35 protein-coding genes, 2 pseudogenes and 1 other annotated feature are annotated in these 57,671 nt (G+C 66.8%); of the genes and pseudogenes, 23 read left to right on the forward strand and 14 right to left on the reverse strand.

The genetic code is table 11. The features are described 5' to 3' along the window. Positions 1–125 precede the first annotated feature (125 nt). The 4 genes and pseudogenes from ACM6LU_RS19595 to ACM6LU_RS19610 form a co-directional block, all read left to right on the forward strand. Positions 126–1,115: pseudogene (locus ACM6LU_RS19595) on the forward strand (IS3 family transposase); the annotation flags it as partial. 618 nt (positions 1,116–1,733) lie between these two features. Beyond that, a complete protein-coding gene (locus ACM6LU_RS19600; RefSeq protein WP_414939163.1) occupies positions 1,734–5,348 on the forward strand; it encodes an AAA domain-containing protein in 3,615 nt (1,204 codons plus the stop codon). Continuing rightward, positions 5,270–6,010 (forward strand): DUF559 domain-containing protein, encoded by a 741-nt coding sequence (locus tag ACM6LU_RS19605; protein WP_414939545.1) that lies wholly within the window; start codon positions 5,270–5,272, stop codon positions 6,008–6,010. Before ACM6LU_RS19600 ends, ACM6LU_RS19605 begins: the two co-directional genes overlap by 79 nt. Next, positions 6,007–6,888: a hypothetical protein gene (locus tag ACM6LU_RS19610; protein ID WP_414939164.1), complete on the forward strand. Its 882-nt coding sequence runs from the start codon at positions 6,007–6,009 to the stop codon at positions 6,886–6,888. The genes ACM6LU_RS19605 and ACM6LU_RS19610 overlap by 4 nt, the downstream gene beginning before the upstream one ends. Positions 6,889–6,994: 106 nt before the next feature. Here ACM6LU_RS19610 and ACM6LU_RS19615 read toward each other — a convergent pair whose 3' ends face one another. The 3 genes from ACM6LU_RS19615 to ACM6LU_RS19625 form a co-directional block, all read right to left on the reverse strand. Then, positions 6,995–7,345, reverse strand: a complete 351-nt coding sequence (locus ACM6LU_RS19615) for a hypothetical protein (protein ID WP_414939165.1) — start codon at positions 7,343–7,345, stop codon at positions 6,995–6,997. Positions 7,346–7,787: 442 nt separating this feature from the next. Beyond that, positions 7,788–8,366, reverse strand: coding sequence for a Fic/DOC family protein (locus ACM6LU_RS19620; RefSeq protein WP_414939166.1), 579 nt, complete (start codon positions 8,364–8,366; stop codon positions 7,788–7,790). Next, positions 8,363–8,959 carry a Panacea domain-containing protein gene (locus ACM6LU_RS19625; protein WP_414939167.1) on the reverse strand — a complete coding sequence of 199 codons (597 nt, stop codon included), beginning with the start codon at positions 8,957–8,959 and terminating at the stop codon, positions 8,363–8,365. The genes ACM6LU_RS19620 and ACM6LU_RS19625 overlap by 4 nt, the downstream gene beginning before the upstream one ends. A 262-nt stretch (positions 8,960–9,221) precedes the next feature. Between ACM6LU_RS19625 and ACM6LU_RS19630 the strand changes: the two genes are divergently transcribed. The 3 genes from ACM6LU_RS19630 to ACM6LU_RS19640 all read left to right on the forward strand — a co-directional run bounded on the left by ACM6LU_RS19630 (position 9,222) and on the right by ACM6LU_RS19640 (position 11,153). Then, the gene (locus ACM6LU_RS19630) at positions 9,222–9,356 is read left to right on the forward strand and encodes a hypothetical protein (RefSeq protein WP_414939168.1); all 135 of its coding nucleotides are present in this window, start codon (positions 9,222–9,224) and stop codon (positions 9,354–9,356) included. A gap of 39 nt (positions 9,357–9,395) precedes the next feature. Continuing rightward, positions 9,396–10,196 (forward strand): restriction endonuclease, encoded by an 801-nt coding sequence (locus ACM6LU_RS19635; protein WP_414939169.1) that lies wholly within the window; start codon positions 9,396–9,398, stop codon positions 10,194–10,196. 156 nt (positions 10,197–10,352) lie between these two features. Next, the gene (locus ACM6LU_RS19640; protein WP_414939170.1) at positions 10,353–11,153 is read left to right on the forward strand and encodes an HNH endonuclease; all 801 of its coding nucleotides are present in this window, start codon (positions 10,353–10,355) and stop codon (positions 11,151–11,153) included. A gap of 151 nt (positions 11,154–11,304) precedes the next feature. Here ACM6LU_RS19640 and ACM6LU_RS19645 read toward each other — a convergent pair whose 3' ends face one another. Next, the gene (locus tag ACM6LU_RS19645) at positions 11,305–12,120 is read right to left on the reverse strand and encodes a hypothetical protein (protein WP_414939171.1); all 816 of its coding nucleotides are present in this window, start codon (positions 12,118–12,120) and stop codon (positions 11,305–11,307) included. 136 nt (positions 12,121–12,256) lie between these two features. Here ACM6LU_RS19645 and ACM6LU_RS19650 point away from each other — a divergent pair. Beyond that, a protein-coding gene (locus tag ACM6LU_RS19650) for an IS3 family transposase (protein WP_414939172.1) occupies positions 12,257–13,497 on the forward strand; the annotation gives its coding sequence in 2 pieces (ribosomal slippage) (positions 12,257–12,548 and positions 12,548–13,497; 1,242 coding nt in all). Continuing rightward, positions 12,541–12,669: a sequence feature (AL1L pseudoknot), on the forward strand. Its footprint overlaps the gene before it by 129 nt. A gap of 1,152 nt (positions 13,498–14,649) precedes the next feature. Here ACM6LU_RS19650 and ACM6LU_RS19655 read toward each other — a convergent pair. Next, the gene (locus ACM6LU_RS19655) at positions 14,650–15,843 is read right to left on the reverse strand and encodes a serine/threonine protein kinase (protein ID WP_414939173.1); all 1,194 of its coding nucleotides are present in this window, start codon (positions 15,841–15,843) and stop codon (positions 14,650–14,652) included. A gap of 256 nt (positions 15,844–16,099) precedes the next feature. Between ACM6LU_RS19655 and ACM6LU_RS19660 the strand changes: the two genes are divergently transcribed. The 4 genes from ACM6LU_RS19660 to ACM6LU_RS19675 are packed head-to-tail and all read left to right on the forward strand — an operon-like array spanning position 16,100 to position 24,960. Then, positions 16,100–17,521, forward strand: coding sequence for a PD-(D/E)XK nuclease family protein (locus tag ACM6LU_RS19660; RefSeq protein WP_414939174.1), 1,422 nt, complete (start codon positions 16,100–16,102; stop codon positions 17,519–17,521). Then, the gene (locus ACM6LU_RS19665) at positions 17,518–18,603 is read left to right on the forward strand and encodes a hypothetical protein (protein ID WP_414939175.1); all 1,086 of its coding nucleotides are present in this window, start codon (positions 17,518–17,520) and stop codon (positions 18,601–18,603) included. The genes ACM6LU_RS19660 and ACM6LU_RS19665 overlap by 4 nt, the downstream gene beginning before the upstream one ends. Beyond that, positions 18,596–22,096, forward strand: coding sequence for a hypothetical protein (locus ACM6LU_RS19670; RefSeq protein WP_414939176.1), 3,501 nt, complete (start codon positions 18,596–18,598; stop codon positions 22,094–22,096). The genes ACM6LU_RS19665 and ACM6LU_RS19670 overlap by 8 nt, the downstream gene beginning before the upstream one ends. Further along, the gene (locus ACM6LU_RS19675) at positions 22,093–24,960 is read left to right on the forward strand and encodes a pPIWI_RE module domain-containing protein (protein ID WP_414939177.1); all 2,868 of its coding nucleotides are present in this window, start codon (positions 22,093–22,095) and stop codon (positions 24,958–24,960) included. The genes ACM6LU_RS19670 and ACM6LU_RS19675 overlap by 4 nt, the downstream gene beginning before the upstream one ends. A 5-nt stretch (positions 24,961–24,965) precedes the next feature. Here ACM6LU_RS19675 and ACM6LU_RS19680 read toward each other — a convergent pair whose 3' ends face one another. Continuing rightward, positions 24,966–27,701 (reverse strand): AfsR/SARP family transcriptional regulator, encoded by a 2,736-nt coding sequence (locus ACM6LU_RS19680; RefSeq protein WP_414939178.1) that lies wholly within the window; start codon positions 27,699–27,701, stop codon positions 24,966–24,968. A 230-nt stretch (positions 27,702–27,931) separates the two neighbouring features. On the opposite strand from ACM6LU_RS19680, the gene ACM6LU_RS19685 reads away from it, so the two are divergent. Further along, positions 27,932–28,954: a hypothetical protein gene (locus ACM6LU_RS19685; protein WP_414939179.1), complete on the forward strand. Its 1,023-nt coding sequence runs from the start codon at positions 27,932–27,934 to the stop codon at positions 28,952–28,954. A gap of 881 nt (positions 28,955–29,835) precedes the next feature. Here ACM6LU_RS19685 and ACM6LU_RS19690 read toward each other — a convergent pair. Both ACM6LU_RS19690 and ACM6LU_RS19695 read right to left on the reverse strand, forming a co-directional pair. Continuing rightward, positions 29,836–30,081, reverse strand: a pseudogene (locus ACM6LU_RS19690) (helix-turn-helix domain-containing protein); the annotation flags it as partial. Between the two features lie 79 nt (positions 30,082–30,160). Beyond that, positions 30,161–31,027 (reverse strand): helix-turn-helix domain-containing protein, encoded by an 867-nt coding sequence (locus ACM6LU_RS19695; RefSeq protein WP_414939180.1) that lies wholly within the window; start codon positions 31,025–31,027, stop codon positions 30,161–30,163. 92 nt (positions 31,028–31,119) lie between these two features. Here ACM6LU_RS19695 and ACM6LU_RS19700 point away from each other — a divergent pair, with 92 nt between their 5' ends. Beyond that, complete coding sequence (locus ACM6LU_RS19700) at positions 31,120–34,434, forward strand: DUF5107 domain-containing protein (protein ID WP_414939181.1); 3,315 nt, start codon at positions 31,120–31,122, stop codon at positions 34,432–34,434. 35 nt (positions 34,435–34,469) lie between these two features. Here the strand turns inward: ACM6LU_RS19700 and ACM6LU_RS19705 are convergent, their stop codons facing one another. Continuing rightward, positions 34,470–36,152, reverse strand: a complete 1,683-nt coding sequence (locus ACM6LU_RS19705) for a beta-N-acetylhexosaminidase (protein ID WP_414939182.1) — start codon at positions 36,150–36,152, stop codon at positions 34,470–34,472. A 159-nt stretch (positions 36,153–36,311) separates the two neighbouring features. On the opposite strand from ACM6LU_RS19705, the gene ACM6LU_RS19710 reads away from it, so the two are divergent. Genes ACM6LU_RS19710 through ACM6LU_RS19730 form a run of 5 tightly spaced genes read left to right on the forward strand, consistent with a single transcriptional unit; the run spans position 36,312 to position 42,569 of the window. After that, on the forward strand, positions 36,312–37,589 hold the full coding sequence (locus ACM6LU_RS19710; protein WP_414939183.1) for a glycoside hydrolase family 36 protein: 1,278 nt from the start codon (positions 36,312–36,314) through the stop codon (positions 37,587–37,589). 20 nt (positions 37,590–37,609) lie between these two features. Beyond that, a complete protein-coding gene (locus ACM6LU_RS19715; protein WP_414939184.1) occupies positions 37,610–38,560 on the forward strand; it encodes a carbohydrate ABC transporter permease in 951 nt (316 codons plus the stop codon). A gap of 12 nt (positions 38,561–38,572) precedes the next feature. Beyond that, positions 38,573–39,409 (forward strand): carbohydrate ABC transporter permease, encoded by an 837-nt coding sequence (locus ACM6LU_RS19720; RefSeq protein ID WP_414939185.1) that lies wholly within the window; start codon positions 38,573–38,575, stop codon positions 39,407–39,409. 17 nt (positions 39,410–39,426) lie between these two features. Then, positions 39,427–40,767, forward strand: a complete 1,341-nt coding sequence (locus tag ACM6LU_RS19725; RefSeq protein WP_414939186.1) for an ABC transporter substrate-binding protein — start codon at positions 39,427–39,429, stop codon at positions 40,765–40,767. Between the two features lie 11 nt (positions 40,768–40,778). Further along, positions 40,779–42,569, forward strand: coding sequence for a bifunctional metallophosphatase/5'-nucleotidase (locus ACM6LU_RS19730; protein WP_414939187.1), 1,791 nt, complete (start codon positions 40,779–40,781; stop codon positions 42,567–42,569). An 8-nt stretch (positions 42,570–42,577) separates the two neighbouring features. On the opposite strand, the gene ACM6LU_RS19735 is transcribed toward ACM6LU_RS19730, so the two are convergent. After that, positions 42,578–43,489, reverse strand: a complete 912-nt coding sequence (locus ACM6LU_RS19735; protein WP_414939188.1) for a phytanoyl-CoA dioxygenase family protein — start codon at positions 43,487–43,489, stop codon at positions 42,578–42,580. An 84-nt stretch (positions 43,490–43,573) separates the two neighbouring features. On the opposite strand from ACM6LU_RS19735, the gene ACM6LU_RS19740 reads away from it, so the two are divergent. From ACM6LU_RS19740 to ACM6LU_RS19755, 4 genes are all read left to right on the forward strand, one after another. Beyond that, complete coding sequence (locus tag ACM6LU_RS19740; RefSeq protein WP_414939189.1) at positions 43,574–44,434, forward strand: helix-turn-helix domain-containing protein; 861 nt, start codon at positions 43,574–43,576, stop codon at positions 44,432–44,434. Between the two features lie 465 nt (positions 44,435–44,899). Then, on the forward strand, positions 44,900–46,012 hold the full coding sequence (locus ACM6LU_RS19745; protein WP_414939190.1) for a helix-turn-helix domain-containing protein: 1,113 nt from the start codon (positions 44,900–44,902) through the stop codon (positions 46,010–46,012). Between the two features lie 694 nt (positions 46,013–46,706). Next, the gene (locus tag ACM6LU_RS19750; protein WP_414939191.1) at positions 46,707–48,287 is read left to right on the forward strand and encodes a hypothetical protein; all 1,581 of its coding nucleotides are present in this window, start codon (positions 46,707–46,709) and stop codon (positions 48,285–48,287) included. A 782-nt stretch (positions 48,288–49,069) separates the two neighbouring features. Next, positions 49,070–50,884, forward strand: a complete 1,815-nt coding sequence (locus ACM6LU_RS19755; RefSeq protein ID WP_414939192.1) for a helix-turn-helix domain-containing protein — start codon at positions 49,070–49,072, stop codon at positions 50,882–50,884. Positions 50,885–51,352: 468 nt separating this feature from the next. Here ACM6LU_RS19755 and ACM6LU_RS19760 read toward each other — a convergent pair whose 3' ends face one another. The 4 genes from ACM6LU_RS19760 to ACM6LU_RS19775 form a co-directional block, all read right to left on the reverse strand. After that, positions 51,353–52,675, reverse strand: coding sequence for an MFS transporter (locus ACM6LU_RS19760; RefSeq protein ID WP_414939193.1), 1,323 nt, complete (start codon positions 52,673–52,675; stop codon positions 51,353–51,355). An 81-nt stretch (positions 52,676–52,756) separates the two neighbouring features. Beyond that, entirely contained in the window at positions 52,757–54,391 is a 1,635-nt protein-coding gene (locus ACM6LU_RS19765) for a tannase/feruloyl esterase family alpha/beta hydrolase (RefSeq protein WP_414939194.1), read from the reverse strand. Positions 54,392–54,593: 202 nt separating this feature from the next. Next, positions 54,594–56,498 (reverse strand): helix-turn-helix domain-containing protein, encoded by a 1,905-nt coding sequence (locus ACM6LU_RS19770; RefSeq protein WP_414939195.1) that lies wholly within the window; start codon positions 56,496–56,498, stop codon positions 54,594–54,596. A gap of 87 nt (positions 56,499–56,585) precedes the next feature. After that, positions 56,586–57,497, reverse strand: coding sequence for a 3-hydroxyacyl-CoA dehydrogenase family protein (locus ACM6LU_RS19775; RefSeq protein ID WP_414939196.1), 912 nt, complete (start codon positions 57,495–57,497; stop codon positions 56,586–56,588). Positions 57,498–57,671 lie beyond the last annotated feature (174 nt).

Genomic DNA, 57,671 nt, shown 5'->3' on the forward strand with positions numbered 1-57,671 from the left:
ACCGGAACACACGGCTGGAAAGTGGCACTCAACACACTGATCAACATCTTTCCCGGACGCATACTTTTCTGATAACCTACAAACGTAAGCAATCACCTCTGGCTTACACAAAAAACGTGACAGGCTCTGAGTCCGCTGAGCTGCGGGAACTGCGCAAACGCAACCGGCTGCTGGAGCAGGAGAACGAGGTTCTGCGGAAAGCGGCCGCGTACCTCGCGCAGGGCAACCTGCCGGGAAAATAGCGTTCCCGCTCGTCCGTGACTTGGCCGCGGCCGGCGCCCCTTGTGCGGGTGCCGGCCGCGGTGACGTGCAGGGTGCTGGGGATCTCCCGGCAGGCCTACTACCAGTGGCGATCAGCCCCGGTCTCGCAGCGAGACTGGGACGACGCCCATCTGATCAACGCCGCGCTCGACATCCACGCCGACGACCCGGGCGACGGGTACCGGTTCATCGCCGACGAACTGGCCCAGCGCGGCTTCACCGCCTCGGAGAACCGGGTATGGTGGATCTGCTCCATGCAACAGATCTTTTCCATACACGCCAAGAAAAAGGGGCGCGCCCACAAGGCCGGACCGCCGGTGCACGACGATCTGGTGCGCCGGGACTTCACCGCCGACGCACCGAACGTGAAGTGGCTGACCGACATCACCGAACACCCCACCGCACAAGGCAAGCTCTATCTGTGCGCGATCAAGGACTGCTACTCCAACAAGATCGTCGGCTACTCGATCGACTCCCGCATGAAATCCTCACTCGCCCTCGCCGCACTCCGCAACGCGATCACACTGCGCGACCCTGCCTGCGTCATTGTGCACTCGGATCGGGGCAGTCAGTTCCGGTCGAAGAAGTACCGGCGCCTGCTACGCAACAACGGGCTGATCGGGTCGATGGGCCGGGTCGGCGCGTGCGGCGACAACGCAGCCATGGAATCGTTCTTTTCGTTGCTGCAGAAGAACGTTCTCGACGCCCGACGCTGGAACACCAGGGACGAACTACGCCTGGCGATCGTCACCTGGATCGAGACTAAATACCACCGCAAACGCCGACAACGAGGCCTGGGCAAACACACCCCGGTCGAGTTTGAGACCATCAACACCACCGCAGCAGCGGCCTGAAACACCACACCCCCGGTGTCAACCAAACTCGGGGCAGTCCCGTAGAACGACGGTCTGTAGCACGTCTAGTTCCAGCCCCAGATATTCCCGTCTTGGGATAATTTGCCTTTGCATAGCAGCCCGGTCAGCCACTGAACCGGTAGGCGCAGCACCACCGCCGGCAGGCCTGACAGAGCCGCTGGCACGATCCCTCCGCCGCACTAGCCGTAGACCTGCCGAGACGCGGCAGGTCAGACGTGTCGGGGCCCTGTCGAGGTGCTTGGTCGGCGTGCTGTGTTCAGAGTTTCTTTTCTTGTTCAAGGCGCGGCCCCTCCGGGGCCGCGCTGCCGGGACGGGCACCGGGGCATGCGGCCTGGCGGCCGGTCCCTGGACCCGCCCGGCAGCACCCACAGCGAGAACAACACACTGCACGCCCTCGTCACCGCCGCTCCCAGCTACTCCCTTCTACCTGGCGAGAAACGTCCGGTACCGGCGAAACCACAGCCACGTAAATGCCGCAGCCCTGAACACAGACCGCGTGATCGCTGCTCCAAACGGGCGTTACCGCAAGTTGCCAATTGCATCATCGATAGCTGTTGGGGATCCTGTCCTGTTGATCTCTCCCAGGGGAAGGTGACCATGGCCGCAACTCCAAGCGACCGCGATGTACTTGACCAGACCGTCAGCCTCATGGACTTCCTCGCCGAAGTCACCGACGCCGCCAACCGCGACCCCAATCGCGACATCACCGCCGACGAAACCGACGCCCCGGACCCGCTGATCTGGCTCGACCACCTGCCCGACGGGCTGAACCTGACCCCGAAAGCACCCGACGACGTGCTGCTGCGCGTCCGACCACCCAAAACCGTTCTTGAACCGCGCCCGTCCGCTGCCCTAGCCGGCTGGATCGACTCTCCCGAAGCCCGCGGCCCCGACAGTCCACAACCACGCCTGATCGCTGCCGGCCCCGCCAACGTCGACCAGGAGCACGCGATCGCGCCGCCGGCCAGCGTCCGGCAAGCCTTCGAGCGGTGGCTGGCGCAGTGGCGTGAGTGGAGCCGGGAACAGTTGCGCTCCCGCGCCCGCCGTGACCTCTACGAATCGCTCGAACGAGCCGCGAAAACCCTCGAACAGCAGGACGACGAGTACGAATTCGTGCTCGCCACCGGTCTTGTCCGCTGGCGTACTGCCGACGGGGACGAGATCCGCCGGCATCTGATCACCGAGCCCGTACGCCCACAGCTGGCCCGCGACACCGCCGAAGTGACAGTCTCGTTCATCGGCGGCAAACGCCGCTTCGAAGACAAGGCCCTCTTCACCGAGGTCGAGGGCTATCAACCCGACCGCGGGCGCACCACCCGCCAAACCATCCTCGAGGGCGACGCCGGCCTGTTGGATCCCGCACTGCTCGGCGACGTCGAGGAATGGCTCGGACTCGTTGTCGCCGACGCATTCACCTCACTGCGCCACCCTGAGGATGTCACCGGCGACCTGCCGGACCGTCTGGAACTCTCGCCTTCACCGGCGCTGCTGCTGCGGCCGCGCAGCCGCGAACTGCTCGCCGACACCTACCGCAAGATCGCGCAGCAGCTGCGCGAGCCCGACGCGCAAGTACCGGTCGCGCTCGCACAACTGGTCGCCGACACCGAAGCCGACACCCGCGGCCGCTGGCTCACCCAGCAGAACGCCCCCACCGGCGACATGCTCGGCGAGGACCCGCTGTTCCCGCTACCGACCAACGATGAGCAGGAACGCGTCATCGACCTGCTCACACGCGAAATCGGGGTAGTCGTCCAAGGCCCGCCGGGAACAGGTAAAACGCACACGATCGCCAACCTGGTCAGCGCGCTATTGGCCCGCGGGATGCGGGTTCTGGTCACCAGCCAGAAAGACCAGGCCCTCAAAGTTCTCCGCGACAAAATCCCCGCCGACCTGCGCAGCCTGTGTGTGCTGCTCGCCGGAGGCAGCAAAGACGCCGCCAAAGAACTCGAACGCGGCATCGACGCGCTCTCGACCGCGATCGGCTCAACCGAAACCGCGGGACTGCCGCGCCGCGCACAGCAACTCGCCGAGGAACGCCACAACCTGCTCGCCCGCAGCGCCGAACTCAACACCCGGATCCGGCAACTACGCGAGGTCGAATACCTCCAGCATCCGCCCGTCGCCCCCGGCTACAGCACCACCCTCTACGCCGGGCCTCTCACCAACATCGTGCGCGAAGTACAAGAGCGCGCCGCGGCCTACCGGTGGCTCCCCAGCGTCGAACTCACCTGGCCCGATAAGCCGCCGCTGGTCACCGGGGACATGCTGGAACTGCTCACCCTGGCTCGCCAAGACAGCCCAAGCCGACGCATCCGCTCCGACCAGCAAATCCCCGAACGCCGTGAGCTGCCCGACGCGGGCGAGCTGGCCGACATCATCGCCTCCGAGCACCACGCCCGCAACACCGCGCACGCCGACACCAGCGCCCTCACCCAGCGGCTCGCCACGCTCGGACCAGAATTTCTGCAGTATCTGCGCGGGCTCGGCGACCAGGCCCGCACTACATTGCAGCGCCTCGGCTACGGCGAAGACAGCATCACACCACCGGCACGCAGCTGGGTCGGGGTCGCCGTGGACGGCCACCTCGCCGGCCGGCACCACGGCCTGTGGCAGCGCCTGCACACCGAACGGGACACCGCGGACCGGCTCCAGCAGCAGATGCGCGAGCTCGGCTTGCAGTTCGCCGTCGAGCTGCCCGCCGTCGGTGACTACGGGATCGGCAAAACCCGTGCCCTTCTCAACAGCGGCCGGCGCCTGCGCGATCACGTCACCGGCGGAGGGAAGATCCGCAAATTCGGCAAGTCCACCGCGCAAAAGAACGCCGAAGAGTTCCTGGCCGTGGTCACCGTCGACGGGGTCCCGCCGCACAGCCTCGAGCAGATCGACGCGGCTCTCTACCGGCTCGAGGCCGACGTTGCCGCGGTGCAGCTCGTCGGGTTGTGGGCTGAAGCCGACGTGACCATCACCGGCGACTCCCTCACCCGCGCCCTGTCCGAGCTCGCCGACAACGCGCGGCTGCTCGATCACATCATCGCGCTGGCCCAGATCCACGGCGTGTTCCGGGACACGCTGCTGCGCGCCGGCCAGTCGATCGACCTGTCGACCGTCGCCGCGTTCGTCCGCACCCTTGACGCCGTCCCCGCCGCCCTGCACTACGTGGCGCTGGAGCAGGCCCGCCACCAGGTCGCGGCGCTGCAACACAAGGTCGCCGCGTGGGCAGCCGCCGACAACGCCTGCTCAGAACTCGCGCTCCTGGTCAAAGCCGTCGCCGAACGCGACCTCGACGCCTACCGCACCGGCCTTGACGCGCTCGATCTCGCCCGGCACGACCGCGCCGCCGAACACCGCCGCGCCCAACTCGCTCGCACACTCCGCAACAGCCATCCCGCGCTGCTCGAGCTACTCGAAGCCACCACCGACGACCCAACGTGGGACCAGCGTTTGGGCGACCTGCCCGCGGCGTGGGCATGGTCGAAAGCCGAGCAGTTCATCTTCGCCACCCGCAACGCCGAGGACGAACGCCGGTTGGTCGCCGAATTCGACATGGTCGAAGACCAGATCAACCGGGTCACCAGCCAGCTCGCCGGGGTTCAGGCACTCAGCGCATGCCTGGACCGGATGACCGACTCCCACGCCCGGGCACTGCGCAGCTACCGCGAGCACATGAGCCACGTCGGCGCCGGCGGCGGAAGCAAAGCCCGGGAATACCGCAAAGCAGCCCGCCAAGCCATGGAGAAAGCCAAAGACGCAGTACCCGCGTGGGTGGTGCCCCTGCCGAACCTGCTGGAAAACATCAGCGCCGTGCGGGACTCGTTCGATGTCGTCATCGTCGACGAAGCTAGCCAGGTCGGAGTCGAGCAGCTATTCCTGCTGTGGATGGCGCCACGGGTGATCGTGGTCGGCGACGACAAGCAATGCACCCCCGGCGGCAACCGGCTCGGCAAAACCGAAGCGCTGTTCGCGAGCCTGCACGAGCACCTATCCGGGATCGACGAAGAGATCCGGCTCAACTTCACCGCCAAGTCCCACCTCTACGGGCTGCTGTCGGCCCGCTCAGGACGCGACGCGGTCGCGTCGTCGTCCTGCAAGGAACTGGGCAAATCAAGCTGCTCGAACACGAAATCAACGCCACGATCTCCGCTGAAGACCGCCAGCAGCGCAAAATCCGGGTCGGCATCCCGGCCAACTTCCAAGGCGACGAACGCGACGTGATCTTCCTATCCATGGTGGTCGCCGACGCGCCCCGAGCCCAGCGCGCTCAACTTGCCCAACAGGCCTACAACGTGGCGGCAAGCCGCGCCAAAGACCAGATGTGGCTCTACACCTCCGTCGGCATCGGCGACCTCAAACCCGATGACCTGCGCGCATCCCTGATGGGCTACATGCTCACACCACCATCGGTGTTCGGCACCTCTCCAAGCCTCGAGGAGGTCAGCGACACCACGAGCACCGCACCGTTCGAGTCGCTCTTCGAGCAGAAAGTGTTCCGCGAGATCAAACGCCGCGGTTACTTCCTCGTCCCCCAGTACGAGGTCGGGACCCGGCATCTGGACCTGGTCGTCGTCGGCGACGGCGGCCGGCTCGCCGTCGAATGCGACGGGCACCTCTGGCACACCAGCACCGCCCAACAAATCTCCGCCGCGCGCCGCGACCGCGAACTACGCCGCATGGGCTGGGACGTGCTCCGCATCCGCGAAAGCGAATTCGAATTCGACCCCGACCGCGAACTCGAGCCGCTCTGGCAGCGCCTCAACGAACGCGGCATCCATCCCCACAACATCACCGAGCACACACAGCAGCCAGACGACTGGGCACCCGTCGCCCTGCCCGACGACAACGCTGACACCGACATCTCCGAGGGGAACACACTGTGACCAGCACGACCGAACGCGCCAGTGACGACGTCAGAGTGGAACTGGACGACAACGTCCTCGACCGGCTGGCTTTCCTGATCTGCGGCGACGACAGCAGCCGCCACTACCGCACCGCCAACGAAATCACCCGCTTCTTCACCGCCGCCGGCTGGCGACGCGTCACGGACCTCGACGGTGGTCGCTACCGCGCGGTCCTCGAGACTCTGCGCAGCCGACGACGCGATTCCGAAGCACTCAAAGCGGTGCTGCTGCGCTTAGCGGACCCACGCGAGTACCTCGACGACGACGAAACCCGCGCCGCCGTGACCCAAGAACTCAACGAACTACTCGCCGTAGAGGGCTACCAGGTCATCTACAAATCCGGCCGCCCCGTCCTCATCGCCCAAACCCCGACCATGAACCGGCCCGCCATGCAGGCCCCTGTTCAGTTGACCGCGAGCCTGGCCGACGTGGTCAGCGACGCCGCCTTCGGCGAGCAACTCAAAGCCCGGCTCGACGAAGCACAAGCCTGCTGGGACAACGGCGCCCCCACCGCAGCAATCATCATGCTCGGCAGCATCCTGGAAGGAGTGCTCTACGACGTCGCGCTGAGCCAACACAGCGACGGCCCCGCCCCCACCGACCACCTTCAAAGCCTGATCAACCTTGCACAAACCAGGGGCTGGCTGCCCAAGGACGTCGTCGACTACGCCCACGTCCTACGCAACCACCGCAACCTCGTCCACCCGAAAAAACAGTTCACCGAGGGATACTCACCAAAAGACAGCACCGTCCGGATCGCCTGGAACATCGTCGTCGCAACCATCAACGACCTCGCGGCCGTAAGGAGCCCCTCGTCCGACCCGGGGAATTCCATCACCAACACACACGGCCAGTAACTCTACGACAGAGCACTCGCTCGCTCCTGGACGTAAAGACACCGCCTGGTGAGTTGGCGGCACTAACCCGCCAACTCACCACCGCCGCACCGTCCACAGGGATGGCTTAGTCCTCGTCCTCCCCGCTCGCGTCCAGTCCTTCCAGCTCGAGAGCCTCAGCCGCTGGGCGTACCTCGAGTAACGCGCGCGGAGTGAAGAACCTGTCCTGCTGACGTTGCGACACCGAGCGTCCAAGGATCTGGATGCGCTCAACGGACGACAGGGGATACCGCCAGCCCAGGATATCGAACGCTGCTGAAGCCAGGTCACCCAGAAGCACCCTTTTGCCCTCGACCGTCATTGTCTTGAAGTCGAGCTCAAGATCCGACGACTCGTCATCGGACGGGCGCAGCGCTACCGACCGGACCCGAAAATCATCCTCGATGGTTGAGCTGATCGTGTCGACATCCGCGAACACATTCGAGCCATCCTCGGCTCACAAACTCCGCACGTCCACCGCGCGCTGACCCTGCGATAGCCCGTCACAAGCCTCCGCGGCAGCACGATCGAGACAACCGCTGCTCGGCACTGTCGACCACGCCGCGCATCCCACCGCTGTCGAGGTCTCAGCCCGCGCATCTGTTCCGCCACACTGGATGCTCGTTGGCACGTCGGCCCAGGGAACAGCCACGGGTCACGACCTTCTCATAGCCTCTCCGTATGACACTGCAGACGCCCAGCTACCCGGATCAGCACACGGCACCAGAAGTCGACATCGACGAGATCGTTGAACGCAGCATGCTCTATCCACCGGAGCTAGCAACTACGTCGCCATCCGAACACCCGGCAACAAGCACCAACCACAGGTCAAGAGCGGGTCGCTGAGATCAACGTGGTGCCCTACCACCACAGATCTACTTCTACATGCGCACCACGACAGGCTCCAACACCTGCCGCATGAGCGCGAAGTCCGAAGCCAACAGTGCGCGTTCCGACGCGGCGATATTGCCGGCCTTATCCAGTGCTGACCAGTCCAACCGCCATCCCGCAGCGGCCGACAGCTGCCGCAGGAACGCACGCTGCGTGCGGCCGTTGCCCTCCCGGAAGGGGTGGCACACGTTTAGCTCGCCGTAATAGTGCGCCAGGCGGGTCACGAAATGCTCGCGGCTCGCACCGATCAGCCAGTTGTCGTCTTCCAGCCCGGCCAGCACCGATGAGGTCTGATCTTCGACGAACTGCCACGCCGCGAACATCGACCGGTCCTTGCTGATGTTGACCGTGCGGATCTTGCCGGCCCAGGGGTAGACGTCCTGGAAGAGTGCTGTGTGGAACGCTTGCAGATGGGCCAAGTTGTACTCGCCCGGCAGTGTTTCCCGCGCAAGCTGCACATCGCGGATACTGACGATCCGCGCCTCAGACTCGCGCAGCAGCACCGGATCGGCGATCTTGAGCTTGTTCTTGAGGCATTCGGTGCCGGGGATGAGGTACGGATCGGTCACGAGCGAGCGGCCCGCCGGATCTCCTCCGCTACCGCATCGTCAGCCGACACCGACCCGCTAGCCACCGAGCGCAGCGTCTCCTGCCACTCATCATCGAGCTCGACACCCTCGATCGCGGCGCTCGCCGCGGCCTGAGATACCGCGACGTCCACTGCGGCACGCTGCCGGGCGTAGAAGTGCTTCATTTGCTGCCGGTCGATCGGCGTCGAGGAGTGCTCATTCGATCCGAGGACGCCCCGAGCGATCCGCCACGGAGCTTCCATGTGCGTCATCTGCGATAGCGACTCCGCCGAGAACGCACCGTACTTGTTCAGCACCCACCGCAATGTGTCCCGCTCGGTAGCGGTCAGCTTCGACCCGTCGCCAGCCGGCCACGCCGACACCTGCCGCTGCCGACGATGCTTGTCGTACAGCGACCGTGTCACCGGTCCTTGCGGCCAGGCTTCGATCGCGTCGCCGAACAGCGGCTCACCGTGAAAGACCAGGTGCCACGCCTGCGAGTAGTAGACCAACTTCTGCAGCTTCATCGTCGTCACCGAGCCGGTCTCCGCCAGCAGCGCAGCCGCCACATCATGCACTCTCGCCACAGCCACACCACCCTCCCAAAGCCAGAAACCCGCGCTCCAGACACAGCCACGGTTACCCGTAACGTTACAGGTAAGCATACCCTGACCAGACAGCTTTCGAGCATTGATGCGGCATGTCGGGTTGACTCTCAGCGACACATGGCACTGAAGCTACGTCAGCGAAAACGTGGTCGACCACCTGCGCGTCGGACAGGCCGGCCAGCGTCGGCCTTCGCCGACAGCACAGCGGTAACCCGCCACAACCATGATCATCTTGTCAACTCTCCGTATGGCGTTGAACACTGAATGCTACAACGTTGAGCCCGGCGCACCTGACATCGACGTCGACATCAACGAGATCGTTGAACGCGGCATGCTCTATCCACCGGAGCTGGAGCAGATGCTCGCCCGGATCCGCAGGTGAGACGACGGAGAGATCCGCGACGTCCTGCGATGTCTGCTCATGCACTCCGGGCCGCTAGGGATCGATGCCGTCCGGCTAGAGCGCGGCGAACACAGGTCGTCCCCGGAGACAGAGTATTGGCGGCGGCTAAGCGATTACCACCTGCTCGACACCCACCGGGTCCGGCAGATCCGGGAGCACGGAACCGACGTCGAATGGACCGTGCCCTACCCGTGGGAGGGCATCACCTGGGTACTCGACCTGCTCTGCACTTCTCCAGACAGCGCACTGCGGGTCATCAACGCCTATCTTGACTGCCACGCGATGGTGCTACCCGATGGTCGCCTTGGTGCGCTTTGTGACGCCGCGGCACTGATCAGGGCCTTCTACATCGGACTGCCCGAGCACACCCACGACCGCATCGAACTGCTCACCGACCTCACCCCGCGCCAGTTCGAACACCTCGTGGCAAGCCTCTACCAGCGCATGGGCTACGCGGTGACCCTCACTCGTGAAGTTAAAGACGGCGGCATCGACGTCCTCGCCACCAGCGACGAACCCGGCCGACACGAAAAACTCTCAATCCAGTGCAAGCGATCCCGCCGCACCATCGGTGTTGACCCCGTCCACAAACACGGCTACGTCGCCAGCGAGAACAAGTCCACCAAAGCTGTGCTCGCCACGAACTCTCGCTTTAGCCCTGACGCGCACAAGCAAGCACGCCGCGACACCCACCTCGAGCTACTCGACGGGCAACACCTCGTGCTCCTGCTGAACCAGCACTGCGGCAACAACCGGCCACTGAAAATCGAACGCCTGACAACGTTCGTGCACACAAACAACGCTATGACCAGCCTCTGATCGCCCGGAATCCCACTACCGTTCGACCTTCACCGAATCGGCGCATCGACCTCCAGCGCGCCCAGGACACCGACCGGACAGCAACCGGCGGGGACCTACACGCCGGAAAAGCCACATCGACCACGTGCGCGTGCGGACTCGGGCATCATGTCCCTGGTGGGCACCACTGATAAGACCAGGAAGATCCTCTGGGGTCGTGCAGGAAACCGGTGTGCCGACTGTCGACGAGAACTCATCACCCACCGCACTGCCGACGGTGATGAAGAAGCCATCGTCGGAGACGAAGCGCACATCGAAGCGAAGTCACCAGGCGGCCCGCGGTACGGCAAAGGTGACCCCGCCAGCCTTGACCACTACGACAACCTGATCTTGCTGTGCCGAGTCGATCACAAAAAGATCGACGACCAGCCCTGCTACTACACTGTTGATCGTCTCCTGAAGCTCAAAGCCGACCATGAGGCTTGGGTGAACCACGCGCTCGACGAGCGGGTAACGCTTCCTGGCGGCGTGCTCGTCGAGACAAACCGCCAGACCTACGTTCTCACTGTGTACCGCGGCTTTCGCCTCGCCCTGGACATATGGGAGGCACGTATCGACGCTGTCATTGACGCGAACGTCATCACGCCTAACCCTACCGAGCTACAGCAGCTACATGATCACTGTGCTCAGGCGTGGAGAAACAGCTACGTGGCGTGCGGGCACCTCACCGCGGCCACCACAGCAGAGTGCGCAGACGCAGCCGAACGAGTACTCGCTCGCTGGAAGAGCCTGGCCGACGACGCCGTCGACGGGCTCCTGCCCAGCACCCATCCCGGCGCGGACCCGCACGACGACATCTTCAACACCGAGGACGAGCTGCTCGAACTCCTCAGCGCCGCCACAGGTATGACGCCCTCAACCGTACGGAACAGCGCGCCTCTCACAGGGAGACTCGGCGGCACCGGAAAACGTTACTGAGATACCACGAACCGCCTGAGCAGTCTCGTATTCCTCACGTTCTAAGCGCTCGACCGGATCGGCGCAACGGTGCTTGCCAAGCCATCGCTGATCGAGATCGGCACAGCACGCCAGTCCTGCACTCTTCCCACGTCAACGCCGCACCTTCTACTCAGACAGCCTGGCCATCGCCGCCTGATCCCTCCTGCTTGAGTGGTTCCGGCCAACCGGCGGAGGTCTCGTCCATCAGCAAACGCTGAACCCGAGGATCAGACCAGACACAAACCACCTCACCCAGCAACGGCCTTAGCCCCTCATCACCCTCGACACCGCTACTGAGCAGGTCCGGAAACCACGTCACGCGATGCTGACTCATGTCAGCCTTGGCGTCAGCAAGAGCGACCTCCGCCGCACTCCGATCTTGGGCGACGAGAGCCGCACGTTCGCGTTCAACACTTGATGCGTTCAGTAGGGCTAGCTGGCGGGCTGAATCCACGACCTGCGGAACAGGACCAAGCTCAAGGTTATCGACGACCCTGTACCGCCCGATGACAGACCACGGCAACCCTGTCACCCAATCAAGACCGCTACCAGGACGCGTCAACCACCCCACCGCGCGCGCCCGGCTCGTCCGGTACGCGTCTTTCGTCCGCCTAGGCGTCTTACGGTCAGCGAGCGCGACGTCTATCGAGGCGACCTCACTCCACAGCTCCTCGTCGGTCGGCGGCGGACTACACAACGCCGACAACCGGCCGGTAAGCGGCGACTCAATATATCGTCCGTTAACCATCCAGTCAATGAGAAAGTCGTTCGCTTCCTCCAATCCCACCTCAGGCATCCCAGCCCGCAACGACGCGTCCTGCTCGCGCCACTCCTCAATCCCCAGCAAGCCGGCACCGGCCCTCGACCGGAGCTCGAACAGTCGATCCAGCACCTCAACCGGCCAACCCCACAACTCATCCGCCGCCAGCGCCTGCGCAAAGTCCATCCGCTCAGGATCTCAAACCCCGACCTAGCTCGCATATGCGCACCGGCAGTTCAAGGCACTGCAGCACAAAGCCTGCTGATCAACCTGAACCGTCACGGGTTGGGGGCCGCTTCCTTTTGTGAGGATGATGGTCATCATGCCCAAGCGTTACCCGTCTGAGGTCCGTGAGAAGGCCGTCCGCCTGGCCCTGGATCGCCTGGATGAGTATGGATCCGCCTACGCCGCCGCGCACGCCATCGGCCCGATGGTGGATGTGCACCCGGAAACACTGCGTGTGTGGATCGTCAAGGCTCTTCAGCAGGACGCGCCGCCCGTCGCGGCGGCCGGCGAGCTTGCCGCGACCGAGCGCGCGGAGCTGGACCGGCTGCGTAAGGAGAACAAGGAACTCAAGCAGGCCAACGACATCCTGAAACTGGCGTCGGCTTTTTTCGCGCGGGAACTCGACCCGCGACACCACTGATCGTCGGGTTCATCGACGAATACCGACAGGTCCACGGCGTCGAGTCGATCTGCCGCGTGCTCTGCGCACACGGGATCCAGATCGCGCCCAGGACCTACCGCAAGGCCCGTCGCCGGCCACCGTCGGAGCGGGATATCGCCGACGCCTACCTGACCAACGCACTGCGGGACGCGCAGGACACGCCCGAGGCGGTCTACGGGCGACGGAAAATGACCCGCTGGCTGCGCCGTCAAGGCCACGAGGTGGCGTTCTGCACCGTCGATCGCCTCATGCGAGACCTGGGCCTGTGCGGAGTCACCCGGGGCCGTCCACCACGAACCACGATCCGCGCCAAAGACGGCGTGCGGGCTGATGACCGGCTCAACCGGGACTTCAGCGCCGATGCCCCGAACCTGGCATGGGTGGCGGATTTCACCTACGTGCCGACGCAGACCGGATGGGCCTACGTCGCGTTCGTATTCGATGTCTACTCCCGCGCCATCGTCGGATGGACCGCGGCGAGCACGAAGACAACCACTTTGGTGTCCAAGGCGCTGAATATGGCGCTCTGGCGGCGCGATCACCACGGGCATCCCGTCGAGTCAGGGTTGATCCACCACAGCGATGCCGGGAGTCAATATACGTCGCTTACCTTTACTGATTCCCTTGCATCGCAAGAACTATCGGCGTCCATCGGATCGGTCGGCGACGCCTATGACAATGCACTGGCAGAGTCGATCATCGGGCTGTTCAAGACCGAACTGGTCAACCGGCACGGCCCGTTCACAAACCTGCCCGAGGTCGAGTACGCAGTGATGGAGTGGGTCGACTGGTACAACAACGCCCGCTTGCATTCCCGGCTGGAGTACCTCACTCCGACCGAGTATGAGAGCGCCTACTACGCTCAGCAACTACCACGCCGACCGGCGCTGGTCTGACACCGAAGCCGGTCCCTTACCCGTGACGGTTCAACCATCCCGTGGGTAGGAGCTAGCGTTTCGCGCGCCTCGAGGCAAAGATGGGGCCATGGATGGCTCGAACAAGCCCTCAGCGGCCCAACGGTCATTGAACGCGCGCATCGCCGCCCACCGTTCCTGGGCGAACACGCCAGACAGAAGCCGGCGCACCGCGGCAGCGCGAGCGGCGTTGGACGAGCGGTTCGAGAAGCAAGTCGATCCCGACCGCGTCATGACGCCACAGGCACGCGCTCAAGCGGCAGCCAGCGCACGCAAAGCCTATTACCTGGAGCTTGCGGCCAAGAGCGTCGCCGCACGAGCAAGAAAACGACGCCGCGGCCGCTCTTCCTAATGTGAGCGCTGCTCACCACACCTTGGCATCGCTGGCTGGATTAAGCGACCACTTGCCGACACCGAGCGCACCTCGGAGATCAGGTTGGCCGACAACAAGCCGCAACCGGAGCAATTGATTGCGCGGTTCCTCGCACACGGCGGTCCCGTGATCAGGGCTTCGGCAGCAGCACTACGAAAACGTCCGCGCGAATTACACGCCGGCCGCGACACTCACACTGACCGAAGTCGAGCATCGAACCGCCACCGCTCTTGATCTCGACGGCATCCTCGGAGCTGAGGCGGTCAGCTGGGCTCAACACGAATCCGACAGTGTCGAAGTCGTCCGCCACCGGGTGACCACCGACCCCGCGCTCGCACTCCTAGGACCGCCGCGCGTGCGGCATCTCCACGCCCGCAACTAGCCAGACCTCGTCGCAGATCGTCCAGCACGCTTACAGACCGACCGGCAAGAGGCTTGCCGAGAAACAGCACACCAAACTCGGTGAGGGAGTTGCCGAGGCAAGTTTTAGTCGCCAACGCTCGACCTTTACTCCACCCAATAGCCCAGTTTTGCCCAGCAATACCCCTTACCAACCAGTCTTTGCTTTAGAGAACCACCGAGTTCATCAGCTCTTTTCGGTACTGTCAGACTCCTCCGAGAGGTCAGGATCCACGAACAGCGGGTTCGGGGTTCGAGTCGGCAATGTAGGGCCACGCGCTATAACGACTCGACACGATCGGTTCCCGGCCACAGCGGTCACCCCAGAGCCGTCCTGACCACCAGCTGATCCCGACCCGACTTCAGCGGCCCTCCAGCAGATTCAAAGCCCGTTCGATCGGCTCCAGTTTGGGGTTGCCCTCCCCGAACGTCTCGATCGCCCGACTCCGCAGCTCGATCAGGGTGAGGGCCGCGGCCGCACCGTCACCGCTGTCGCGCTCGAAGGTGGACTGCCGGATGGCCTCCGCGATGTCGGCTTCGGTGAGAAAGTCGCGCCGCCCTCGCGCGCGGAATGGGCGCACGGAGGTCGAGCGGCGACCGGCGGCCGCTTCCGGTGGGCGGACAGCTTCTGGAGTGCGGTAAGGGATCGTCACGTCGGGCAGGGACACCGGGTTGGGTTCAGGCGCGCCGACGGTCGGCAAATGAGGACGCAATACCTCAAGCACCGTCTCGATCCCGGGCCGGTCTTCCATCTTCTTCTCCAGCAGGGCCAAGGTCAGGTCCGCCAGGCCCGAATCAACGTCGGCGACGAAGCGTGACGGCGGCGCCGGGCGGTCGTCCAGGTGTTGCTTTTCGATCGTCTTCTTGCCGTCCTCGACGAACGGAGGCCGTCCTGTCAGCAGGTGGTAGAACACGCAACCCAGGCTATACAGGTCCGATTGTTCGACCGGCTCGGCTCCCAGGAAGCGTTCCGGCGCCGAATAGTCGTCGGTCCCGACGAAGTTCCTCGTGTACCTCGACGTGTCCTTGTTCATCGGCAGCGCGATCCCGAAGTCGATCACGTAGACGACGCCGTTGTCACCAACCAAGAGGTTGTCGGGTTTCAGGTCGCGGTGGACGATTCCAGTCGAGTGACAAGCGGCGAGTGTCTTCGCGACAGACGAGCCGATCGCGGCGAACTCCGCGAGTCGGGGCACCGTGTTCTGGCGATACTTGGTCAGCTTGTCCCCATGGATGTAGGTCATCGCCAGGTACGGGACAGAACCATACTCGCCCCGATCGATCACCGCCGGGATGTTGAAGTGCTCAAGCTCGTTCAAGAGCCTGCCTTCTCTGTCGAATCGGCCCATGATTCGCCGTCGAGCTTCGAAATCCAAATCAACCGTCGCCGGCAATTGCGGAATCTTGACAATTACCTGCTTGCGCGTTTCCAGATCAAGCGCGCGGTACGCGACGCCCATCCCCCCGGCGCCCTTCTGGTCGACCACTTGGAAACGCTGCCCGAGCACCACGCCGCACATAAGGCTCGCCCCAGGATTGTCAGCCATACCCGTCATGCGCGGGAGGCTACTCGGGCAGGGTTATCGCCCCCTGCGCGACCGTTCCGAATTCCCGGCAATTAAGGTTCTTGCGGAGCCGAAGGGGTGCGGAACCGGACAAGAACGGGACGGCGTGACAAATTCTGGACAGATTGTGCGGGTTGGTGCGTCCGACATCGGCTCGGCGGGTTGCCCTCGCGCGCTGGCGCGCAAAGCCCGGCGCCGCGCGGAGATCCGGAGGTCGACTTGGACCGACTTCACTTTGGGCCCGCTCATGGCTGCGGTGGACCTCTCGGAATTCGGCGGCCAGGACGACGCGGCGGTGATCGACGAACTGGCGCGGACTCGGGGAGCGTTCGAGACCGGCCGGCCACCGGCGCATCCAGGACTGGTGGTTTGGTCGATCGAGGCGTTCCGCAACTACCGCGCGGCATGGCAGGCGCATCAGGACGCCATGAACACGCCGTGCCCGATTCCGGTGCGATTCCCGTGGAAGATCTCCCATCGCCGGGATCCGGTGGACGAACGTGGAGTGCAACGGTACGAGCAGACTTGCTGGGGACGCCGATATCGGTCCGAGGACGACTCGATCCGGGAAATGTGGCTGATGGGCTTGACCGCTCCGGCGGAACGGCCCGAGATCGTCACCACCGCGGCAGCCAACGTGGCCACGTTCGGCGGGGGGACCGCCCCTGATCGAGTGCGCGTCGTCCTGTTCGGTGCCAGGTCACCTGTCGCGGTGCCGGTTCTCGAGTGGCCCTCCGCTCAAGTCCGTCAACAGGCACAGGATCTCATCGTGCCGAGGCTCCTCGAGATCGTCGACGGGACTGCGAGGCGAGCGGGCCGCAACTGCGCCGAATGCCCCGACACACCCGACTGTGCCGCTCTGCCGTCGGCGCAACTCCTGCCGAAAGTTCCTCCTGTGCCCGGCCCGCGGCGGACACTGTCGGTCACTGACTTGCGTTACCACCAGGGCTGCCCGGCGCGCTACCACCTGCAAAGGCAGCTGAAACTCCGCGACACCGGCCTTGTCGAAGGCCAGCCGATCCAAATCGGTCGCGCGGTCGACGCCACCTTGCGGATACGGCACACCGGCCACCCCAGCCGATGCAGGCCCGGCGACCCGGCGGGCGAAGAGGTCGCCGCGCTCCCGGAGGACAGCCAGCGAACTGCGGTGCAGATGCTGGCTCAGCACGCTGCGTTGTGCCCCTTCCCCGATGTCGAAGAAGTCCGTGGCGAGCAGGACCGGTTCGTGGTCGCCCATGACAAGAGCCTGGATGTGGTCTTCGGCGGCACGCCGGATCTCCTGTACCGGCGGGCCGGCGGGTGGGTGTGGAGGGAGACGAAAACGTCACGTCACAGGCTGAGGCGCGACCGGCCTTTGCTGCGCCAGGTCCCCCAGCTGGCACTGGCGATCCTGATCCTGTCCGCCGGGGCACCGGAACGTTCTCCGGGCGGATCCCGGGTCGAACTGGAACACCTGCGATCCGACGGGTGCGCTCTCGAAGAGCTGGACCCCGCCAGCCCGGCCCTCGTGGCGGAAGCCCGGGAAGTCGTCGGAGAGCTGGTGAGGCCGTTGTTTGGCGACACCATGTACGCCCCGAACCCTGGCGACGGCTGTGCGGGTTGCGAGGTCCGCCGGTGGTGCTCGCCGGGTGTCGAGTACCTGACCGCGGGCGGGCGAGCCAAGCCGTGACCACCCTCGGAGAGGAGGAGCGGCTGCTCGGCGCGGTCGCCACAGCCCTCGTGACCCTGGATGAGCTGCGCGATCTGACCGCCTTCCGGATGCCGTATCCGGCGAACGTCCAAAGCGCCTTGGACCGGCTGGCCCTGTATTGCCTGCGCCGGGGCGCTCGCCCACCGTCCTCGGTGCCGGGGTTGGTCCGCTGGGGTTACCAGCGCCCGCTGGGATCCTGGCCCTTGGTACTCCCCGAGGGCGTCTATCCCGAGGACGGCTTTCTGGTCGACAAGCATTCAGGCGCGCCGACCGCGCTGTGCCACGAGATCGCTCTCTACGCGGAGGCGGCCAATCCGTTCCTGGAGGTGTCGCGCCAGGTCGCGGAGATGGCGGCGTTCGCGGCGGAACGCGGGCGGACGCCGGCGTACGGCGCCACGCGGAACGTGCTGGCGGCGCACCCGGTCCTCACGGAGGAGCAGCTCAGGGACATCGTATTAAAACCCGGGGTCCGCGTTCTCGACGAGTACCTTGGCAAGCTCTACGTCAAGATCGGACCTGGTTTCGCCATCGACGGCGGGATCCACGCCTGCGACGGCTGTGGTGGCCTCCTGCTGCCCGCCGGCGAGGAAGGCTGGTGGTGCGAGCGGGAGGAGTGCGCGGCCAAGAGTCTCGTGGCTCCCGGTGAGCGTTGGGACCACGACGTTCGGATCCTCGTTCAGGGTAATCGCCGGCATCGGCAGTTCGTCTCCGGTCCCGGCAAGACGGTCCGGCGTCTCGGCGATGAAGTGAGACGGTCCGGGGCCTGGGTCAATTACTGGCCGTCGACCGGTACCGGCGATCTGCGGGTGACCGTGCCCGACGGGGAGACCAGGACCGTGCGGATCGTCGATTGGCACAGCCCGGCCCTGCTCGGCCGGGCGATCGCGGCGTCGGTCGCGGGCACCGGCGCCGACGTCGTGTGCTGGGTCATCGCCCAGTACCGGATCGACGCCGATCCCGGCTACCAGCGGATCGCGACAGAACACGCGAAGTCGTCCCGGATCTTCTCCGAGGACGAGTTCGCCGACATGATCCGGCAGGAGGCGGGCGACCATGCGTAGCAAGAAGTGGTACGCCGAGCTCACCGAAGAGCTTAGACAGACCACCTTGGAACTGCCCCTGGAAGTGCTCTGCCCGGTCGAACTGGGCCTGACCCTGTTGTCGCGCCTCGACAAAGCGCAGCCTCCGACCTCGGTCTGGCCACTCCTCGGTGGTTACCCGTTCGCCAAGGAGAGCGGGCTGGCGGACGACCCGGCGCAAGCCTGGATGATCACCTGCGTCCGGCACCGCCTCTGGCCGCTGCGTAGACCGGAGTCCTGGCTCGAAGCCCTGCGTAACTACCAGGAGGTGGACGCCGATCTGCGCGCGTTCCGGATCGCGGAGGATTTCACCTCCTTCGAATGGACCGGGACGACCACTCTGACCACACGCTTCCCGGTGTACGAACAGGCCCTCAGCACTCTTCCGGACTACGTCGACAGCAGCCCCGCTCCGGCGAAAGCTGGCAGCTACTTCTACTACGACCGTGATGAACGCGTCGAGGTGGAGATCCCGGCCGACATCGCGGACCGCGCACGCGACGTGCCGGGACACGACCTCACGTCCCGCACGGCGACGAACGGAGAGCCCCTCGACATAACTTGGGCGGCGCTGGGCGAGACCGCCCGATGGATGGACACGCACGCCCCCAAGGGCGAACGAGTGAACTGGCAGGCCAGTATCGAATCGACGCGACTGCTCGTCCGTGACGTTCACGGACACGATTTCATCGAAGGCGACAGGCTGCGGTTTGACGGGCTCCTCCACGCGGTCGGGGTCGTCGGGGTCGGGAAGAGCACCCTCATGAAGGTGCTCGCGGTCTGGGCGGTGAGACAGGACAAGCCACTGCGGATCACGCTCGTGGTCGGCGATGTCGCGGAACAGCTCGCCACGGCCCGGGAACTGCGAAGCTTCTTGGACGACGGGGCGGTGGTGGTGCCGATCATCGGTTCCTCCAACCGCGAGCAGCACGTCGAAGGACTACACCGACGGCTCGCCTCGAATGGCCATGTGCGGTTCGCCGGGCACCACGAGGACGAGGGGTTCGCCGACCTCGGCACGGCTTGCCCTCTCGATGCGCTCCGGGCGGCGGAAACGCCGGTGCGTTCGGTCGACGCGCCGTGCACACGGCTCTACGCCGTGGACAGCCAGGTCACCGACCGGAAGCGCCCGAGTCCATCGAGCTGTCCCCTGTGGCACGAATGCCCGCGGCACGCGAACGCCCGCGACCAGGTCGGCGCACGGGTGTGGGTCGCCAACATGGCGTCGCTCGTGGCCAGCCCTCTCCAGGCACACGTGGGCGGAGTGCGCCTGCGCCAGCTTGAACTGGCCTGTCTGCGCAGCGACCTCGTCGTCATCGACGAAGCGGACCGGGTGATGATGAACCTGGACATGGTGTTCGCGCCGACCGCCACGCTCGTCTCCCGCGAACCTCATTCGTGGCTGGACACCTTGTACAGGCACAACATCCTCGAACTCTCGCGGGCCGGACGCCTCCAGCTGTCCGACCGTTACGTGCGGAACTGGGAGGTCGCCCTCTCCGTCGTTTCCGGCGCCACGAACCAGCTCTACTCGATGCTGATCGCGGATCAAAGCCTCCGGGATTGGGTGGGAATCGAGTACTTCAACTCCTGGACGTTGCAGGGAAAGCTCCTGAAAGAGCTGTATCGACCCGGAACCGCAGGGACCGATGACGAGGAAGACGAGGAAATCCCGGCGGCCGAACCAGGGGCCTCCCACGCCGAGGCCGCGAAAGTTTTCGACCAGTTCCGCGACGACCCGTTGGGCGACAACGGCCCCTACGAAACTCTCGCCGACCGGTTGTCCGCGACGACGCAAGACCTGCTGCACACCCTAAACCGTAAGGCCGTCGCTCATCGGCTGGCCGCGGTGATCGGCGAGCTCCAGGTGCTCGGCACGCCGGAAAGGCCGGGTCACGTGGCCGAAACCGACCCTCAGGTACGCAAGCTGGAGTTCGTCCTGCTGCTGTCTGCGTTGCACCACCGGTTGGACCGCCTGACGCACCTCTGGCCACTCGTCGAAGACGCGATGCGACTGGACGCCAAGGACAACGAGCTGATCCGCCGCCCACCGATGGACTACCTGCCGCTCGTACCCGAGTCGCCGATGGGCAACGTGCTGGGTTTCCAGTACGTCGTCGACGATGGTGCCGGCGACCTCGACGGGGTGACAGGGACGCTGCGTTTCTTCCGGTGTACCGGTGTCGGACGGGAACTGCTGCTCTCCCTGCCGTCGCTCGGCGTCGACACCACCACCGGCCGCGGCGGGCCGCATGTACTGCTGCTTTCGGGAACCAGCTGGGCCGGGACGTCCACCCGCGCGCATGTCGTCGCACCGGTCGGCGCTGTCCTGCGGCCCTCACCCGATGCCGAGGAGCGTGTGCAGGAAACCGTTTTCAAGATGCGGTTCTTCCACGACGCCGACGGGAACCCCATCAGCCTGTCGGGGCGGCCGCCCAGGATCAGGTCGTCACTGCTGCGCTCGCTCGTGGACAAGCTCGGCAAGCCCGGCCCGAGTGGCATTTCGCCGCTGGAAGAGGAGATCCGAGCTGTCGGGAATCCGAACCGGCAGCGTGCGCTGCTCCTCGTCGGGAACTACCAGGAAGCCCGCGACGTGGCGGATCAACTGGACGCGATGCCCGGGTGGCACGGTCACGTCAAGGCGCTCGTCCGGGACAACGCCGATCTTGACGACGCGGTCTCCGACGGGACCGACGACCTCGACCGCGCCGGGGTCGTCCGTCGCGGGAACGCGGGTCTCTTCGCCACCGACGCCATGGCCCGGGTGCTCGTCGCACCGATGCTTGCCATCGAGCGCGGGTACAACATCTTGAACCGGGACAACGACGCCGCGCTCGGGGTGGCCCTACTGCTCACCCGGCCCCATCCGGTGCCGACCGACATCGGGCTCTCCGTGCTCGCCATCAACGACTGGGAGAGCCGCTACACGCGAGGCCTGCCCACGGCCGAGGACACCGATCCGGCTTCCTTCGCCGCCCTCGTGGCATCCCACGACACGCTCGACTCCGCCGGGCGGGCGTTCCGTGCCCTGGCTCGCAGCAAGTGGGGCCGGCTTCTGATCCGCAAGTACGCGTATTCCGTGCTGAGCAACGACGAACAGCGCTCGTTCGCCTGGGACCAGCTGGTCGTGCTTTGGCAGGTGATCGGCAGGCTCGTCCGGGGCGGAGTCGCTGCCCGGGTCGTCTTCGTCGACGCGAAGTTCGAACTCGCGATCGCCGAAGCGCGGTCGCCGAACGCACAGAAGCACGCTCGGCGAAGGCGGCGCGACCACTCCCGGGCGAGCCTGCTCCACGGCATCCGGGACGCCCTGCGCCCGTACTTCGAACCTCGCCCGGACGACAACCCGGTCGCTCCGGCGGACATGCGGCTCGCCGAGCTCTTATACAAGCCCGTTTACCTGGCGCTCTGCCGAATGCTCGACCAGGTCGAACCCGTCGACCTGGACGGCCCGGACCTTCTCTCCAGGAGGACATGACCTTGGCTCCGCGCTACACGGCGATCCGCCGGGCGGCCTACGAAACCGCAGTGGACGGAGACGGGCTCACCGTGGACTTCCACACCTTGCAGTTCCCCGAGGCCCTCGCCACCCAAGTACTCGACCTGGTCAATCTCGAACGGACGGGCCGGGCCCGATGGCAGACACCACCGACACGGCGGCTGGATTCGCTTCTCCAGGCCCTGGACGTGCGTCTCGGGGTGTTGCCACGCCCGGTCGCGGCGGGCGAGGGGCCGCGGACCTGGTTGTACTGTCCGGAAGACGCGGGAGAGCCGCTGCCGGTCTCGATCCTGCTACGGCTGCTGGAGTTCTGGATCGAGGAGCTCGGCTCGGATCATCCTGACGAGGCGAACAGGGTCCGTGATGTGCTGCTCGCCAAACCCCCCGTGTGGCAGCCGGAGAAGAAGATCTCGCTCACGCGATGTGGCGTCAGCGAAGGAGGGACCGCGCAACCGGATGGCCCCCAGTACCTGCTGACGACGCAGCACTTCGCCCGCCGCATCCAGGAGCTGGAGCCGTACGACTCCGGCGAGCAGGTACTGCGTTTTCGGTCTGTCGCGCGGCGGTCGCGTCAGCAGGGGGCGGAGCTCATCTCTCAGCCGCTCTTCCACGACGACAAGCATGGGAGGTGGTGGTTCTCGGTCGTCGCCACCGTCACCCTCCACACGGTGCCGTTCCATCCCCGGCCACGCGTTCACCTGCACTTCGGGGTGCGCCGCTGGGCCACCCACCCCGACCCGAAGACCGGGCTGGTGCGGTTGGGATACCGCCGGGCCAGTGCCGTCTACCTGCGTCCGGTCGCGCCGTGGCTGCCCGGTGTCCCCGTCAGCGAACGCTACAGCGTGGCATACGTGACCAAGCTCGACGACGATCTCGGATGGCGACAAGGGGATCTCGCGAAGCTGATGGAGCGGCTCGCTCTCGGCACCGGGTCGTTCCCGGACCCTGCCGGACTCCTCAGCGACCCTGAGCGGTGGTTCAAAGGCGAACGAGGCGTAGACGCGCTGATCGCGTACAGCTCGCCCATGGGTGAGCACGGTGTGGGCGCGGGTTTCATGTCCCACGAGCGCTCGCGCCTTGTCGAGTGGGCCGAGCAGGCTCTACTGCCGGATCTGGCAAGGGTCGCCGACCTCACCCGGTCGGAGCTACCCGCGAACAAGCCCGCCAACGTCCGCAAGGGCGGTTCCAGCGAACGCACGGCGGAGGGCAAGGCGAAGCTCCGGTTGACCCGCCGCACGTCGCTGGCCGCCCTGTACACGGATTGGTCCGGCACTCCCGAGTTCGCCGCGCGACTGTTGTGGCGCACCGACCGGACCCGTGACGAAGCGATCGTCGCGCTTGCCGAAGTGCTCGGTCTCGAAGGTGACGGCGGGGCGAGTGAGGTGAGCGCGCAGGCTCACGATCGCAGTGGCCGCGGGGAACCCGTCGTGTTGCAGTGGCGGACTCGAGAGCTGGTTGTGACGTTGAGCTGTCTGCGCCTGGACAACGGGTTGACAGAAAGCCTGGGTGTGCCACCGGAACCGGCCAAAGGCCGGGCGGATCGCGCGGCAAGAGCGCTGGCCAAGCGCCGGGCGGACATGGGTGAGTTTCTCGCCAAGAACGGCGCGGACGCGGCAGTGCCTTCAGTCGCTTTGGTGGAGATCCACGGACGCACCGTGTTCCGCGGCCGGAACGATCCCAAGTTCGCGTTGCGGCTCGGCGCGGCCGACAGCGGGGTCGTCACCCAGTTCATCACCTCGCCCGGGTCGGCGCGCGCGGAGAAGACACTGCCCGTCGCGGCCGAGTCGTCCTGGGTGGACGCGCTGCGGCAACTGGGAGCGACGGTGGTGCCGCGCACCGACGTCCCGGCAGGCCTGCCCGTCGGAACCCAGTACCTGGCCGTCTGGACGGCGACGAAGGCACGGGGCTCCACCGCCCGGTCGGCCAAGGGCAAATTCCCGGTCGCGGTGCTGGTGCGTCCCGGCGTCGGCGGCCCCGAGGAGATCTCGGCCTGGGACGCCGAAGCTGTCGAAGGAATGGGGGCCTGGATCGCGTATCCGCGTTACCTTGCCCGGCTGCCCGCGCTAGCCGCGGTCTCCGAACACGACCTCGCCGATGACGGCGCACATGAGGAATCGTGGTTCGATTGGCCCCGAACCCGCGACGAACAACGGTCCTCCACAGAGGAGTTCCTGCACCGGGTGCTCTCCTCGGACGAGATCCGCTGTACCCCGACCGTCGTCCTCGTCGACGCGCAGAACATCAGAAATCTCTGGACATGGGTGCAGGACGGTGAGGTGCGCCGGGATCTCATCCGCACCGGCGTCGCGCCGGCCGGACGGCCTAATCCCTGGCTACGGCTTGTCCGGATCCGCACCGGGGAGCGACGGGAGACCCCGCAGTGGTGGGGTCTCGCGGACGGCGACGGGCTGAACGGCCTGCCCTCCAATCTGTGGGAGAGCGCCGAGACGGAGAACGACAGGATCTTTTACAGCACCACCCCGAAGGCTTCCACGGCGCAAAGTTCCGCGGTAGGAGCGCACAAACTCCAGAACCGGCCGATCCGTCTGGGCGACCGGGTGGATCTGCCGACGATCGACATCGACAAACCCGCGTGGAATCCCGGCCTCGTCGAAATCGCGGTGCTCAGCCACAACCGTGACGAGGAGGACGATCCGCACGCCCTGGCGATGGCCGTCCACCAGCTGAGGCAGGCACCGGACTACCGCGACGCGCTAAGCAGGCCATTGCCGCTGCACCTCGCGCAAAAGGCTCAGGAGTACATCCTGCCGATGCGGAACTCGGACGAGGAGGACGAGACTGATGCGCCGGACGGCCCAACCACGGAGGCTCCCGTGAGCTGATCGCCTCAGGCGCCACGGGCAGCCAGCCTGCTTTTCACGGTCGTGTACAACTGCCGGTCTTCGGGTTCTCGCTGTCGCAACCTGCCGTAGCAGGACACGAAGTCCCGCAGTGCGCGTAGCTCGTCTTCGGCACGCCCAGCCGCGCGATACGCCTGGGCCAGCACAGCCAGCACCCGAACCTCGTTGGTCGGCGCGCCGGACTCGAGATAGCAAGCGCGGGCAGCCTCTCCGTGGAGGGCCGCCTCTTCGAAACGCTCCAACCTGAGGTGACAATCCATCAGGACGCGGTGCAACGCGCCCCGGTTGTACGGAGTGCTCGCCCGAGTCATCAGGTCGACAGCGAACGACTCGCGCTCAAGGGCCCGCCCCGGCTCTCCCAGTTCTAGGTGACAGTGGATCTCGGTGGGTAAAGTCGCCGCGACCCCGCGTGCGTCGGCCAAAGCTTCGTAAAGGCGGCCTGCAACCGTCGCGTGATGCCGCGCTACCTCCCACTTCTTCATATCTTCCTGCAAGACACTCATCTGCTGGTGACCATTCGCGGTTTCCAGAGGGTCATCGATGCCTTCAGCCAGGGTGATCGAAGTCTCCAGGCTGCGCTCTGCGGCACCGAACTTCCGCAGCTTCCGCTGGATGTTGCCCAGCACCCGATGGCAGACAGCCTGGTAACGCGTCCGTTCGGGCTCGTCCAGCTCGTCCTTGGTGATCTTGGAGGCTGAAGTCAGCAGTCGCTCCGCCGTGGGCCACGGGCCGTTGCGGGTGTGATAGCAGCACAGGGCGAGCGGTAAGCGCCACCGGTATGTTTTATAGGGTAGGAAATCTGGCGAATCCAGTACCGCGAGAAGGGTGTCATGCTCGCTCTCGAACCACCGTCGGCCTTCTTCCTCGTTCGCTGGATCGGGCAACGGCGCACCATCGGAGACAACGAGATCGCCGGGCAGCTCCCTGCCGGAGCGGAGGGCACGGTCACAAAGCCGCGCGGCGGCCAGCAACCACCCCAACAGCTCCTCCCTGATCATGGACACCTCGTCCGGCGACAGCTCTGCGAACGCACGTTCCCGAGCGAAGGCGCGGACCAGGTCGTGGAGTCGAAACCGGCCCTCCGGAAGCGGATCGAGCAGGCTGCCTCGCAGCAGTTCGTCCACAGCGTCCTCTGCGGAGGATGCAGGCAGCCCTGACAAGAACGGGATCACGTCCAGGGAGATCTCGGGTCCAGGGTGGAGTGCGCTGATCTGCAGGACCCGGGCAGCCTCGGCGGACAGTGGCCCGTACGACAACGCAAGTGAGTCACGCAATGCGGTCTCTCCTTCGGGTTTTGCGCCCAGTACCGCCGACGCCGAGCCCAGCCGGTCCAGCAGCCTTTCCAGGCTTACACCTGGATTCAGCTGTGCCTGCGCGGCGACCAGCCGGACAGCCAACGGGATTCCGCCGCACGCCGCCATGAGCTTCGCTGCCGCGAACGGCTCCTCCTTAATCCTCGCCTCGCCGATGGCTTCGCGCAGGACTTCCAGGCTCGCTTCGGGCGTGATCGGGCTTAAGGCCAGCACCCGCCCGTCAGCCACAGCCGGCGCGGTGACGGCAGCACGCGTCGTGATGACCGTGCGGCTGTGTTCCCCAGCCGCCAGGAGTTCCGCCGCGTGCTGGTGATCACGGGCGTTGTCGAGAACGACCAAGATCGCACGTGTGTTCACCGCAGTCCGGTAGGCGGAAAGCACGTCATCACCGACCGGGATCCCAAGCTGCCTGGCGAAATCCGTCAGAACAACCTCGAGCTGGGCCGGACCGGACGGTGAGAAGCCTCCCAGGTCGGCGAAGAGGACACCGTCGGGAAATTGGGCGGCCACACGGTGTCCCCAGCTCACCGCCAGCTCGGTCTTGCCCAGGCCTCCGAGCCCGCGCACCGTGACAACCCGGGTCTCGCTGTCCTGGTCAGTCAGGCTATCGAGAAAGACAAGCTCGGCGTGACGGCCATGAACCTTCGACCGCACTGGCGGCAGCAGGTGAGGCATTCGAGCCGGGACTGCCTCCGACACCTGTCGGGCCTCGGCGATCCGGGTTTTGGCTTCCTTGCGCAGCACCATGAGCGACGGCCTACCGAGACCCGCGGGTAGCTTTTCGCGCCGATCGAGGTCGTCGGCAATCGCCCTCACGCGCCCGCATCGAGCCCATGTCCACCACAGCGCAGCCCGGATCTCGTCGTCGTCCGGGAACAGTTCACTTGCCCGCTCTGCGTGGTCTGAAGCGGGTTCGGGCCCCTCATGTTCCAAGGAAAGCCCTATCAGCTCGAGAAAGGCACGGCGTCCCGTCGTCCGCAGCTCCGCCACCTCGTCGTGCACCCAACGCGAATCCAGTCCGTCCAGCGGCGGTCCTTGCCAGCACTCGGCGGCCTCGCGCAGGAGCGGCAACCGTCGGTGCGGGGGCAGTCCGACACAGCCGGCGATCTTGGTTTGGAACCGCCATAGATCAACTGCGTCCCGCGCGACCAGCAGTTGCTGCATCGCGTGCTCATTCCTCTTCACCAGCTCCAAACCCGCGCTGTCCCGAAGCCTCGCTCGATAAGACCGCAGTGTCGCCGAGCCGTTTACCCCGAATCGACCGGCCAGCTCCGTGGAAGCGACCTCGCCACCTGCGGCGGCGATGATCGCCAAAACGGTGGCCTGGCGAGGTTCGAGACGTATAGCCGTACCGTTCACAGTCAACTGCACTGCGCCGAGAATCCGCAGGTCGATTGCCGGTTCGCACATGGTTCCCAGTGAACCAGACCGACGTCCGACAGGCCTCGCCCGATCGGTTGCAACGCTTTTCGCCACGGTTTCCGCAACGCCGAGCCGGGACGTTGACAACGTCCAGAACAACGCTCAGGGAGGAACCCATGGGATATTCGGCCCTCGAAGACTTCGCGCCGCGTTGGACAGCAGGACATGGCGCACAAACCTGCGAAATACGCCGAGTGGTCCTGGCAGTGGTGCATAGTGTGGCGGCAGCCGAGCGCGTGAGCGCGGCGGTACGAGCGATCGAGTCAGAACCGGGTATCCAGGTCGTCTTCACGCAGCCGCCGGGTCCCGCCGAAGAACTCGTCCGGGACTACCTCGCCATGATCGGCGCGCTTACCACGCCTTGGGAACGCGCGATCCGAGGGCGATTCGATCTGGTGATCACCGCGGATCCGGGCGAGACCGGCTCCTTGAATTGCGCGTTGCTGGTGCTGCCTGCGGTTTCAGGGGACGGCGAGATCGTCGGTCGCAACGGTCGGTGCTGCGTCGCCGCGCTTGCGCGCTTGCTCCGGCAACGGCCAGGCCGCGCCGGACCTGTGCTTGTCGGTCTGCCGCATCTCCAGGCAATGACCCGGCTCCGAGTCACAGCCCCACAGGTGGGCAGGCACGCGGTTGTCATCGGCGACCCGGAGTACGACAAGCTGCTTGAGGCCTGCCACGAGCAGGCCGGGATCCACCGCGACCAGCGGCTGGGCCTCGTTCTGTCGGCCCTTGGACCCGACTCGTTGCTTGGTAGGACGCCCGCTGTGCTCCGGCGGCTTGCCCTGGAGTTGCCATCGCATCGGGTCCGCCTGGTTTGCCGGCTAGACCCGGACATGTGGGCGTGCCACGGCAGGCGGCAACTGCTGGCCTGGGCCGGACGAGTGGCGCGCGAGCGAGTGGAGTTCCTGCGACCCGAACACGACTGGCAGGCCGTCGCCGCGGCGGCTGACTTCGTCGTGGGGGACCACGGTCACGACACCGCATGTGCCGCCGGGGCGCAAAAACCGGTGTACCTGGCCAACCCGATTCGCAATGCCGAGGTCGGGTCGCTCAGGGAAGCCGTCGCCAGGTACGGGACGGTCTTGGATCCCAAGTTTCCGTTGGCCTTCCAGTTCCGCTGGGCACAGCGCCCCGGCACTCAGGTCGCGCGACGGGTCACATCCGCCCCAGGAGAATCGTTCTCCCTGATACGCAGGCAGTGCTTCCGCCTGATGCAGTTCACCAGCCCCACTGTTAACTAGAAGAGAGAATGTTCCATGTCCACTATCTGCAGGTTCAACTATCAGGCTTCGGAAGAAGGCGGCACTGGCGACCGTGTCCGGCCGTCCAGCGCCGACTGACGGCTGAGTCCACTACCCGGACAGGGTGGCCCTGAAACCCTTATCCAGCCGTGCTGTCCGTGAAGGCCTCCTTGCCTACCTTGAGAGTAGGAAAGGAGGCCTTCACGGAGCACCACCCAGACCCGACGGCTTGCCTTACCCCTCGATACAAACACCAATTAAGCCGCAGCCACACAACGAGGATCGGTGCAGGCGCTGGGCCTGGCTCGCGAGCCCGAGACGCGCCCGAGAGTTCAGAAACAGTCCGACACCAGACGACACACCACGACGCACCGGCCACCTCGCGACCAGACGAAAAGGTCTTGTTCGGCATCACTCGACACCATCCGACACGCCAAGGTTCCGCCTCTTAACCAGCGGGTTCGGGGTTCGAGTCCCTGATGGCGCACATTCAAGCCCTACGTTTCGGATTCTGAGACGTGGGGTTTTGTGCTATGCGGACGGCTTTCTTCCACTTCCTTACTGTCCATTGTGGTCACATCCGAGCCCGAGACGCGCCCGAGCTGTCGAGTGGGGTTCCTGGGGATGATCTATGCTGTGGCCTCTGCCGCCGCGAGTGCGATCTCGGGCAGGCCGTGGTGTAGGTGTCCATGTCACGGTGATCGACGAGTGCCGGAGCTTGCTCTGCACGACCTTCATATCCGCACCGGCGGCCAACGCCAGTGTGGCGGCTCCGGGCCGCAGACCATGCAGCCGGATCGGCGGCAGACCGATCTCGTAGAACCGCTCGGTGACATCCGCCAGGTGCAGAGGCTGGGTGAACAACAGCCCATTGTCGACCCAGCTAATGCCGAGCCGGAGTGCTTGTAGTGGCGGCGTAGCTGCTCGATCCGCGGGGGTGGCGGTGGGACGCTGAGCCGGTCGAGCAACCCGGCCTCGCCGTACTGGCGGTAGCGGTTGACCCATTTCGAGGCGCACTGCCGTGAGATACCCATCTCCGCGGCGACGTGTGTGACCGGGCGAGTCTGGCAGCGCTACACGAGACGGCGGCGGCCTTCGACAGACAATGACGCGTTGCGGTGGAGCACGCAGTTCTCATCCTGCCGCTGAAGACCCGCCCCCGTCCTCAGGCCCTACCCCGCGTCAAAACCTCACGACCCGCAACGACTAGTTCTTCCCGCGTCGGTACTCGCTGGGGCTGCAACCGTGTTCTCTGCGGAAAGTGCGCGAGAAGTAGAACGCGTCGTTGTAGCCGATGGTCCTGGCGATCTCGGAGATGTCGCGGGACGTGGTGGCCAGCAGCTCGCGCGCTCGGACCATCCGCAGGCGCTTGGCGTATTCGACCACGCCGCAGCCCGCCGCCAGCCGGAACAGGGCCGCGAAGTGCGAGGGGGACAGGCCTGCCGTGCGCGCCAGCTCTTTGACGATCACCGGCTTCGCGAAGTTGTGCCGCAGGTACTCCTGCGCCTGGCGAACCGGCTCGGTGGGCTGGTGGGCTTCGGTCAGCGCGTCCGCGGCCAGCTGCGCCAGCAGGGTCCAGCCCGCGCCGGAAGCCGAGATAAGGTGCGGGAAGGTCTCGGCTCGTTCGAGGAAGCCGATGGCGTCGTCGATCGCCGAGACGGCCCGGTAGGCGTCGCGCACCTCGATGATGGCTTCTCCGCCGTCCGGCGTGACGACCGAGAGCAGCTCCGAGACCTGGGAGCCCGCGGCGTGCAGCCACCAGATCGTCCAGGGGTCGCGCGCGTCCGCCCAGTAGAAGTGCGGGCGGGATGGGGGCAGGACGAGGGCGTTCCCCGGCCTGATCACGCTCACCCTGCCGTCGACCTCGCAGTGCCCGACCCCGTCGGTGCAGACGATCACGATGGCTTCTGGTGCGCTGCGCGGGCGGTGCTTGCCGTGGTTGGCCGCGCTGGGGAAGTACCCGGCGTCGGTGACGAGCAGGCCCGAGGTCGGGGCTCTGCGCAGGGCCGACGCCACCAGCGGCCGCGGCAGCACGCGCAACCGCTGACCTGGGAAGCCATCGGGCAGCAGCATCCGCACACCGTACCGCCGGCCGTCGAATCGTCCAGGTGATTCGGTCGAAACGGCCATCCCGCTGAACGGGTGCCCAGGCATAGCGTTGCCGCATGTCACAGGCTGAATCGACGCTGATCCTGCCGTCCCGCCCCGCCGAGCACGCCGAGGCCGGGGTCGCGGCGTGGCGGGCGGGGGTGATGATCGACAGCTACCTTCCCGAAGCGCCCGACCGGTATCCCGCCTACCTGGACCGGCGCGTCTACCAGGGCTCCTCCGGACGGGTGTATCCACTGCCGTTCCATGACCGGATCAGCCCGGTGAAGGCCCCGGCGGAGTGGGACGCGGTGCACCTGGAGAACCGCTGGCTGCGGCTGATGGTGCTGCCCGAGCTCGGTGGCCGCATTCACGTCGCTTTCGACCGCACCCGAAACTACGACTTCTTCTACCGCAACCCGGTGATCAAGCCCGCCCTCGTCGGACTGACCGGCCCGTGGATCTCCGGCGGAGTCGAGTTCAACTGGCCGCAGCACCATCGCCCCGCCACGTTCCTGCCGGCCGACGTCGAGATCGAGCACGAGCACGATGGCGCCGTGACCGTGTGGTGCTCCGACCACGACCCCTTCGACCGGATGAAGGGAATGCACGGCGTCCGGATGCGGCCCGACAGCGCCGTCCTGGAATTGCGGGTGCGGCTGTACAACCGCTGCGAGCGGACCCGGACGTTCTTGTGGTGGACCAATATCGCCGCGCGAGCGGATGAGAACTACCAGTCGTTCTTCCCCCGTGACGTGCGTGTGGTCGCCGATCACGCCAAGCGCGCGACGACCGGCTTCCCCGCCGCGGATCGGGCCTACTACGGGGTCGACTACCCGGCCCGGCACGACGAGGTCGACACGGTCGCCGGTGGCGGGCGGGTCCGCGGCGACCGCCTTGACTGGTACCGCAACATCCCCGTGCCGACCTCGTACATGTGTGTGGGCAGCAAGGAAACGTTCTTCGGCGGCTATGACCATGCCGCGCGGGCCGGGTTCGTGCACGTCGCCGATCGGCAGATCGCTGTCGGGAAGAAACAGTGGACTTGGGGCGCTTCGGAGTTCGGTGATGCGTGGGGCCGCAATCTGACCGACGACGGTTCGGCCTATGTCGAATTGATGGCCGGGGTTTTCACCGACAACCAGCCGGACTTCTCCTTCATCGCGCCCGGGGAGACGAAGGTGTTTTCCCAGTTCTGGTATCCGATTCAGGAGATCGGTCCGGTGCAGGCGGCAACCGTGGACGCCGCGGTGCGGGTGGACCGCCGGGGAACGAGCGCGCGGGTCGGAGTCGCCGTGACGGCTGACCGCCCCGGATGCCGCTTGTCGCTCGTTGACGGCACTGGGGCCGAGGTCGCCGAGGCGCGCGCCGACATCGCGCCGGGCAAGCCCTTCCAGGAGAGCATCCCGCTGACGCGGCCCGCTGATCGACTCGTGCTGCGCGTCCTCCACGGTGACGAACTGCTGGTGGAGTGGGATTCCCTGGTCCCCAGTGCGGACGATCAAGTCACCCCGGCACGCGAGCCCGCCGCGCCCGAGGACGTGCCGACGGTGGAAGAGCTGGCCGTGATCGGCGCGCACCTCGATCAGTACCGGCACGCGACGCGCTCGCCGGAGCTGTACTGGCGTGAGGCGCTGCGCCGCGATCCCGCGCATGTCGCGGCCAATGTCGGGCTCGCTGGGCGCGCGTACCAGCGTGGTGACTTCGCTGAAGCCGAGAAGTTGTTGCGAGTAGCTGTTTCCCGGCTGACGGCGGTGAACCCCAACCCGGTCGACACGACCGCGCTGTACTGCCTCGGTCTCGTGCTGGAGCGACTCGGCCGGGCCGAAGAGGCGTACGACGTATACGGTTCCAGCTCCTGGGCGCGGGCGTGGCGGGCACCGGCGGGCTATCGCATGGCGCGCATCGACGCCGCACACGGGCGGAACAGGGAGGCGCTGGCCAGGCTTCAGGATGTGCTGCGCACCGAGCCGGAGCACCTGCAAGCCCGTGCGCTCCGGGTGATTGTGTTGCGCCGTAACGGAAACGACGGTCAAGCGGCAGAACTTGCCGAAGCCACCCGTGCGCTTGATCCCCTGGACTGGTGGACGCGCGATCTGCTTGGCCTGCCTCTCACCACGGACGCGCAGACCTGCCTTGACGTCGCGCTGGAGTACGTCGGCGCTGGTGAACACGATGCGGCGCTGCGGGTGCTCGACGTCGCCCGCGAGCGGGAGGGTTCTCGCGCGATCGGACAGACAGCGGCCGGGCCGTTGCTGGAGTACTACCGAGCCGAGGTGCTGCGCAGGCTGGGCAGAGACCACGAGGCGCGTGAAGCCGTTGCGATGGCGCAGAAACTCGACGCGACGTGGTGTTTTCCTTCGCGGTTGGACGACGCGTTGACGCTGGAGCGTGCGGCGAACTCCGACGACACGGACGCGCGGGCTCGCGCGCTGCTCGGGCACTGGCTCTACGCCAACGGACGCCCTGATGACGCGTGCACGGCCTGGACCGCCGCGGCAGCGATCGACCCGGATGATCCCGTGGTGTGGCGGAATCTGGGACTCGCGGCTTTCAACCACCTCGGTGACGCCGACCAGGCATGCGCGGCCTACGACTCCGCGCTCGCCGTCGCGGGGGACGACGCCAGGTTGACCTTCGAGCGTGACCAGCTCAGTGCGAGGCTCGGCGTGCCGCCCGGGCAACGGCTGGACTGGCTCCTGCGGAACCGCGCCCTGGTCGAGACGCGGGACGACGCCACCCTTGAGCTCGCGCACCTGCTGATCACCGCCGACCGGCTCGACGAGGCCCGCGAACTGCTGCTTGGCCGCACCTTCCAACCGTGGGAGGGCGGTGAGGGCGACGTGCTGCGCGTGTGGGACCGGCTGTGCCGCTCGCGATCCACAGTGGACGATGCGTTCGCGCCGCCGGAATCCCTCAGCGAGGCAAGGCATCCGCTCGCGAACACCGCGCAGCTGCACCTGATGCGGGGTGACGTGCTCGGCGATCGGGCGGCGTGGGAGCTGGCCGCCGCGCAGCAGGGCGACTTCCTGGGGATGAGTACCCAGCCCTACTCCGAGGCGACCTACTCTTCGGTGCTCGCGCTGCGCAGGCTTGGTCGCACCGAGGAAGCCGACCGGCTCACCGAGGCATTGCGCGCCTTCTGCGACACGTTGGAGGCGAGCCCGGCGACCGTGGACTATTTCGCGACTTCGCTGCCGTCGATGTTGTTGTTCACCGAGGACCTGGCCGCCGCACAGCTGCGCCGAGTAGGTTTTTTGCGGGCGCAGCTCCACATTCTCGACGGGCAGCACGCACGCGCGGGTGACCGGTTGGCCGCGCTGCTGGCGGAGGACCCGCACCACGTCGACGCGCTGGACCTCGCCCGATCGATCCGGACTCCGACGCCGTGACGGTGTCTGCGCACCGTCACCGCGCGCGGGGTTCGCTACACATCGGGGATATCCGCCACGGTTCCGGTCGCGGCCGCCTCGGCGTAGTTCGCGAGGCGCTCGGCCATCGGGACCCCGGCGCGATGGGCTCGCCGGCCGGTGCCGCCGCGCTGCCACGGCGCTGGGCCGGTCAGCGGGCGGAACTCGACTCCGGCCGCCGCCAGCCGGTCGAGGTGGCGGGGCAGCCGCCGGTGGAGATCCTGCGTGCGGGAGCCCCAAGCGATCTCCGCGAAGGCACACGTTCGCGGGTACAGAAGGTAGTCGACCAGTCGTGGGTCCTCTACGAACTCGGTCCACATCTGGCATTGGATCCCTTGCACACGAGCACTTTCGGCCTCGGACCAGTCCTGCGGGATCGGCTCCCACGAGGCGACGTCGCCGAGGGTGACCGGGCCGCCGATCGCGAGTGGCTCGTCGGGGTGGGCCTCCTGGAAGTAGTCGAAGTAGGTCGGCATGACCGGCGAGAGCACGACGTCGTGACCGGCTGCCGCCGCCCGGCGGGCGACCTCCGCGCCACGCCACGCCATGACCAGCGTGGTGGTCGATTCCGCGTCGGCGGCGGTCCCTTGCGCGGCGAAGCTGTCGTCCCACGTGACCGGTGTTTTGCCGTGCACAGCCAGCATCTGCCGCACTTCGGCCATCAGGGCGGCGAAGATCTCGGCGCTCCCGGAAAGCCCCCGCTTGTCGGCGAAGGCACGCACCACCGGGTCGTCTTCCCACGCCCGCAGGACGGACTCGTCGCCACCCACGTGCACGTAAGGGGAAGGGAACAGCGGGAGCAGCTCGTCGAACAGGAGGCGCAGGAACTCCAAAGACCGCTCCGACGGAGCCAGGAGCGCGTCGTGCACACCCCAGTTCGCGTGCACCGCGCGATCTGGCACGGACGGGGACCCGAACTCCGGATAGGCGGCCAGCAAAGCGCCGGTGTGGCCGGGAACGCCGATCTCCGGGATGACCGTGATCGCGCGGTCCGCCGCGTAGGCGATGATCTCGGCCAGGTCGTCGCGGGTGTAGTAGCCGCCGTGCGGTGTGCCGTCGTGGACGACCTCGTCGGAGTAGTGGCTGACCTGGCTCGTCGCCCGCCAGCCGCCGACCTCGTGCAGACGCGGGAAGCGGAGGCTCTCCACCCGCCAGCCCTGGTCGTCGCTGAGGTGCAGGTGCAGGGTGTTCAGCTTGTGCGCGCTCATCAGGTCGATGTGGCGCGACACCTCCCGCTTGGGCAGGAAGTGCCGGGCGACGTCGAGGAGCATTCCGCGCCAGCGGAATCGTGGACTGTCCTCGACGCGGACGACCGGTGCGACCCACAGGATGTTCGATGGCGCGGCCTGCCGGTAAGCGGCGTCGGGAAGGAGCTGGCGCAGGGTCTGCACGGCATACACGACACCGGAACGGTCCGCCGCGGTGATGGTCACTCCGTCCTCGGTCACGTCGAGCACGTAGCCCTCGGGAGGGGTCGCGCCCGCGCGCAGCAGCACCCGCAGACCTGCGGGTCCGGTGACAACCTTGCTGGTCATGGGCAGCAGCGCGATCGCTCGCAGGACCGCCGCCCGTTCCTCCGCCGGCACATCCAGGCGCACCGGGAGTTCGGCCGGAAGCTGGAGCACCCCCGCGCCGAGCAGCACCGAGTGCGGCTGGGGAACGAGGTGTGCCGCCCGCTCTCGCGCGTCGTCATGGCTCATTGTCGCTGCCTCCCGGTATGCGTATATATGTTTCTTTCTGTTCATTCACCGTCTAGAGTAAGCATATAGTGCTCATTCTAGGGGCTAGTGTGCGCATAAACGAACGAAAACCATCACGAAGGGACGCCGATGTACCTTCCGATCGCCGAGGTTGCCTGCGTGCCGGCTCGGGCGCGCGTCTTCGAGCAGGGCTGGCAGTCCTGGAGTCCCACCGGCACCTACCCTGGTGACGCGACCTCGCCCCGGCCGTCCTCGGCGCAGATCGCGGCGAGCTGCTTCCGTTTCGACCGGCCGATGCCGGAGTCCGGCTTCCAGGGCGAGGGACTTGTCGTGCTCGACCCTGGCGACGGCGGCCCGATGCGGTCGTGGTCCGCGGTGGATCACTCCGCCGAAGTCCCCTCCATCCGCGTGCAGGCGCTCGGGGACCGGCTCGTCGTCTCCAGCCTGGGCGCTGTCCGGGAGACCGAGCACACCGACCTCCCGCGCGCGCTCGTCGCCTGGGCTGAGGAGGTGGCGGCCAACGGTGGCGTGACGGCGGTCCGTCCGCTCGGTCCGGGGTGGAGCAGCTGGTACGGGCACTGGAACAAGGTCACCGAGCAGGACATCGCCGACACCCTGGTGCACGCCGATCGACTGGAGCTGCCGCTGGAGATCATCCAGCTCGACGACGGCTACCAGAGCGCGATCGGGGACTGGCTCGACATCCGACCGGGCTTCGGATCCCTCGAAGGAGTGGCGAAACGCGTCGCCGACACCGGGCGGCGCGCGGGCATTTGGCTGACGCCGTTCTTCGTCGCCGCCGACAGCCGCGTGGCGACCGAGCATCCGGACTGGCTGGTGCGGGGCACGCCCGCGATGCGCGAGTGGGACCGGGACATCGCGGTGCTCGACGTGACGCACCCTGGCGCGGCGGAGCATCTCGGCGACGTGTTCAGATCCCTTGTGGCGACCGGGTTTTCGTTCTTCAAGATCGACTACATCTACGCCGGAGCGCACCCCGGCCCGCGGCACGCCGACGTGTCGGGGCACGACGCCTACGTGGCGGGGATGCGGATCATCCGCGAGGCGGTCGGGCCGGACTCGACCGTTCTCGGTTGCGGCGCACCGATGCTGCCCAGTGTGGGACTCGTCGACGCCATGCGGGTCAGCCCGGACACCGCGGTCGCCGTCGAACCCAAGTCCGGGGACGTCAGTCAGCCCTCGCAGCTCGGCGCGCGGCTGGCCGGGGCCGCGCGGGAGTTCATGCACGGCCGGTTGTGGGTCAACGATCCCGACTGCCTGCTGGTGTCTCCGCACGTGGAAGACCGCGCCGGCTGGGCGGATCACGTGGCCTCCAGCGGTGGGTGGAGGTGTTCGAGCGATCGCCTCGCCGACCTCGACGAGTGGGGAGCCACGCGCACCCGCGAGCTGCTCACGCCGTCAACCGGTCCTGCCTGATCTCTGGAAGGGAGTCCGCCATGGCTCAGGTCCTCACGGTGCCGACCCCGCCGCCACCGGTCTCGACCCGGCCGGTGCCGCCACGGGGACGTCGTCGGCGGGCACGGGAAACCCTGACGGCATATGCCTTTGTGGCCCCGAGCCTGTTCGGCGTCGTCGCGTTCCTGTTGCTGCCCGTACTGATCGTCGCCGGGCTGAGCCTGTTCGACTGGAAGCTGCTGGCCGCGCCGGAGTTCGTCGGGCTGGCCAACTACGAGCGGCTCTTCGCCGACGGCGGGATCGGCCACTCGCTGCTGGTGACCATCGCCTACGTGCTCCTGACCATCCCGGTGCAGACGGTGCTGGCCCTGTTGCTCGCGCTGCTGCTCAACCAGCGAGTGCGCGGTGTGAAGATCTTTCGCGCGATGTTCGTCCTGCCCTGGATGGCGACGCCGGTGGTGATGGGCCTGGTGTGGGGCTGGATCTTCGACCCGGCCAACGGCGCGGTCAACTCCTTCCTGGAGATCTCCGGGATCGACGGGCCGAGCTGGCTGTCCTCGCCCAGCCTCGCGCTGCCCTCGGTGGCGGCGACGCAGGTGTGGCAGTTCGCGGGCTACAACATGCTGTTCTTCCTCGCCGGGTTGCAGTCCATCCCGAAGGACTTCTACCAGGCGGCCTCGCTGGACGGGGCGTCTCCGGTCCGGCAGTTCTTCTCGATCACACTGCCGCTGTTGCGCCCGACGCTGTTCTTCGTCCTCGTCACCAACGTGATCGGCTCGTTCCAGGTCTTCGACACCGTTTTCGTGATGACCAACGGCGGTCCCGGCAACAGCACCGAGGTCATCAACTACACGATCTACCAGACCGCGTTCCGGCAGTTCGAGTTCGGCTACGCCTCCGCCATCGCGATGGTGCTGTTCCTGATCATCCTCGCGGTCACCATGGCGCAGGTCCGGTACTTCAACCGCACCACCACCTACGACCTGACCTGAGAGGGGCCGACCGTGACCACGACCACTCGGCGACGGCGGCCTTCCCGCCGCGCCGCCCTCTACGCGACGCTGATCATCGGGGCGGCCATGTCGGTCTTCCCGTACTGGCTGATCGTCTCGACCGCGTTGAAACCGCGCGGTGAGCTCTTCGAGGCGGCACCGTGGGCGCCGCCGTCCTCACCGACGCTGGAGAACCTCGGCGCGCTGCTGGGCTCGGACTTCGCGCAGTCCATCCTCAACACCTTCATCTTCGTCACCGTCCTCACCGTCGGGCAGCTGATCTTCACCACGCTGGCGGCGTATGCGTTCGCGCGCTTGGACTTCCGGGGCCGCAACTCGCTGTTCTGGCTGTACCTTGCCACCCTGATGGTGCCCAACGTGGTGACCCTGATCCCGCTGTTCCTGATCATGCGTGAGCTGGACCTGGTGAACAGCTGGTACGGGCTCGTCGCGCCGTACGTCTTCGGCACGCCGTACGGGATTTTCCTGATGCGCCAGTTCTTCCGCAGCATCCCGCGCGAGATCGAGGAGGCCGCGCGGGTGGACGGCGCGGGGCACCTGACCATCCTGTGGCGGATCATCCTGCCGCTGAGCAGGCCGATCCTGGCCACGCTGGCGATCGTCACGGTGATCTCGTCCTGGAACAACTTCCTGTGGCCGCTGATCATCACCAGCAGCGCGGACACCCGCGTGGTCACCGTCGCGATCGCCGCCCTGCGCTCGGAGATCGGCATCGACTACACCCGGATGATGGCAGGCAGCCTGCTCACGCTGCTGCCGATGCTGCTCGTCTTCGTCTTCTTCCAGCGCTACATCGTCCGGTCGGTCGCCCTGACCGGACTCAAGTGACACGAAGGAGTGTCCCCATGAAGCTCTCGACTTTCCGGCGGAAGATGCTCAGCGCGCTGACAGTCGGCGCACTGGTCGGGCTGGTCGCCGCCTGCGGCGGCAGCGGCGACAGCAATGGCAAAATGACACTGACCTACCGAATCTGGGACGAGCAGCAGCAGAAGGGCTATGAGAAGGTCTTCGAGGCGTTCAAGGCCAAGCACCCCGGCATCGACGTCAAGATCGAGCTTCAGCCCTACGACCAATACTGGACCAAGCTCGTCACCGAGATGGTCTCCGGCACCGCGCCCGACGTGTTCTGGATGACGCCCGCGAACTTCCCCGAACTGGCGACGCAGGGCGCGTTGATGGACGTCTCCGCCGCCGTGGAGCAGTCCGGCCTTGCCAAGGACAAGTACCACCCCAACGTCGTGGATTCCTTCACTTACAAGGGAAAGATGTACGCCGTCCCCAAGGACTGGGGCGTGCCGGGGATGCTCTACAACAAGCAGGTCTTCGCCGAGGCTGGCGTCGAGATGCCCACCGAGCCGCTGACCTGGGCGCCCGACGGATCCGGGACGTTCCTGCCGCTGATGCAGAAGCTCACCGTCGACGTGAACGGCAAGCACCCCCATGAATCCGGCTTCGATCCGGCCAAGGTCAAGCGGTGGGGCTTCGCCTCCTGGAACCACTCGGGCACCCAGTGGCTGAACTGGATCCCGAGCAACGGCGGCACGACGATCACCAAGCCCTACGGCACGTTCAACTTCAACGAGCCCGCTTCGGTCGAGGCGTTGCAGTGGGGTGTCGACCTGATCAAGAAGTGGCACGTGTCCCCGCCCGCCGAGCAGACCAACCCGCCCGCGGGCCGTGCGACCGAGATGTTCCAGCGCGGCGAGGTCGCGGTCTTCCCGGCCAACAACGCGCTGCTGCCCTTCGTGGCCCCCAGCTCGACCTTCCCGATCGGCACCGCATCGCTTCCCGCGGGCAAGGCAGGCCGCGTCGTGATCATCAACGGCCTCGGCGAGGCTGTCTACTCCCGCACCAAGCATCCCGACCAGGCCAAGCAGCTCGTGTCGTTCCTGGCCACCCCGCAGGCGCAGGCGATCATGGCCGAGGGCGGCTATGTCTTCCCGGCCATCAACGACCTCGCCCCGCGCTACGTCGAGCACTGGAAGGCCAAGGGCATCGACACCCAGCCGTTCCTTGACGAGGCGCGCGGCAAGACGGCGAACTTCCCGATCGTGTCCGGCTTCGCCGCGGCGGAACCCAAGATCAACCAGATCTTCAACGACATGTACCTCGGATCGGTCAAGGTCTCCGACGCCGCCCGCGCGGCCGTCGAACAAGGTAACGCCCTGCTCAGCCCCGAGAAGTAAGGAGGTCGCCCATGTCCGCATCAACCAAGAGGTGGCGCGTGGCGGCGATCGCCACCGCCGCGTTGCTGGCCGTCTCCCTGGCACCGGCCGCGACGGCCGAGCCCGCGCCCGGGGTGCCCGTGCAGCTGCTGTCGATCACCGACCTGCACGGCTACTTCGGCGAGTACACCACGACCGTGCCCGGCTCGCGTGCCGGTGAGCCCGCGAAAACCGTTGGTGGCGGGGCATATCTCGCCTCGCACCTCAACCGGCTGCGCGCACCGGAGAACTCCGTACTGTTCTCCGCGGGCGACGACTTCTCCGGCTGGCCGTCGGAGACCGCGTGGTTCTGGAACGAGCCGACGATCGAGTACATGAACATGATCGGCGTCGAATTCTCCACCGTGGGCAACCACGAGATCGACCGGAAACCGGCCTACCTCGAGCACATGATGGAGGGCACCTGCCAGGGCCGCCCCGACCGCGACCTCTGCTTCACCGACTCGACCGGGAAACGCTTCCAGGGCGCGGACTTCGACTACTACTCCGCGAACGTGATCAACGAGGCCACCGGCCGGCCCCTGGTCAAGCCGTACCACGTGCGGCAGGTCGACGACGGTCGCGGCGGCACGCTCCCGGTGGGATTCATCCACGCCACGACCACCCACACGCCGGAAGAGCAGCTCTCCTACTGGCCGAGCGAACTGAAGTTCCTACCCGAGGTGGAGACGATCAACCGTCACGCCGAGGAGCTGCGCGCGCGGGGCGTCCAGGCCATCGTCGCCGTTGTGCACGAAGGGTTCTCGCAAGCGAACGGTGCGGGGTACAACGACTGCACCGCACCGTTCGGCCCGCTTGCCGACATGAGCAAGCAGATCAGCCCGGCGGTGGACGCCATCGTCGGCGGGCACTGGCACGCGCTGGTGAACTGCATGCTGCCCGACCCGGCCGGTAATCCCCGCCCGGTGGTGGAAGCGGCGAACCACGGCAGGCTGATCAACGAGATCAACCTGGAGCTGGACCCGGTGACCGGCGATGTCCGCCGAGACCGGACGAAGTCGGTCAGCCACGCCAACACCCGTGATGTCGCACCGGATCCCGAGGTGCAGCGGATGGCGAAATACTGGAAGGACCGGCTCCCCGCGCGGGGGAACCAGCAGGTCGCCACGGTCACCGGCGATCTCACCCGCACCTCCGGCACCGACGAGGAGTCCACGCTCGGCAACGTGACCGCCGATGCGTTCCTCTGGGCGGCCAACAAGGACGGACAGGCCGATCTCGCGGTCGCGATGCCGGGAATCTTGTTGCGCGACATACCTTTCGCTCCCAATCCGGCCAATCCCGCGGACGCGCCGGGGCGGGTGCTGTTCTCCGAGCTGGTCTTCGGCACGGTCTACGAGAACGGCATCGGCCCGGCCGTCGTGCGCGGGACGGTGACCGGCAAGAAACTCGACGAGCTGATCGAGAGCCAATGGCAGCGGGGGGCCGACGGTGTCGTGACGTATCGGCATATGGCCGTTTCCGGCAACGTTTCCTACACCTACGACCCCGGCGCCCCGGTCGGGCAGCACGTCGACCTCAAGAAGATCCGGATCAACGGGAAGCCGGTGAAGGCCGACCGCGAGTACCGGATCGCGACGCTGGCCAACAACTTCTTCGCCCGCAACGCCACACCCGGGTTCACGGCGCTTTTCGAGGCCAGGAACCAGGATCGGAGCACCTACTCCGGTGCGGACGCGCTCTGGAGGTACCTGGAGGCGAGGTCGCCGGTCCGGCCGCCGAAGCTCGACCGGGTCCGGCCCGCACCTGGAAGGAGCCGTTAAGCGCCAGCTCACCTGAACCGGGACGGAGGGGTTGGCACGTGTTCGCTCATCGAGTCGAACTTGCGGACATAGCTCAGCCCCTCCGGGATCTCGATGCTGGTCGTCGAGGTCCAGCCCCGGGTCAGGGTGGGCCAGTCGGGCACGTCGGGGTGGAAGTGCGGTCGGAACGGCTCGTAGCCGTCGATGAAGGCGGCCGGTTCCGACCTCGCCTGCCACCGGATGTCCGCCGACAACCGCAGCCGGTCGCTGAGGTTGGGGCGGGCCCCGTGCACGGTGAGGCTGGTGAACATGAGCACGTCCCCCTGGCCGAAGTGGGTGCTGCGCCAGTCATCCACGCCGCTGCCCGCCACCTGCGCGGTGACCCCGCCGGGGCCCTCCGCCCTGGACACACCGAGCACGCCGAGCTTGTGCGACCCGGCGAGGACCTCGAGCCCGCCGGCGTCGGGGGGACAGTCGGCGAGGGGGATCCACATGGTCAGGGTGTCGACCGCGCCCTGGATGAGGCGGTAGTCCTGGTGAGCGGGCGTGGGGGTGGCCCGCGGCGTCGGCGCCGTGAGGCGGGCGATGTGCATCGGGTGGCAGAAGACCTCCTCGCCGAGCAGCCGCTGAGCCAGGCCGCGCAGCTCCTCCCGTTCGCTGAGCTCGTGGAAGGACTGCGTCGCCTGTACGGCGGAGTACATGCCGAAGAAGGTGGACTTGCCTTCCTCGACCGCCCGGCCGGACGCCCGCAGCTTGTGCGGCTCGGTGCCGGAGGCCAGCCACCTGCTGTCGTGGAGCACGGCCGCGATGTCGGCGCGAACACCGGTGACGTAGTCGCTGGGCAGCAGGTGGGGGAAGTAGAGGTAGCCGTCCTCGGACATGCGCTCCCGTAGCGCCGCGACGTCGTCGGCGATGTCGCTGGAATCGATCAACTGCTTCATGTTCTGCCTCCGCCGTGGGGGTCTCGACGGATTCGACTGTACGAAGGGCGGGGCGTCGCGGACATGGCTGAACCTGCCGGGGAGATGACAGATCCTGCTGCGACGCCCTCGCCTCCGGCCGGGTTGCTCGTCGTCGGCGAGAGCACCTTCACCAAGCGCATCGAAGCGATCCGGCCGACCGGCTCGCCGAGCTGGCTGCTCATGTGGACAACGCGGGGGCGCGGCGTCGTGCACCACGGGGACACGGCACTGACAACCAGCGCGGGGCAGCTCGTGCTGATCGAACCCGGTGTGCGGCACACCTACGGAGTCGCGCCCGGCGCCGAGGAATGGTCGCTGCTGTGGGCACACTTCCGAACACCACAAGGAAACTGGCTCGGGACGAGTCGCCGTCTGACCCCGGCGGCGAGTGGCGCCGCGGAGGCCATCGACGCCGCCTTCGACCGGCTCCGCCGCTACGCCCGGCTCACCGGTGATCACATCCCGCCGTCGCCGGTCCACCTCCCGGCCTTCGCCACCCGCCCCGAACAGCGGGCCCTCGCCATGTGCGCGCTCGAAGAGATCGTGCGCCTGGCCGACCTCGCCGGTGCCCCCGCCGCACCGCCGGGCCCTGACCCGCGCATCGCCCGCGTGCGGCAGCTCATTGCCGAGACACCGGAGGCCCCGCACACCCTGAACTCGCTCGCCGCCATAGCCGGGCTGTCACCGTCGCGCTTCAGTCACCTCTACGCGAGGGCCGCCGGCCACAGCCCCATGCAGGAGGTGCGCACCCGCCGCCTGCACCGCGCGGCTCGGCTGCTGACCGGCACGGGAATGTCCGTCGCCGCGGTCGCCGGCACCGTCGGCTACGTCGACCAGTTCCACTTCAGCCGCGCGTTCCGCCGCGAGTTCGGCCTGCCGCCGAGCAGTTACCGGCACCACGGCGAGGTTCCCGGTTGGGACTGAACGTGTTCGGAATCTGTGCGGGCGTCCCCCAAACCTGACCCGGTCAGGCAGGGGACCACTAGGGGGACGCATGGACGCGCTAGAGCCCGGCGGTTCCCGCGCCGCGACACCGAGAACCGGCTCGCTGACGCGTTGCAACTCGCCGGTGAGCAACGCGTCCGCTGCGGGCAGGCGGGGCAACAACCGGGTCTCGCCGATCCGCCGCCTTTATCGTCCACCCACCCGGCAACGCAGCCCTTCACCGTGGCCGGACCAAGCGACAGAACCCGGCATCTCCGAGCCCGAGAGGTCCGAACCAGTCCGACACCAGGCGACACACCCCGACATCGCGGATACGCGACGACCAGACGAAAAGGTCATGTCCGGCATTACTCGGCACCGTCCGACCCACCCAGGTGCCGACTCTTATCGAGGAATAAGGCAAATGTGGCGTGGTCGTCGGCGGGCCGGCAGTGGGGTGGAGGCGTGACTCGCGTGCCTGGATGCCGCACTCGGGTGTGCGGCGACCCCGCTGAGATCAGGCACCTCGCCAAGGCCCACACCAATTTGGCCGACGCGTGCTCGTGGACCGGCCGGGACCGTCAGGGACGATCGTTCCTGCACACCGGGTTGGCGATGGCCTCACGTGCGGGCGCCGACTATGTGGTGGCGACAGCCGAAGCCACCGCGGCCCGACTGGATTGGCTCGCGGGCGAGTGGTCCGGTCTGGCCGAGCGGGTACAGGCGCAGATCCATGCCTATGCCCATCTGCCACACATCGCGAACGAACTGAACCTGGTCATCGGCTGGCTGGCCGCCGCACGCGGCGACTGGCTGACCGCCGAACGCGGATTTCACGCCGCCCTCGACATTCACCCGACGGCGGTGATCCCGGTGGCGGTGGCCGCGGCGGGAGGGATGGCAGCCATGCTGCTCAGCCGGGACGACACCACGGCTCGCGGTCACGCGGAGCGCGGACTCGCCCTGCTCCGCGCGAAGGGCTCTTGGGCGTGGACCGCCGAGATAGTCCCCCAGGCTGTCGCGTGCTACCTCGCCGACGACGAAACCGGTGCCGCGCGGCAGCTCGTCGCGGAAGCCGAGGAGGAGCTAGACGGCATCGACGCACCCTCGGCGCGGATGGCGCTCACGGTGTGCAAGGCGCAGGTGGCCGCCGCGGCGGGAGATCACGACGACGCGGAGCAGCACTACCGTGACGCGCAGCTGCGATACCAGGAACTCGGGCAGCCCTACCGCGCCGCGCAGTGCGCCGACAGGGCCGCTCGCATCACCGGCGCCGGTCCCGCGGTGTTCCGTGAGCTGGCCGTCACGTTCGACGCACTGGGCGCCACCGTCGACGCGGCCCGCTGCCGTCACCACATCCGCAGCACCGGCACCGTCATACCTTCTGTCCGTGGCCGCCGCAGCTACGGCACGCAGCTGTCGCCGCGCGAACACGATGTCGCACGCCTGCTGGCAAACGGCCACACCAACCGGGAGATCGCTCAAGCCCTGTTCATCTCACGGCGCACCGTCGAGGACCACGTCGCCAACGTACTCCGCAAACTCGACGCGTCTTCCCGGCACGATGTCCGACTCTGAATTCACTGGGAGTCAAACAGACCCAGGGGTTTGTAGCAGATTCGAGATGCGTGGACATAGCCGTTGAAGCCGTGCCGGGGATCGGGCTCGGCGAGGACGGCGAGCTGGGTGCCCCGGGCGCGACGACGGTACCTCGTCGAATCGGCTAGTGTCGCGTGATCCTGCAGGACTTACCCGTGATTGGACGGCGATCTCCGGAGATCGCCGTCCAATCACGCGTAACCGCCGTCTGATCACGCGAGATCGCCGTCCGACGAACGAAACCCAACGTCAAACAAGCAGGATCACGCGACACTAGCCACGTTGGGATCACCCTCCAGAAAGACGAAATACGAAGGGAAAGATGGACGCAAGACCAGGCCATGACGCAAGAAATCAACAGCTCGACTTCTCGAAAGTAATAACCGGCGCAGACGGGGACCGCCCGATGCTGTACGTCGGGTTGCTGTGCTGAAGCCTCACGACCGCGGTGCGAACAGACTTGGACGCCGAAACCGCGGGACGACTTCGACCGGAAAATTCGGAGTTCTCTTCAGCCGGGGACCGCGTGTGTAATTTCCACCATGCAGGGCAGCACAAGAGTGTGGATGGATCCATGGCGTTGCCGTTTTCGCCTTCGTAATATCAGCGCGACAGCGTGACCTGGATCACCTGTCGATTCCCCACATCACCCCCGGTCCCTGGAGGCTGTCCGATGTCCACGAAGAACGCACGCGCCGTTATCCGCCGGCGCGGTCCGGCACTGCTCGCGGTGCTGACCTCGGTGGCGGCCGCGGTGTCCCTGGTCGGGTTCTCGTCCCAGGCGAGCGCCGGCCTCGCCGACGCGGCCTCGGCGGCCGTGGAGCACGATCCGGTGCTCATCATCCCCGGCATGGGCGGCACGACGCAGTACATGGAACCGATGAAAACCAAGTTCGTCGCCGCGGGATGGCGGTCGGACCGGGTCGAGACCTGGACCGACAGCAAGAGCATGAACGGTGACCTCACCACGGCCGGACAAGAGATCGGGCAGAAGGTCGACGAGGTGCTGGGGCGCACCAAAGCCAGCAAGGTCGTTCTGGTCACCTGGTCCGCCTCGACGCTGGCCGCCCGCTCCTACCTGAAGAAGGTCACCGGCGCGCAGGACAAGGTGTCGCTGTACTTCTCGATGGCCGGGCCGCACCACGGCACCACCACCGCCTCGATGTGCCAGCACATCGTCTCGTGCAAGCAGTTCGCCATCGGCTCGCCCTGGCTGGCCGACCTGAACTCCGGCACCGAGGACCCCGGCTCGCCGGGTGTCCGCTACACCACGCAGCGCTCCAACTGCGACTGGAACGTCAACCCCAGCACCTCGGCGGAGCTGGCCGGGGCCACCAACCTCCAGACACCGACCTGCATCACCCACGGCAGCTTCCCCAGCGACACCGGCGTGTTCACCCAGATCAAGAACATCATCATCGAACACGAGAAACAGACACCCACCACGACTCCGACTCCCACCAGCACGAGCAGCCCCACGACGACCACCACCACCCCGCCTGCCTCGCCCTGCTCGTCGGTCAACGGCCAGTGGGGCACCGCGGGCCCGTTCGCGGTGACCTCGGCCTCCAACGGACGTGGCACCACCGTCGTCCGACCGGTCAACCCCGGCACCCTCGGCTGCACCACGCACCCGGTCGTGCTGTGGAACAACGGCGCCAAATCCAAGCTGGACCGGTATCTCCCGCTGCTCAACCACCTCGCCTCCCACGGCTTCGTCGTCGCCGCGGCGGAGGGCAACGCGGGCAACGCGGCCCCCATGCTTCAGGGCCTGGACTACGTGACCGCGGAGAACAACCGCGCCGGCAGCCCCTTGCAGGGCAAGGTCGACCTGACCAACGTCGGCGCCACCGGCCACTCCTTCGGCGGCGGCGCGGCGATCGACGCCGGAGCCGACCCCCGCGTGGACACCATCGCCCCGATCTACCCCCTCGCGACCACCAACGGCAACCGGTTACGCGGCCCCGCACTGTTCATCGCCGGCCAGAACGACCCCACCATCGTGCCGATCGTCGTCCGCACCCCCTACAACCAGGCCACCCAGGTCCCCGCCATCTTCGCCGAACAACGCGGTGCCGACCACTACAGCATCCCCGCCCTGCACGGCACCATCACCTCCTGGTTCCGTCTCCACCTCATGCGCGACGAACAAGCCCGAGGCCTCTACTTCGGCCCGAACTGCACCTACTGCTCCTCACAGTTCTGGTCGATCTACGAACGCAACGCCAAAGCCCAGGCCGTCCCCGGCGCCTGACCACACCCGCACACGACGAGCGGGGAGCCCGACACCGGTCGGGCTCCCCGCTCGTTTCTGATGGTGGAACACTTCGACGGTGCGCCCGGCGCCGAAGCCCACAGCGGTCGCGTTCCGCGCCGCGGTCGATGCGAACTGGGGGGTCGGAGCCTTGCCCTCGTCGCGTGACGTGCCTTGACGCTGCGGCACGAGCGGACCCGAGTATCGACCTTGACAGATCAGGCTCATATGCCATTCGCTCCGCCAAAGCCGACCAAGTCCGGTCCAGGTCAGCGATGACGGTTTTCACCTGCCGCGAACAAGAAATTCAAGGCAGCCCAGGACCAATGTTTCGAGGAAACATCCCGACGCCTCCTGGTATGTGAGAACCGAACATTGTCGGCCACGCATATGAGGTCACACTGTTGACAGCAACATTGCGAGCAGGAGGCGACGTATGGAAAGAGGATCGGGACGCCGTGGTTTCCACCACGCTCCAGGTGCAGCCGACGCGCCTACGCGCTCATTGCCGCGTTTCAGCGGCGGTCAGCGGCCGGGAGGAAGTGCGGTTTCGTCCAGAGCCTCCCACGGTCGAATCAAAGGAAACCCCTATTTCGGGCATGCTGGCTGAGCACCGCACCTCGGGCGGCACAGGACTCGACCACCTTTCGCGTCGCCTGCCCGTTGCTCAACCCCGCTACCTCCCCCAGCGAAGCCAAAAGACGCTCTCTGCGCCGAGAAACGAAGTCGAGAACCCATCGAGCAAGGCCCTGCACAACGCTGTGCAGTGAGGAGACAGGTCCATGGACAACGACGTCCCCACTCGACTTCTCGAGTTGCTCGCCGGCGGCGCGGACAGCGATGAATTGGCGCGGGTGACGGTCGAGGAGCCCTCAGCAGCCGCGGCCTTCAAGGCCGCACTGCGCATCAGCGCGACGCTGCGCGGGCACCGGCGACGAGAGACCGAGCTGGCGGCGTTGTTCGACACCGCGGGCGATCTGGCGCGACTGCGTGATCCGGGCGAGGTACTGCAGTCCATCGTGCACCGCGCCCGCAGGCTGCTCGGTGTCGACCTGTCCTACCTCACCCTCACCGACGCCGCCGCGGGCGTCACCCGGATGCAGATCGCAGACGGCTCGGTGTCGAAGCTGTTCCCACAGGTCAGAATGAAACTAGGGGTGGGAATCGGTGGCCTGGTCGCACAGACCGCGCGCCCGTACACCACCCCCGACTACCGCTCCGACAAGCACTTCCTGCACTCCGAGCCAGTGGACGACGCGGTCCGCGACGAAGGCCTGACCGCCTTGCTCGCGGTACCGCTGACGGTAGGCGAAACCGTCACCGGCGTGCTGTACGCCGCGGACCGCACCCCCCGGGAATTCACACCCGACGAAATAGCCCTGCTGTCCTCTCTCGCCGACCACGCCGCCATCGCGTTGGACAACGCGCGGCTACTGGCAGAACTCAGCACCCACAGCCAAACGATGGAGCGAGCCGAGGAAGCCCACGACCGGCTGATGGACCTGGTGCTGCGCGGCGAGAACACCTCCGCCGTCGCCGCCGCGGTCGCCGACGTACTGCACGGCGGCATCGGCGTGTACACCAACGACGGCGGGCAACTCGCCCACGCCGGACTGCCCACGGCCCCGCCGGACCCCCAGGCTGTCACCGCGTCCCACAACTCCGGCCGCGCCACAGTCACCTCAGGGGGTTGGGTCTGTGCTGTGCAAGCAGGACCTGAACTGCTCGGCAGCATCGTGCTGCGCACCGACACCAGCCTCTCCGCCGCCGATCGACGTCTCTTCGAGCGCGCCGCCGTGGTGACCGCACTGCTGCAGATGCTGCGCCGCTCGGCAGCCAAGGCCGAGGACGAAGTCCGCGGTGAACTACTCACCGACCTGCTCACCGCACCTGAGCGCAACCCCTCCGCCCTCATCGAGCGCGGCCATCGCCTCGGCGTGGACCTGACCGCCCGGCACGCGGTCTTCATCGTCCACGCCGGCGAGGTGTCCCGGCGACGCCTGGCCGCGGCAGCCGCCCCCTTCGCGGCCCTCAGCGGCATCCACGCCGAGCAGGTCGTACTCCTGGCCTCCACCGATACGCCCGGGGCCCTGGCCGCCCGCATCGCCTCCGCGCTCGGCTCCCACGCGGGCCTGCCGATCACCGTCGCGGCGGGCGGCCCGGCCTCCGGTCCCCCCGATCTCGCCGCCGCCTACCACGAAGCAACCCGCTGCCTGCGCGCGCTGCTCCGGCTGGGCCGCGAAGGCACGGGAGCCTCGATGGCAGAACTGGGTTTCATCGGCCTCGTACTCGCCGACCACGCCGATCACACCGGCTTCATCCACGAGACACTGGGCCCGATCTTCGACTATGACCGCAACCGCGGAACCGAACTGGTCCGCACCCTCAAGGCCTACTTCGCGAGCGGCTGCAGCATCCCCCGCACGAAGGACACCATCCACGTCCACGCCAACACCGTCGGCCAGCGCCTGGACCGGATCGGCAAACTCCTCGGCCCGGACTGGCAAGCCCCGGACCGAAAACTGGAAATCCAACTCGCGCTGCGACTGCACGAACTGCACACCCCTGAACATCGTCACGCAACGCCGACAACGTGAATCAGACCGGTATTCCGACTTGCACACGAGAGCCTTCTGCGCGCATTCATATCCAATTCGGATTACCCACGCCTATTCATGGAATTCCGACTCCCGTGGTTCGCCTCGGCACTGTCGATCAGGCAGCGGAATCCTCACCAGTTCCTCATGTCGAACCGTCATTCGCGGCTCCGGAGCGGCGCTGGGCGCCCGGTCCTCTCTGAAGAACGGGCCCGGCGCCCAGGACAAGGTGTCGATGTACTTCTTCATGGCCGGGCCACACCACGGCGTCACCGCTGCCGCGTCCTGGTGCCAGCGCCCGCTACCCCTCGTGCGAGCGATTCGCCATCGACTCGCCATGGCCGGCCGCAGCCACAAGTGCGCCGTTGGGTTTCCCTTTGCCGATCGGCGTTCGCAGGGCGTCAACGATGACCGCGTCCGTCATGAGTGTCTGCTTTCTCAAGCCGTGGCGGTGAAGCAAGCCGTGATTCAGTGGGTCGGAAGTTCCGAAATGTTGCGGCGTCGGGTTTCTTTGGCTGCCAGGATGCCGAGGACCGAGATGGCGGCGGCGATGGCGATGTAGATGGCGATCGGCGTGCCGTTGCCGTAGTTCCGCAGCAGCGCGACGGCGATGATCGGGGCGAGAGAACCGGCGAAGATCGAGGTGACCTGGTAGCCGATGGAGGTGGCGCTGTAGCGGACGCTGATGTCGAATTGCTCGGCGAAGAACGCCGCCTGCGGGCCGTACATGGCGGCGTGCATGAACAGGCCACCGGTCACCGCCAGGATGATGAGTGCGGGTTGGCGGGTGTCGAGAAGGTGGAAGAACACCGGCGCCCATGCGGCGGTCCCGATGGCGCCCGCCAGGTACACCGGCCGCCGGCCGACCCGATCGGACAGTGCGCCGAACAGTGGGATCGCCACCAGGTGGACGGCGTTGGCGACCAGCAGAGCGGTGAGGACGACGCCGCTGGAGAGTTTGAGGTGGGTCGTGACGTAGGTGAGCACGAACGCGGTGATGACGTAGTAGGAGACGTTCTCCCCGACCCGTGCGGCCATGCAGATCGCGATTTCCTTGGGGTGGCGGCGTAGTGCTTCCAGGGCGGGTGCCCGGCGCGGAGTTTCACCGGCGTCTGCCAGCGCTTTCGCCTTGATGAACGACGGGGCGTCTTCGACCGCCGTGCGGATCCAGAAGCCGAGGACGACGAGCGCGGCGGAAAGCAGGAAGGGGATGCGCCAGCCCCAGCTGAGGAAGGCCGCTTCGTCCATCGTTCCGGCGAGGATCGCCAGGACGGCGGTGGCCAGCAGGTTGCCGATCGGGACGCCCGCCTGTGGCCAGCTCGCCCAGAATCCGCGACGCTCGGCGGAGCCGTGTTCGCTGACCAGCAGCACGGCGCCGCCCCATTCGCCGCCGACGGCGAAACCTTGCACCAGCCGCAGGCTGGTCAGCAGCACCGCCGCCCAGATGCCGATCGATCCGTAGGTGGGGAGCAGGCCGATGGCGGCGGTGGACACGCCCATGAGCATGAGGCTGACCATGAGGAGCTTCTTGCGGCCGAGGCGGTCACCGAAGTGGCCGAAGACCAGGCCGCCGATGGGGCGGGCGACGAAACCGAGCGCGTAGGTCAGGAACGCGAGCATCACCCCGACGAGCGGGTCGCTGTTGGGGAAGAAGAGCTTGTTGAACACCAGCGCCGCGGCCGAGCCGTAGAGGAAGAAGTCGTACCACTCGACGGCGGTGCCGACCAGGCTGGCGGCGACGACCCGGCCCATGCTGGTCCGAGGCGTGGTGGATTCGTGCGTTCTCGTCATTGAGACTCCACTGGTAGCCCTCCCGGCCTTCGACCGGAGGGGTGGGGAAGGGTGCTATTCGCTGCTGCGGCTGAAGAGTTGTTATCTCTGGCAGGTGAAGCTGTGGGCGTTGTCCGGATCTCCGCCGGTGTAGCGTGGCCACGTCGGGTACTGGCACAGGGGGCGGGTGCGTTGTCCTGCCGTGGGGTTGACGTCGGTGACGACCGGGTGGACGGGCGCTTTCCCTTGCCCGGTCCAGGTTTCCAGCGCGCCGAGCGAGTCCCAGCCTGCGGCGAAGGCCGCGCCGACGTTGACGTGGTTGGCGCCGGGCACGACATAGAACCTGGCGAACCGATCGGTGGCCTGACGTCCGACGGTCCGCTGGACGCGTCCGAAGTACTCGGCGGTGGAGCGAGAGCTGACCAATTCGTCGGCGGCGCCGTGCAGCATCAGCAGCTTGCCGCCCGCCCGTGCGAAAGGACGCAGATCGGGATTGTTGACGTCCTGCAGTTGCGACAGGTCGCTGATCCGCTGCTTCCATTCACCGGGGGCTCGCGGGTCGAGGGTGAGGGAGTTGAAGGACGGGTCGCGGGTGACGAAGTACCGCGTCCACTGGTCCCAGAACTGCGGTCCGTACCCGGCTGTCGTCGGCATCGGGTGGGCAGGTGCCTGAGTTCCCATGCCGAGCAGAGGCGTGCTCATTTTGGCTCCGGACAGGAACGGGAAGCCGGGGTAGCCTCGCTCGCCGCTGCCGAGGCGGTAGTTCCAGTACAACGGCGAGGAGAGCCGCACGACGGCGTTGATCTGGGTGTCGGACAGGCAGGTGTCCGCGGTGTCCTTCCCACCGGGGCAGCGCAAGGCCCAGGGGTGGTAATGGCAGCCGTCCGGATTGGACACGACGCCGTCGGTGAGGCCGTCACGGCGGTCGCAGGCGTCGATGACGCCGCGGTAGAGCACGGCTTGCTCGGCGGGGTTGAGAAAGGCACCTGGCTGGGACAAGACCCGCGTCTCGTAGCCGAAGAACAGGTCGAGACTGGCGGCGTTCCACGCGGGATAGACCGCGATCACCCCGTCGAACGCGGTGGGCCAGCGCTGCGCCACGGCGAGCGCTTCCCGTCCGCCGGTGGAGCCTCCGGCGAAGAAGCTGTGGGCCGGGTGTGCACCGGGATAACGCCGGGAGATGAGGTGGACGGCCGTGTCCCTGGTCTTCTTCAGCGCGTCGCCCGCGAAGTTCCGCACCGCTTCGTCGTTGAGACCGAACGAGCCGTCGAGGGTGGTGCTCGGCGGGAATCCGGGCGTGGCCTGGTGCCCGGAGTCGCTGGCGAAGACGGCGTAGCCACGGGCGAGGGGTACGGGTTGATCGGCGGGTCCGAACGGGACGTTGCCCGCGATGTTGGGGATGGTGCCGTCGTAGCCGCCTCCACCGAACATCAGCGAGCTGTGATTCCACTGGGTCGGCAAGGCCAGTTGCATCTTGATCCGGGGGGCGTTCGGGTCCACGGGCCGGATCGCGGCATCGACCGAGCAGTACTCCCCGATCGTCGCGGTGGCGGCGACCAGCCGGGTCGCGGTGACCTGACCGCCGGAGGTGGGCAGGCTGATCGCGGCGGCGGGAATCTGGACGCCGTCGAGGTCGGCGCAGAGCCCGGACGCTGACTGCTGAGCGTGTGCCGCGAGCGGCATGACGAGCGTGGCGAGCAACGGGGTCACCACCGCGGCCGTTCGGAAGACCTTCATGATGACCTCCATCGTTCGTATCCCGGTTCGGCCATCAGGCTAGGCAGCGACGACCACTCATCGCGATGTGCGCGGGGCACACTGGATTCTGTTGGCGACTGTTCGGATGTGACACTCGCGGTGTGTTTCTGACCGACTTCCCCACGCGACTGGCCTTTAGTCCCATATTCGATGTAGAGCCATGTCGCGACATGGCTCTGCATCACGCCTCGTCCGCCGATTCGGCGCGTGGATGCGAGGTAGTGACCTTGAGCAGGCGCAACGCGACTTGGATCTCCAGGAGCTGATCGGCGTGACGCCAGGTGTCGCCGATGAGGTGACTGATGCGGCCGAGGCGCTGGGACACCGTGTTGTGGTGCAAATGCAGTGTCTGCGCGGTGGTGCGGGCGTTGTGGTTGGTGGCGCAGAAGACTTCGAGAGTGTGCAGGAGTTCGGTCCGGTTGACCCGGTCGTAGTCCAGGATCGGTCCGATGGTGGCGTTGATGAAGCCGCTCAGATCGGGGTGGCCGTTGAACAAGGTGCCGACGAAGCCGAGGTCGCCTGCTTCGGCTGTGTCACCGTGACGGCCGAGGGCCAGCAGGGCGCGCATGCATCGGGTGGCTTCGTCATGGGCGGCGATGATCGAGGTGGGGTGCGGCACCCTGGCCACGCCGGCGGTGACACGGTGACGAGAGGCGCGGGCGAGCTCGCGGGACGCGGCGCGAGCGACCGCGCGTGGTTCGTCGCCGGGTGCCAGCAGCACGACCGCGTCGTGATGGTGGGTGGCCAGGCCGCGGAAGCGGCGTGCCAGCGCGGCGATGGCGGGATAGATCCGCTCGCGCGCGGGGCCTTCCAGGTGAGCGACGACCATGACCTGGCACACGTCGAGGTCGACGCCGAGGATCGCCGCACGCCGCCGCAGCAGGTCGTAGTCCTGGGCCTGCTGGGTGAGGAGTTCGCCGAGCAGTTCGCCGCGCACCCGCGCTTCGGCTTCGGCCATCCGCCGCCGGGTGACCAAGACCAGCGCGGCGACCAGGGCGGCACGCTCCAGGATGCGCCGGTCGGTGTCGCTGATCGTCGACGGGCCGATGTGGACGATGGTGCCCAATGGCTCGGATTCGGTGATCATCGGCACGACGCAAAGATGCTCCCGCACGAGGGTATGACCGGATCGACGGGCCTCGACCCCTATCTCGGCCAGCTCCACCAGGGGCGCGTCCCCGTCGTCGCCCGAGGTGGCGATCGCGACGCCGTGTTCGTCCACGACCACGACCTCACCGGGCACCGCGGCGGCGGTCGCTTGAACGACTTCGTCGACGCCCTTGCCTTGGATGACCAGTTTGGTGAGGCGTTCGTGCACCTCGGCGGTGCGTTCCAGGTCATCGACGTGGGAACCGATGGTCGAGTTCGCGATGCGCAGGTCTTCGACCGCGGATTGGGCGGCGGTCAGCAGCCGGGAGTTCTGAATTGCCACAGCGGCGTGGTTGGCGAGCATGCTGAGCGCGTTGATGTCACGGCTGCTGAAAGTCCGTACCGCACGGTGGGCTGCCAGCAGGACCCCGATCACCTCTTGCTTGAGCTTCACCGGGACACCGAGGAGCGAGTCGATACCCTCGGCCGTGACAGTCCTGTCGACCGGCCCGGTGTGCGTGAGCGTGGTGTCGAGCAGGTAGGACTCGACGCTGTAGGGCTCACCAGTCCGGGCGACCATGCCGCCGAGCCCGCAGCCTGGAGCGAGCCGCAGGCCGACGAGCAGGCCGGAGATGTTGCCCGACGCCGCCTTGATGAAGCAGTCACCGCGGTCGTTGTCGCTGAGGCTGATGTAGGCCAGGTCGCATTCCAGCAGACGCCGGGCCCGGTCGGCGATGGCCTGCAGGATCGAGTCGAGGTCGCGGATGGAAGCCAGGTCGTTGGCCGTGTCGTTGAGCAGTTGCAGTTCGGCTTCGTTGCGGCGGTGCCGGATGAGGGTCTCGCGCAATCGCAGCGCGATCGCGCGTTCACGCTCGACTTCGGCCAGCTCGTCGGGAGCCAGGTTCGCCGCCCGTGCCCGCGTCACGGCGGTGTCGAAGGCACTGATGTCCGCGTCCTGCTGCAGTAGCTGAAGCAGGGATTCACCTTTCGTCCGCATCGATCCTCCTGATGGGCAACGGCACGTCCCGCCGCGCGTTCGACCACGCTTGTGCACAGTGTGACCTTCGATGACCGGGGTGGCGAGTCAGTTCGCGGAAAGGCCTCGGCGGATCCCGGCTTCCAGGCGCGCGGCCACTTCGTCCCCGCGTCCGTCCGGCCAGGTGAGCAGCCCGCTCCCCGTGGGGCGGCCCGTGCGGGCCTGCTCCAGGAGCTGGTCGAGGGTGGGGAACGAGTTCGTCTGGGTGGACAGGTCGTGCGCCAGGTTGGCCAGGATCGCGCGGGTAAGGTCCAGTCCGATGTAGTCGGCGTTCTCCATCGGCCCCACGGCGGCCCAGCGCAGCCCGAGGCTGGCGCGGACGACGGTGTCGATCGTCTCCGGCTCGCACACACCCTCGTCGAGCAGGTAGAGGGCCTCTCTCACCAGCGCGAACTGCAGGCGGTTCCCGATGAACCCCGGTACGTCCCGGTGCAGCCGGACCGTGGTCTTGCCCAGCGACGCGATCAGGTCATAGGCGTGTTCGACGACATTCGCGTCGGAGTCCTCACCTGGCGCGATCTCTACCAGGGGAATCAGATAAGGCGGGTTCCACCAGTGCACGCCGACCAGGCGCTGCGGGTGGGCCATCGCGTGGGCCACCTTGCTGATCGACAGCACCGACGTGTTCGTCCAGATCGGAGTGTCCGGCGCGATGTCGGACTCGATGGCCGCCAGTACGTCGTGCTTGACCGCCAAGCGTTCCGATACCGCCTCCACGACGATCTCCGACTGCCGCGCCAGCTCGGGCAGCGAGGCAACGGGGGCGATGCGCTCCTGAACCGTGCGAATCTGGCCGGGCGGAACGCCGATGCGCGACAACGCCTGGCCGACACGGTCGTCGAGACTTTTCAGGACGGCGGGGTCGATGTCGAAGACACCGACCTGGTGGCCGGCTTGGGCCAGGGCGACGGCGATGCCATGGCCCATGAGGCCGCCGCCGATGATGCCGAAACGGGTCACTGAACGACTTCCTTCACGAGGAGGTTTGAACCTGGTCGGCCACGAGACACGAGGAAGCCTGACTACGAGGGGGCGTCACCGAGAAGACGTCGCCCGGTGGGCCGGTAACCTGTCCGCGAATGCCTCGACCGTGAGTAAGACTTGCGAGTGAGCCACACGATATGGGTGCCGGAC

The sequence above is a fragment of the Amycolatopsis sp. cmx-11-51 genome, from assembly GCF_047608665.1.
In the GTDB taxonomy this organism is placed as follows: Bacteria; Actinomycetota; Actinomycetes; order Mycobacteriales; family Pseudonocardiaceae; genus Amycolatopsis.

What these genes read in the sequence shown, in the direction of transcription:
- ACM6LU_RS19600 (WP_414939163.1), top strand. Translation starts at nt 1,734, where the DNA reads ATGGCCGCAACTCCAAGCGACCGCGATGTACTTGACCAGACCGTCAGC.
- ACM6LU_RS19630 (WP_414939168.1), top strand. Translation starts at nt 9,222, where the DNA reads ATGGCGTTGAACACTGAATGCTACAACGTTGAGCCCGGCGCACCTGAC.
- ACM6LU_RS19635 (WP_414939169.1), top strand. Translation starts at nt 9,396, where the DNA reads ATGCACTCCGGGCCGCTAGGGATCGATGCCGTCCGGCTAGAGCGCGGC.
- ACM6LU_RS19645 (WP_414939171.1), bottom strand. Translation starts at nt 12,120, where the DNA reads ATGGACTTTGCGCAGGCGCTGGCGGCGGATGAGTTGTGGGGTTGGCCG.
- ACM6LU_RS19655 (WP_414939173.1), bottom strand. Translation starts at nt 15,843, where the DNA reads ATGACGGGTATGGCTGACAATCCTGGGGCGAGCCTTATGTGCGGCGTG.
- ACM6LU_RS19660 (WP_414939174.1), top strand. Translation starts at nt 16,100, where the DNA reads ATGGCTGCGGTGGACCTCTCGGAATTCGGCGGCCAGGACGACGCGGCG.
- ACM6LU_RS19670 (WP_414939176.1), top strand. Translation starts at nt 18,596, where the DNA reads ATGCGTAGCAAGAAGTGGTACGCCGAGCTCACCGAAGAGCTTAGACAG.
- ACM6LU_RS19675 (WP_414939177.1), top strand. Translation starts at nt 22,093, where the DNA reads ATGACCTTGGCTCCGCGCTACACGGCGATCCGCCGGGCGGCCTACGAA.
- ACM6LU_RS19680 (WP_414939178.1), bottom strand. Translation starts at nt 27,701, where the DNA reads ATGTGCGAACCGGCAATCGACCTGCGGATTCTCGGCGCAGTGCAGTTG.
- ACM6LU_RS19695 (WP_414939180.1), bottom strand. Translation starts at nt 31,027, where the DNA reads ATGCTGCTGCCCGATGGCTTCCCAGGTCAGCGGTTGCGCGTGCTGCCG.
- ACM6LU_RS19700 (WP_414939181.1), top strand. Translation starts at nt 31,120, where the DNA reads ATGTCACAGGCTGAATCGACGCTGATCCTGCCGTCCCGCCCCGCCGAG.
- ACM6LU_RS19705 (WP_414939182.1), bottom strand. Translation starts at nt 36,152, where the DNA reads ATGAGCCATGACGACGCGCGAGAGCGGGCGGCACACCTCGTTCCCCAG.
- ACM6LU_RS19715 (WP_414939184.1), top strand. Translation starts at nt 37,610, where the DNA reads ATGGCTCAGGTCCTCACGGTGCCGACCCCGCCGCCACCGGTCTCGACC.
- ACM6LU_RS19725 (WP_414939186.1), top strand. Translation starts at nt 39,427, where the DNA reads ATGAAGCTCTCGACTTTCCGGCGGAAGATGCTCAGCGCGCTGACAGTC.
- ACM6LU_RS19730 (WP_414939187.1), top strand. Translation starts at nt 40,779, where the DNA reads ATGTCCGCATCAACCAAGAGGTGGCGCGTGGCGGCGATCGCCACCGCC.
- ACM6LU_RS19735 (WP_414939188.1), bottom strand. Translation starts at nt 43,489, where the DNA reads ATGAAGCAGTTGATCGATTCCAGCGACATCGCCGACGACGTCGCGGCG.
- ACM6LU_RS19740 (WP_414939189.1), top strand. Translation starts at nt 43,574, where the DNA reads ATGACAGATCCTGCTGCGACGCCCTCGCCTCCGGCCGGGTTGCTCGTC.
- ACM6LU_RS19750 (WP_414939191.1), top strand. Translation starts at nt 46,707, where the DNA reads ATGTCCACGAAGAACGCACGCGCCGTTATCCGCCGGCGCGGTCCGGCA.
- ACM6LU_RS19755 (WP_414939192.1), top strand. Translation starts at nt 49,070, where the DNA reads ATGGACAACGACGTCCCCACTCGACTTCTCGAGTTGCTCGCCGGCGGC.
- ACM6LU_RS19760 (WP_414939193.1), bottom strand. Translation starts at nt 52,675, where the DNA reads ATGACGAGAACGCACGAATCCACCACGCCTCGGACCAGCATGGGCCGG.
- ACM6LU_RS19765 (WP_414939194.1), bottom strand. Translation starts at nt 54,391, where the DNA reads ATGAAGGTCTTCCGAACGGCCGCGGTGGTGACCCCGTTGCTCGCCACG.
- ACM6LU_RS19770 (WP_414939195.1), bottom strand. Translation starts at nt 56,498, where the DNA reads ATGCGGACGAAAGGTGAATCCCTGCTTCAGCTACTGCAGCAGGACGCG.